At 68.3% G+C, this 57345-nt stretch carries 52 protein-coding genes and 1 pseudogene (2 of these 53 only partly in view); 31 read left to right on the forward strand and 22 right to left on the reverse strand.

The features are described 5' to 3' along the window. On the reverse strand, nt 1-566 hold the 5' portion of the coding sequence (locus tag A5732_RS18080; RefSeq protein WP_076103032.1) for an enoyl-CoA hydratase. 184 nt of this gene lie to the left of the window's left edge; only the first 566 of its 750 coding nucleotides appear in the window; it begins with the start codon at nt 564-566; the stop codon falls past the left edge of the window. A 102-nt stretch (nt 567-668) separates the two neighbouring features. Between A5732_RS18080 and A5732_RS18085 the strand changes: the two genes are divergently transcribed. Both A5732_RS18085 and A5732_RS18090 read left to right on the forward strand, forming a co-directional pair. Then, nucleotides 669-938, forward strand: coding sequence for a DUF2277 domain-containing protein (locus tag A5732_RS18085; protein ID WP_064952875.1), 270 nt, complete (start codon nt 669-671; stop codon nt 936-938). Then, on the forward strand, nt 935-1495 hold the full coding sequence (locus tag A5732_RS18090) for a DUF1802 family protein (protein WP_076102919.1): 561 nt from the start codon (nt 935-937) through the stop codon (nt 1493-1495). The genes A5732_RS18085 and A5732_RS18090 overlap by 4 nt, the downstream gene beginning before the upstream one ends. Here A5732_RS18090 and A5732_RS18095 read toward each other — a convergent pair. Further along, complete coding sequence (locus tag A5732_RS18095) at nt 1454-3184, reverse strand: CocE/NonD family hydrolase (RefSeq protein ID WP_076102920.1); 1731 nt, start codon at nt 3182-3184, stop codon at nt 1454-1456. The two genes, A5732_RS18090 and A5732_RS18095, sit on opposite strands and share 42 nt — an antisense overlap. A 52-nt stretch (nt 3185-3236) precedes the next feature. After that, nucleotides 3237-3824, reverse strand: a complete 588-nt coding sequence (locus tag A5732_RS18100; RefSeq protein ID WP_076051774.1) for a DUF3558 domain-containing protein — start codon at nt 3822-3824, stop codon at nt 3237-3239. Between the two features lie 160 nt (nt 3825-3984). Here A5732_RS18100 and A5732_RS18105 point away from each other — a divergent pair, with 160 nt between their 5' ends. From A5732_RS18105 to A5732_RS18125, 5 genes are all read left to right on the forward strand, one after another. Continuing rightward, nucleotides 3985-4962: a metallophosphoesterase family protein gene (locus A5732_RS18105; protein ID WP_076051775.1), complete on the forward strand. Its 978-nt coding sequence runs from the start codon at nt 3985-3987 to the stop codon at nt 4960-4962. Beyond that, a complete protein-coding gene (gene pptT, locus A5732_RS18110; RefSeq protein WP_076102921.1) occupies nt 4959-5639 on the forward strand; it encodes a 4'-phosphopantetheinyl transferase PptT in 681 nt (226 codons plus the stop codon). The genes A5732_RS18105 and pptT overlap by 4 nt, the downstream gene beginning before the upstream one ends. Then, nucleotides 5636-6529 carry a tRNA pseudouridine(55) synthase TruB gene (gene truB, locus A5732_RS18115; protein WP_076102922.1) on the forward strand — a complete coding sequence of 298 codons (894 nt, stop codon included), beginning with the start codon at nt 5636-5638 and terminating at the stop codon, nt 6527-6529. The genes pptT and truB overlap by 4 nt, the downstream gene beginning before the upstream one ends. A gap of 95 nt (nt 6530-6624) precedes the next feature. Beyond that, entirely contained in the window at nt 6625-7815 is a 1191-nt protein-coding gene (locus A5732_RS18120) for a lipid-transfer protein (RefSeq protein WP_064952868.1), read from the forward strand. A gap of 7 nt (nt 7816-7822) precedes the next feature. Further along, a complete protein-coding gene (locus A5732_RS18125; protein WP_076051778.1) occupies nt 7823-9094 on the forward strand; it encodes an acyl-CoA dehydrogenase family protein in 1272 nt (423 codons plus the stop codon). A 13-nt stretch (nt 9095-9107) separates the two neighbouring features. Here A5732_RS18125 and mntR read toward each other — a convergent pair whose 3' ends face one another. Continuing rightward, entirely contained in the window at nt 9108-9812 is a 705-nt protein-coding gene (mntR, locus tag A5732_RS18130) for a manganese-binding transcriptional regulator MntR (protein ID WP_064952866.1), read from the reverse strand. Between the two features lie 112 nt (nt 9813-9924). On the opposite strand from mntR, the gene A5732_RS18135 reads away from it, so the two are divergent. From A5732_RS18135 to A5732_RS18155, 5 genes are all read left to right on the forward strand, one after another. Further along, entirely contained in the window at nt 9925-10899 is a 975-nt protein-coding gene (locus A5732_RS18135; RefSeq protein ID WP_076051779.1) for a bifunctional riboflavin kinase/FAD synthetase, read from the forward strand. A 250-nt stretch (nt 10900-11149) separates the two neighbouring features. After that, complete coding sequence (rpsO, locus tag A5732_RS18140) at nt 11150-11419, forward strand: 30S ribosomal protein S15 (RefSeq protein ID WP_007775081.1); 270 nt, start codon at nt 11150-11152, stop codon at nt 11417-11419. A gap of 364 nt (nt 11420-11783) precedes the next feature. Further along, nucleotides 11784-14039: a polyribonucleotide nucleotidyltransferase gene (locus tag A5732_RS18145; protein WP_076102923.1), complete on the forward strand. Its 2256-nt coding sequence runs from the start codon at nt 11784-11786 to the stop codon at nt 14037-14039. After that, complete coding sequence (locus A5732_RS18150) at nt 14017-15399, forward strand: M16 family metallopeptidase (protein WP_076051966.1); 1383 nt, start codon at nt 14017-14019, stop codon at nt 15397-15399. The genes A5732_RS18145 and A5732_RS18150 overlap by 23 nt, the downstream gene beginning before the upstream one ends. A gap of 19 nt (nt 15400-15418) precedes the next feature. Beyond that, nucleotides 15419-16444: a nitronate monooxygenase gene (locus tag A5732_RS18155; RefSeq protein ID WP_076051967.1), complete on the forward strand. Its 1026-nt coding sequence runs from the start codon at nt 15419-15421 to the stop codon at nt 16442-16444. Here A5732_RS18155 and ald read toward each other — a convergent pair. Next, nucleotides 16441-17556 (reverse strand): alanine dehydrogenase, encoded by a 1116-nt coding sequence (gene ald, locus A5732_RS18160; protein WP_076102924.1) that lies wholly within the window; start codon nt 17554-17556, stop codon nt 16441-16443. The two genes, A5732_RS18155 and ald, sit on opposite strands and share 4 nt — an antisense overlap. A gap of 90 nt (nt 17557-17646) precedes the next feature. Here ald and A5732_RS18165 point away from each other — a divergent pair, with 90 nt between their 5' ends. From A5732_RS18165 to A5732_RS18185, 5 genes are all read left to right on the forward strand, one after another. Then, nucleotides 17647-18108: an SRPBCC family protein gene (locus tag A5732_RS18165; protein ID WP_076051782.1), complete on the forward strand. Its 462-nt coding sequence runs from the start codon at nt 17647-17649 to the stop codon at nt 18106-18108. Nucleotides 18109-18129: 21 nt separating this feature from the next. Continuing rightward, entirely contained in the window at nt 18130-19593 is a 1464-nt protein-coding gene (locus tag A5732_RS18170) for a flavin-containing monooxygenase (RefSeq protein ID WP_076102925.1), read from the forward strand. A 135-nt stretch (nt 19594-19728) separates the two neighbouring features. Beyond that, nucleotides 19729-20640, forward strand: a complete 912-nt coding sequence (locus A5732_RS18175; protein WP_436971832.1) for a metal-dependent hydrolase — start codon at nt 19729-19731, stop codon at nt 20638-20640. After that, on the forward strand, nt 20640-22397 hold the full coding sequence (locus A5732_RS18180; protein WP_076102926.1) for an SDR family oxidoreductase: 1758 nt from the start codon (nt 20640-20642) through the stop codon (nt 22395-22397). Before A5732_RS18175 ends, A5732_RS18180 begins: the two co-directional genes overlap by 1 nt. A gap of 12 nt (nt 22398-22409) precedes the next feature. Beyond that, nucleotides 22410-23486: a PDR/VanB family oxidoreductase gene (locus A5732_RS18185; protein WP_076051785.1), complete on the forward strand. Its 1077-nt coding sequence runs from the start codon at nt 22410-22412 to the stop codon at nt 23484-23486. Here A5732_RS18185 and A5732_RS18190 read toward each other — a convergent pair. Both A5732_RS18190 and A5732_RS18195 read right to left on the reverse strand, forming a co-directional pair. Next, on the reverse strand, nt 23473-23979 hold the full coding sequence (locus A5732_RS18190) for a GNAT family N-acetyltransferase (protein WP_076102927.1): 507 nt from the start codon (nt 23977-23979) through the stop codon (nt 23473-23475). The two genes, A5732_RS18185 and A5732_RS18190, sit on opposite strands and share 14 nt — an antisense overlap. After that, nucleotides 23979-24629 (reverse strand): TetR/AcrR family transcriptional regulator, encoded by a 651-nt coding sequence (locus tag A5732_RS18195; RefSeq protein ID WP_076051787.1) that lies wholly within the window; start codon nt 24627-24629, stop codon nt 23979-23981. Before A5732_RS18195 ends, A5732_RS18190 begins: the two co-directional genes overlap by 1 nt. 120 nt (nt 24630-24749) lie before the next feature. Between A5732_RS18195 and A5732_RS18200 the strand changes: the two genes are divergently transcribed. Together A5732_RS18200 and A5732_RS18205 are read left to right on the forward strand one after the other, a co-directional pair. Continuing rightward, on the forward strand, nt 24750-25757 hold the full coding sequence (locus A5732_RS18200) for a Rieske 2Fe-2S domain-containing protein (protein WP_076051788.1): 1008 nt from the start codon (nt 24750-24752) through the stop codon (nt 25755-25757). Further along, complete coding sequence (locus tag A5732_RS18205) at nt 25754-26836, forward strand: NAD(P)H-dependent amine dehydrogenase family protein (RefSeq protein WP_076051789.1); 1083 nt, start codon at nt 25754-25756, stop codon at nt 26834-26836. Before A5732_RS18200 ends, A5732_RS18205 begins: the two co-directional genes overlap by 4 nt. On the opposite strand, the gene A5732_RS18210 is transcribed toward A5732_RS18205, so the two are convergent. After that, nucleotides 26798-28168: a DUF222 domain-containing protein gene (locus tag A5732_RS18210; RefSeq protein WP_076051790.1), complete on the reverse strand. Its 1371-nt coding sequence runs from the start codon at nt 28166-28168 to the stop codon at nt 26798-26800. The genes A5732_RS18205 and A5732_RS18210 overlap by 39 nt on opposite strands. Nucleotides 28169-28291: 123 nt before the next feature. Between A5732_RS18210 and A5732_RS18215 the strand changes: the two genes are divergently transcribed. From A5732_RS18215 to A5732_RS18235, 5 genes are all read left to right on the forward strand, one after another. Continuing rightward, nucleotides 28292-28831, forward strand: a complete 540-nt coding sequence (locus A5732_RS18215) for a hypothetical protein (RefSeq protein WP_076051969.1) — start codon at nt 28292-28294, stop codon at nt 28829-28831. A gap of 87 nt (nt 28832-28918) precedes the next feature. Continuing rightward, nucleotides 28919-29656 (forward strand): 4-hydroxy-tetrahydrodipicolinate reductase, encoded by a 738-nt coding sequence (dapB, locus tag A5732_RS18220; protein ID WP_076051791.1) that lies wholly within the window; start codon nt 28919-28921, stop codon nt 29654-29656. Next, on the forward strand, nt 29653-30108 hold the full coding sequence (locus A5732_RS18225) for a hypothetical protein (RefSeq protein ID WP_076051792.1): 456 nt from the start codon (nt 29653-29655) through the stop codon (nt 30106-30108). Before dapB ends, A5732_RS18225 begins: the two co-directional genes overlap by 4 nt. After that, nucleotides 30105-30560 (forward strand): flavodoxin family protein, encoded by a 456-nt coding sequence (locus A5732_RS18230; protein WP_076102928.1) that lies wholly within the window; start codon nt 30105-30107, stop codon nt 30558-30560. The genes A5732_RS18225 and A5732_RS18230 overlap by 4 nt, the downstream gene beginning before the upstream one ends. Nucleotides 30561-30566: 6 nt before the next feature. Next, complete coding sequence (locus A5732_RS18235) at nt 30567-31532, forward strand: DUF4238 domain-containing protein (protein WP_076103034.1); 966 nt, start codon at nt 30567-30569, stop codon at nt 31530-31532. A gap of 58 nt (nt 31533-31590) precedes the next feature. Here A5732_RS18235 and A5732_RS27105 read toward each other — a convergent pair whose 3' ends face one another. The 12 genes and pseudogenes from A5732_RS27105 to A5732_RS18285 form a co-directional block, all read right to left on the reverse strand. Then, nucleotides 31591-32751 (reverse strand): hypothetical protein, encoded by a 1161-nt coding sequence (locus tag A5732_RS27105; protein WP_142256635.1) that lies wholly within the window; start codon nt 32749-32751, stop codon nt 31591-31593. Nucleotides 32752-32857: 106 nt separating this feature from the next. Further along, nucleotides 32858-33568 (reverse strand): annotated as a pseudogene (locus tag A5732_RS18240) (terminase large subunit domain-containing protein); the annotation flags it as partial. A gap of 26 nt (nt 33569-33594) precedes the next feature. Then, the gene (locus A5732_RS27640; protein WP_253189086.1) at nt 33595-34392 is read right to left on the reverse strand and encodes a hypothetical protein; all 798 of its coding nucleotides are present in this window, start codon (nt 34390-34392) and stop codon (nt 33595-33597) included. Between the two features lie 20 nt (nt 34393-34412). After that, nucleotides 34413-36662 (reverse strand): FAD-dependent oxidoreductase, encoded by a 2250-nt coding sequence (locus tag A5732_RS18245; protein ID WP_249266704.1) that lies wholly within the window; start codon nt 36660-36662, stop codon nt 34413-34415. Continuing rightward, nucleotides 36647-37063, reverse strand: a complete 417-nt coding sequence (locus tag A5732_RS18250; protein WP_076051793.1) for an SCP-2 sterol transfer family protein — start codon at nt 37061-37063, stop codon at nt 36647-36649. Before A5732_RS18250 ends, A5732_RS18245 begins: the two co-directional genes overlap by 16 nt. Next, complete coding sequence (locus A5732_RS18255; RefSeq protein WP_076051794.1) at nt 37056-38078, reverse strand: hypothetical protein; 1023 nt, start codon at nt 38076-38078, stop codon at nt 37056-37058. The genes A5732_RS18250 and A5732_RS18255 overlap by 8 nt, the downstream gene beginning before the upstream one ends. Next, a complete protein-coding gene (locus tag A5732_RS18260) occupies nt 38075-38344 on the reverse strand; it encodes a hypothetical protein (RefSeq protein ID WP_076102929.1) in 270 nt (89 codons plus the stop codon). The genes A5732_RS18255 and A5732_RS18260 overlap by 4 nt, the downstream gene beginning before the upstream one ends. Further along, entirely contained in the window at nt 38341-38799 is a 459-nt protein-coding gene (locus tag A5732_RS18265) for a hypothetical protein (RefSeq protein WP_076102930.1), read from the reverse strand. Before A5732_RS18265 ends, A5732_RS18260 begins: the two co-directional genes overlap by 4 nt. Further along, nucleotides 38796-40001, reverse strand: coding sequence for a polyprenyl synthetase family protein (locus A5732_RS18270; protein WP_076102931.1), 1206 nt, complete (start codon nt 39999-40001; stop codon nt 38796-38798). Before A5732_RS18270 ends, A5732_RS18265 begins: the two co-directional genes overlap by 4 nt. Then, nucleotides 39970-40815 (reverse strand): hypothetical protein, encoded by an 846-nt coding sequence (locus A5732_RS18275; RefSeq protein WP_249266705.1) that lies wholly within the window; start codon nt 40813-40815, stop codon nt 39970-39972. Before A5732_RS18275 ends, A5732_RS18270 begins: the two co-directional genes overlap by 32 nt. A 59-nt stretch (nt 40816-40874) precedes the next feature. Next, the gene (locus A5732_RS18280; RefSeq protein WP_253189087.1) at nt 40875-45179 is read right to left on the reverse strand and encodes an AAA family ATPase; all 4305 of its coding nucleotides are present in this window, start codon (nt 45177-45179) and stop codon (nt 40875-40877) included. A gap of 254 nt (nt 45180-45433) precedes the next feature. Then, nucleotides 45434-46267, reverse strand: coding sequence for a thioesterase family protein (locus A5732_RS18285; RefSeq protein WP_171975046.1), 834 nt, complete (start codon nt 46265-46267; stop codon nt 45434-45436). Nucleotides 46268-46306: 39 nt separating this feature from the next. Here A5732_RS18285 and A5732_RS18290 point away from each other — a divergent pair, with 39 nt between their 5' ends. Beyond that, nucleotides 46307-47839, forward strand: coding sequence for a class I adenylate-forming enzyme family protein (locus A5732_RS18290; protein WP_170879973.1), 1533 nt, complete (start codon nt 46307-46309; stop codon nt 47837-47839). Then, entirely contained in the window at nt 47836-51063 is a 3228-nt protein-coding gene (locus A5732_RS18295; protein WP_076102933.1) for a carboxyl transferase domain-containing protein, read from the forward strand. Before A5732_RS18290 ends, A5732_RS18295 begins: the two co-directional genes overlap by 4 nt. A 12-nt stretch (nt 51064-51075) precedes the next feature. Here the strand turns inward: A5732_RS18295 and A5732_RS18300 are convergent, their stop codons facing one another. After that, entirely contained in the window at nt 51076-51396 is a 321-nt protein-coding gene (locus A5732_RS18300) for a PE-PGRS family protein (protein ID WP_076051801.1), read from the reverse strand. Between the two features lie 134 nt (nt 51397-51530). On the opposite strand from A5732_RS18300, the gene A5732_RS18305 reads away from it, so the two are divergent. The 4 genes from A5732_RS18305 to A5732_RS18320 all read left to right on the forward strand — a co-directional run bounded on the left by A5732_RS18305 (nt 51531) and on the right by A5732_RS18320 (nt 55988). Further along, nucleotides 51531-52313, forward strand: coding sequence for an SDR family oxidoreductase (locus A5732_RS18305; protein WP_076102934.1), 783 nt, complete (start codon nt 51531-51533; stop codon nt 52311-52313). Next, complete coding sequence (locus tag A5732_RS18310) at nt 52310-53500, forward strand: acyl-CoA dehydrogenase family protein (protein WP_076102935.1); 1191 nt, start codon at nt 52310-52312, stop codon at nt 53498-53500. The genes A5732_RS18305 and A5732_RS18310 overlap by 4 nt, the downstream gene beginning before the upstream one ends. Next, entirely contained in the window at nt 53497-54600 is a 1104-nt protein-coding gene (locus tag A5732_RS18315; protein ID WP_076102936.1) for an acyl-CoA dehydrogenase family protein, read from the forward strand. The genes A5732_RS18310 and A5732_RS18315 overlap by 4 nt, the downstream gene beginning before the upstream one ends. Before the next feature lie 173 nt (nt 54601-54773). Continuing rightward, nucleotides 54774-55988, forward strand: coding sequence for a glycosyltransferase (locus tag A5732_RS18320; protein WP_076102937.1), 1215 nt, complete (start codon nt 54774-54776; stop codon nt 55986-55988). On the opposite strand, the gene A5732_RS18325 is transcribed toward A5732_RS18320, so the two are convergent. After that, nucleotides 55977-56726: a dienelactone hydrolase family protein gene (locus A5732_RS18325; protein ID WP_076051805.1), complete on the reverse strand. Its 750-nt coding sequence runs from the start codon at nt 56724-56726 to the stop codon at nt 55977-55979. The genes A5732_RS18320 and A5732_RS18325 overlap by 12 nt on opposite strands. Nucleotides 56727-56768: 42 nt before the next feature. Here A5732_RS18325 and A5732_RS18330 point away from each other — a divergent pair, with 42 nt between their 5' ends. Then, nucleotides 56769-57345, forward strand: the 5' portion of a protein-coding gene (locus A5732_RS18330) for a thymidylate synthase (protein ID WP_076051806.1). Its footprint extends 224 nt past the window's final position; only the first 577 of its 801 coding nucleotides appear in the window; its start codon is at nt 56769-56771; its stop codon lies off the right edge, out of view.

Raw genomic sequence — 57345 nt, forward strand, 5'->3', positions numbered from 1 at the left:
ATCGAGGCCGCCACCGCCCGGGCGGCGCCCAGCAGCTGCTCGTGGGGCACCACCTCGGTCACCAGGCCGGCGCGCAGCGCGTCGGCGGCGGACAGGTAGTCCCCGGTCATGCTCATCCGCCGGGCCAGCCCGACCCCCACCTTCTGCGGCAACCGCACGCTCAGCCCCCAGGTGGGCAGCAGGCCCACCCGGGCGTGCGTGTCGGCGAACCGGGCGTTCTCCGAGGCGATCAGGATGTCGCAGTACAGCGCCACCTCCAGCCCGCCGGTCACCGCGGCGCCGTTGATCGCGCCGATCACCGGCTTGGTCAGCGCCGGCCACCGCGGCGAGATGTCCGGGAGCGCCGACGAACCGCCCAGCTCCTTGAGGTCCAGTCCCGCGCAGAACACCGGGTCGGCGCCCGTGACGATGATGACGTCCACGTCGTCGTCGGCTTCGGCATCGGCCAGCGCGCCGAAGAAGCCGTCCCGCAACGCCGACGACAGCGCGTTGCGCGACTGGGGTCGGTTGAGGGTCAGGGTGCGCACTCGCTCGTCGGTGGCGATCAGCAGGATCTCGTCGGTCATGACATCACCGTAGCCAGTCACCCGGCACCCCCGGTTGGCCGGCTTGCCGCCGGCCGATCCGTCGAGGAGCGGCGGCGCCGAGCAGCGCTTATCGTGGGAAAGATGTGCCGAAACATCACCGAACTGCGCGGCCTGCAGCCCGCGGCCACCGCCGAGGAGATCGCCGCGGCCGCCCGCCAGTACGTGCGCAAGGTCAGCGGCATCACCCACCCCTCGGCGGCCAACGTCGATGCGTTCGAGGCGGCGGTTGCCGAGGTCACCGAGACGACGACGCGGTTGCTGGGGCAGCTGCCGCCGCGGCGCCAGCCGCCCAAGACGGTCCCGCCGCTGCGGCGGCCCGAGGTGATCGCGCGGATGGCGGGCGCGAAATGACCGTCACCACAACGACGCCCGCGCTCAAGGAGTGGAGCGCGGCGGTGCACGCCCTGCTGGACGGCCGCCAGCGCGTGCTGCTGCGCAAGGGCGGCATCGGGGAGAAGCGATTCGAACTGGCCGCCCGCGAATTCCTGTTGTTCCCGACGGTCGCGCACAGCCACGCCGAGCGGGTGCGCCCCGAGCATCGAGACCTGCTGGCCCCCGCGGCCGCCGACAGCACCGACGACGAGCTGGTGATTCGGGCCGCCGCGAAAGTCGTTGCGGCGGTGCCGGTTGAGCGCCCGGACGGACTTTCGGCCATCGAGGACCTGCACATCTGGACGCCGGAGTCGGTGCGCGCCGACCGGCTCGACTTTCGTCCCAAGCACAAGCTGGCCGTGCTGGTGGTGTCGGTGATGCCGCTGGTCGAGCCGGTGCGCCTGGACCGGACCGCTGAGTATGCCGGCTGCAAGAGCTGGGTGGAGCTGCCGGTGCAGGCTCCGGCGCACGACCCCGTTCATGACCAAGCGGCGCTAGCCGCGGTCGCCGCCCGGGTCCGCGCCGCCGTTGGCTGACGGCTCGGCCGGCCCGACCGGCAACAGCAGCCGGGAGCGGCCGTAGCGCACGGTGTGGGTGACCGGCGTCGGCTGCCGGCCGGTCAGCACCGGTTCGCCGGAACCGAGGTTATTCGCGTAGCGCGGGGACCAGCTGCCGGCGATCAGCACCCGGACGCGTGAGCCGGCCCGGAAGCGGTGGGCGATGCCGTCGAGGTCGAGGCGAACGATCTTCTCCGACTTGGGTTTTGCCGCGGCGTCCAGCCGGCGGTATGCCTCGCTGACGTTGCGCGACCGGCCCTTGTTGTCGACCTCGCTCACCCGCACGAACAGGTCGGCGTGCGGACCGTCCGCGCCGTGGGCGAGCTCGACGACCGGGCTGCCGTAGACGTACACGTCCTCGGTGAGGGTCGCGCTGGTGAACGCCAGCACGTCGTCGCGCGACGCCAGCCGGCTGTCGTCGCGGTAGCCGCCGTCGGCGGACAGCAACGGGCCGCCTGTCGTCGGCGTCGGGTTGGCCGGGTCGTGACGAAAGGTGGCCGGGGCCAACCCTTTCAGGGCCGGCGCGGTCTCGCCCAGGTAGCCGCCGGGCCGCAGGTACAGGGCGCGTTCGGTGGTGGCCGGCGGCCAGTCGGGCAGGCTGCGCCAGCCCCCGCCCGCGCCGCCGCCGGTGACGTAGACCCGGACCCGGCTGGGCCGGCGCGACGTGGCCGCATCGCCCAGATGGGTGCCCAGCCAATCCAGTGCCTCCCGGGCGCAGGTGGAGAACCCGGTGGTGAGCAGCTGGGTGTGCGTCCACGGGCCGACGGTGAGCGCGACGTCGACGCCGCGGCCGCGCAGGTGCGCGTACTGCTGCAGGGTCTGCCTGATGAAGATGTCCTGCCAGCCGCCCACCAACAGCACCGGCACCTGCACGCGGTCCAGCGCGTCGTTGCACCGCAACGCATTCCAGAACGGATCGTCGGGTTCGCTGTGCTCGACCCAGGATTCGAACCAGGGCGCACCCGCGCCGAGCAGGCTGCGCGCGGCGTCGCCCAGCGGCACCGCGGCCGCCGCCTGCGCCACCCTGCGCCGGGTCTGCAGCTGGCGCAGCGCGGCGCGAATGCGCACCGGGTCCTCCTGGTGGGCCACCATGTCGCTCCAGCCCAGAAAGTCGTTGACCGCGAACGTTCCTGTGCCCCAAGTTGATTCGTTGAAATCGTGCGGGCCGACCATGATGACGGCGGTGGCCAGTTCCGGCGGGGGATCCTGCAGCAGCGCCCACTGGGTGAATCCCAGGTAGGACTGGCCGACGGTGGCGAAGCGGCCGGTGAACCATGGCTGCTCGCGCAGCCAGGCGACGGTGTCGGCGCCGTCGTCGACCTCGTTGGCCATCGGCTCGAACACCCCGCCCGATCCGAACGTGCCGCGCACGCTCTGCAGCACCACGTGGTAGCCGCGCGACGCGTACAGCGCGCCGAAGATCAGCGTGAACGGGAAACCGCGCCCATAGGGCCCGCGGACCAGCAAGGTGCCCTGGGCCGACGCGGTGGCCGGCGCGTAGTGGTCGGCCACCAGCTCCACCCCGTCACGCATCGGCACTACGACGCGCTCCACGGTGTAGTCGGTGGTCGCCGGCGGCAGGCCGAGCAGCCGGCCGGCGGCCTTGCCGCCCAGGTGTCGCAGGGTATGCAGCGCCGGCTGCGCGGATTGGATCGCGGTCGTACTCACGGTCCTCACATTAAGACCTCGTCAACCGGCGGCGACTCGACCCGGGGCGAAATCAGAACTTGTAATACGGCGCGAGGTCGTTGGCGCGCTGCAGATTCGTCTGCATGCAGTCGACTTCGGGGTTGGAGTAGACGGTCGAGTAGTACAGCGCCTGCTGCAGCACGCCGTAGCTGGTCTTGAACACGACCATGCAGGAGTAGAACCAGTAGCTGTTGTGGTAGGTCGGCTTGAGCACCCAGTACTGCGCGGCGCGGTGACCCGCGATCGTCGTCTCGACGGCGTCGGCGGGCAGCGACTGCTCGTAGGTGCGCCAGATGATCGGCTCGACGGCCACCTGATAGTTGCCGGCGTCGAAGTGGCAGCGCAGCCCGTCTTCGTGTTCGGGCGGGGTAAAGCCCAAACCGAGCCCCTGGATGACGTCGAACGGGATGTCCTCGCACGCGTCGAAGGGGCGTGGATCGGTGGTCGCCACGATCGGGCTCTTCATGGTGGTTTCCATCGGCTGGGCGGTCGACCTCAGCTCGACGGACTCCTCGCCGCCACCCGGCGCGGCCGGGGCGGTCAACAAGCCCACCGTGCCCCCGATGGCCGCTGTGAGCAGCGCACCCAGCGCCCCCAGCAGACGAACATTGGCGAACACGACACCCCCCTGACGCCTCAGCGGTCCTTTCGGGGGAGTGTACAAGTCCCGCCCGCGGGGTCACAGGCAAACCTGAACTTGTTCTAACTCACCCGCTCGCGGGCCAAAAAGACGCCCGCCAAAGGGGCTTGCCCGGTTCGGGTCGTTAGGGTGGTTAATCGTGGCTGGGCATTCAGCGGGGCAGGATTCGACCAACGGTGGGCAACCGACGCTGTGGGCGGTGTCCGACCTGCACACCGGTCACCTCGGCAACAAGCCGGTCACCGAATCGCTGCACCCCTCCTCGCCGGATGACTGGCTGATCGTCGCCGGCGACGTCGCCGAACGCACCGACGAGATCCGTTGGGCTCTTGACCTGTTGCGACGGCGCTTCGCCAAGGTGATCTGGGTGCCGGGCAATCACGAGCTGTGGACCACCACCCGCGATCCGGTGCAGGTCTTCGGCAAGGCGCGCTACGAGTACCTGGTCAACATGTGCGACGAGATGGGCGTGGTCACGCCCGAGCATCCGTTCCCGGTATGGACCGAGCGCGGCGGCCCGGCCACGATCGTCCCGATGTTCCTGCTCTACGACTACAGCTTCTTGCCCGAGGGAGCCGCGAGCAAAGCCGAAGGCCTGACCATCGCACGTGAGCGCAACGTGGTGGCCACCGACGAGTTCCTGCTCTCCCCGGAGCCGTACGCCACGCGTGAGGCGTGGTGCCGCGAGCGCCTGCAGATCACCCGTGCCCGCCTCGAAGAGCTGGACTGGATGACCCCGACCGTCCTGGTGAATCACTTCCCGCTGGTCCGCGACCCCTGCGACGCGCTGTTCTACCCGGAGTTCTCGCTGTGGTGCGGAACCACCAAGACCGCCGACTGGCATACCCGCTACAACGCCGTGTGTTCGGTCTACGGCCACCTGCACATCCCGCGGACCACCTGGTACGACGACGTGCGCTTCGAGGAAGTGTCGGTGGGTTATCCGCGCGAGTGGCGTCGCCGCAAGCCGCCCAGCTGGCTGCGCCAGGTGCTGCCGGATCCGCAGTACGCGCCGGGCGACCTCAACGACTTCGGCGGCCACTTCGAGATCACTCCCGAGATGAAGGCGCAGGCCGCGCAGTTCCGGGAACGGTTGCGGCAGCGGCAATCACGATGACGGGGGACACGCTGGTTTCCTCGGTGCTGCCGGTCGCCGACGGCCTGGCCTACTCGGAGGTCTATGCCGATCCGCCGGATCTCGCGCCGCTGCCCGAAGAGGAGCCGCTGATCGCCAGGTCGGTGGCCAAGCGGCGCAACGAATTCATCACCGTCCGGCACTGCGCCCGGATCGCGCTGGGCGAGCTCGGCCTGCCGCCGGTGCCGATCCTCAAGGGCGAGAAGGGCGAGCCCTGCTGGCCCGACGGGGTGGTGGGCAGCCTCACCCACTGCACGGGCTATCGGGGTGCGGTGGTGGGCCGTACCGACGCGGTGCGCTCGGTGGGCATCGACGCCGAACCGCACGACGTGCTGCCCGACGGCGTGCTCAACGCGATCAGCCTGCCGGCCGAGCGCAGCGAGATCCCCGCCCGCCTGACGGGGGACCTGCATTGGGACCGAATCCTGTTCTGCGCCAAGGAGGCGACGTACAAGGCCTGGTATCCGCTGACCAAACGGTGGCTGGGCTTCGAGGACGCCCACATCGCGTTCGAGGCCGACGGCCCCGGGGCGGCGACGGGCGGTTTCGTGTCGCGGATTCTGATCGATCCGGAAGCGCTGTCCGGTCCGCCGCTGACCGAGCTGCGCGGCCGGTGGTCGGTCGAGCGCGGGCTGGTGCTGACCGCCATCGTGCTATGAGCCAAAGCCCCACCGGGCCAGGGATAGTCGTCGTCGACAAGCCGGCCGGAATGACGAGTCACGACGTGGTCGGGCGCTGCCGCCGGATCTTTTCCACCCGCCGGGTGGGGCACGCGGGAACGCTGGACCCGATGGCCACCGGGGTGCTGGTGATCGGCGTCGAGCGCGCCACCAAGATCCTCGGCCTGCTGACCGCGACCGCCAAGTCCTACACGGCCACCATCCGGCTGGGCCAGAGCACGTCCACCGACGACGCGGAGGGCGAACTGGTGCGCAGCGTCTCGGCGCGGCACCTGACCGGCGAGGCGATCGAGGCCGCCGTGGGCGGCCTGCGCGGCGACATCGACCAGGTGCCGTCGACGGTCAGCGCCATCAAGGTCGACGGCAAGCGCGCCTACCGGCTGGCGCGCGAGGGCCAGACCGTCGAGCTCGAGGCCCGCCCGGTGCGCATCGACCGGTTCGAGGTGTGCGACATCCGGCGCGGCCACGACGTCGTCGACCTGGACGTCGAGGTCGACTGCTCGTCGGGGACCTACATCCGCGCCCTGGCCCGCGACCTCGGCGGCGCCCTGGGGGTGGGCGGGCACCTGACGGCGTTGCGGCGCACCGGCGTCGGGCGCTTCGGGCTCGATCAGGCCTACCCGCTCGACGACCTGGCGGAGCGCCCGCGGCTCAGCTACAGCCTGGACGAGGCCTGCCTGCTGATCTTCCCGCGCCGCGACCTGTCCGCCGAGGAGGCCGAGGCGACCGGCAACGGCCGGTCGCTCGCGCCGGCCGGCATCGACGGCATCTACGCCGCCTGCGGCCCGGACGGCCGGGTGATGGCGCTGCTGCGCGACGAGGGCGCGCGGACCAAGCCGGTGGTGGTGGTCCGCCCCGCGACGCTGTAACGGCCCCGGCCGAACGGTTGGTTGGGCTACGTTGCACACTGGGCTACGTTGCACACTGAGTGCCTAGACCGCCCACGGTTCGGAAGGGGACAACGATGTCCAGCAAGGTTTATGTCGTCGGCGTCGGGATGACGAAATTCGAGAAGCCGGGCCGCCGCGAGGGCTGGGACTATCCGGACATGGCCCGGGAATCGGGAACCAACGCCCTGAAGGACGCCGGCATCGATTACCGCGAGGTTCAGCAGGGCTACGTCGGCTACGTCGCCGGTGATTCGACGTCGGGGCAGCGGGCGCTCTACGAGCTGGGCATGACCGGCATCCCGGTCGTCAACGTCAACAACAACTGCTCCACCGGCTCGACGGCGCTGTTTTTGGCCGCGCAGGCCATCCGCGGCGGCATCGTCGACTGCGCGATCGCGCTCGGCTTCGAGAAGATGCAGCCCGGCTCGCTGGGTGGCGGAGCCCAGGACCGCGAATCGCCGATGGCCAAGCACGTCAAGGCGATGGCCGAGATCGACGAGTTCGCGATGCCCGTCGCGCCGTGGATGTTCGGCGCCGCCGGACGCGAGCACATGAAGCAATACGGCAGCACCGCAGAGCATTTCGCCAAGATCGGCTACAAGAACCACAAGCACTCGGTCAACAACCCGTTCGCCCAGTTCCAGGAGTCCTACACGCTCGACGACATCCTGGCGGCGCGGATGATCTCCGACCCGCTGACCAAGCTGCAGTGCTCGCCCACCTCGGACGGCTCGGGTGCGGCCATCCTGGCATCGGAGAGCTTCGTCGACAGCCACGGTCTGGCCGGCCAGGCGGTGGAGATCGTCGGGCAGGCCATGACCACCGACTTCGCGTCGACGTTCGACGGGAGCGCCAAGAACCTCATCGGGTATGACATGAATGTCCAAGCCGCGCAACAGGTCTACGACCAGTCCGGGCTCGGGCCGCAGGACTTCCAGGTGATCGAGCTGCACGACTGCTTCTCGGCCAACGAACTGCTGCTGTATGAGGCCCTCGGTCTGTGCGGTCCGGGTGAGGCGCCGAAGCTGATCGACAACAACGACACCACCTACGGCGGGCGCTGGGTCGTCAACCCGTCCGGCGGCCTGATCTCCAAGGGACACCCCCTGGGCGCGACCGGCCTGGCGCAGTGCGCCGAACTGACCTGGCAGCTGCGCGGTACCGCCGACAAGCGTCAGGTCGACAACGTCAGCGCCGCACTGCAACACAACATCGGACTGGGCGGCGCGGCCGTCGTCACCGCCTACCAGCGCGCCGAGCGTTAAGGGCGCCATGATCGAGTGGTCCGACACCGACCTGATGGTCCGGGATGCCGTTCGGCAGTTCGTCGACAAAGAGATTCGCCCGCACGTCGACGAACTCGAAACCGGCCAGATGTCGCCGTATCCGATCGCGCGCAAGCTGTTCAGCCAGTTCGGCCTCGACGCCATGGCCGCCGAGTCGGTCAAGAAGATGTTGGACCGCGAGCGGGCCAAGCTCGACGGCGCGCCCGTTCCCGAGGAGCGTGACGAAAAGCCCGACGAGTCAGGCGGTTTCGGCGGCGGCGCGCAGGGGTCGATGATCGCGGTGCTGGTGTCCGAAATCGCCCGAGTCAGCATCGGGCTGCTCAGCACCGCGTCGGTGAGCCTTGGCCTGGGCGCGGCGACCATCATGAGCCGCGGGACGCTGGCGCAGAAGGAACGCTGGCTGCCCGAGCTGATGACGCTGGAAAAGATTGCGGCATGGGCGATTACCGAGCCCGACTCCGGCTCGGACGCGTTCGGCGGCATGAAGACCTACGTCAAGCGCGACGGCCAGGACTACATCCTCAACGGACAGAAGACCTTCATCACCAACGGGCCCTGCGCCGACGTCCTGGTCGTGTACGCCAAACTCGACGAGGGCGATGCGAGCCCGGACAAGCAGGACAAGCGCAACCGGCCGGTGCTGGTCTTCGTGCTCGACGCGGGCATGCCGGGCCTCACGCAGGGCAAGCCGTTCAAGAAGATGGGCATGATGTCCTCGCCGACCGGCGAGCTGTTCTTCGACAACGTGCGGCTGAGCCCGGACCGGCTGCTCGGCGAGAGCGAACAGCACACCGACGGCGACGGTCGCGACAGCGCTCGCGCCAACTTCGCCGCCGAGCGGATCGGGATCGCGATGATGGCGCTGGGCATCATCGACGAATGCCACCGGCTGTGCGTGGATTACGCCAAGAGCCGCACGTTGTGGGGCAAGAACATCGGGCAATTCCAGCTGATCCAGCTCAAGCTGGCCAGGATGGAGATCGCCCGAATGAACGTGCAGAACATGGTCTTTCACACCATCGAGCGCCAGCAGGCCGGTAAGCCGCTGACGCTGGCCGAGGCGTCGGCGATCAAGCTGTACTCGTCGGAGGCGGCCACCGACGTGGCGATGGAGGCCGTGCAGCTGTTCGGCGGCAACGGATACATGGCCGAGTACCGGGTGGAGCAGCTGGCCCGCGACGCCAAGTCACTGATGATCTACGCCGGCAGCAACGAGGTTCAGGTCACCCACATCGCCAAGGGCCTGCTGTCGAGCTGAGCGTCTAGGCAGGTCAGGCCGTCACCCAGATGGCGCGGGCCGCCGGGCTGCCCAGGTCGACCGTCGTCTCGGCGCCGTCGCCGGAGTCGATCGCGACCGAGATCATGCCGGCGAATTCGCGCCGGGTCAGGACCCGCAGCCGGGAGTCGAGGTTGATGCCGACGTCGGTGAAGTAGCGCAGCATCTCGGGGTCGGCGTCGGAGATGCGCGCCACCGTGCCGGCGTCCCCGTCGTCGCACGCCCACAGCTGGCGGGCCGGCGGGGTGGGCACCTGCCCGTCGGAGGCCGGGATCGGGTCACCGTGCGGGTCGCGCTGCGGGAACCCCAGTTTGGCGTCGATGCGCGCCACCAGCCGATCGGACACCGCGTGCTCGAGCACCTCGGCCTCGTCGTGCACCTCGTCCCAGGCGTAGCCGAGCTCGTTGACCAGGAAGGTCTCCAGCAGCCGGTGCCGGCGCACCATCTCCAGCGCCGCGCGCCTGCCCGCCTCGGTCAGCGTCACCGCGCCGTACTTCTCGTGGTCGACCAGGCCCTGCTCGGCGAGCTTGCGGATGGACTCCGAGGCCGTGCTGGCCGACACCCCGATCTTCTCGGCCAGCATCTTGGTGCTGACCTTCTGCGGTGCGTCTTTGGGGGACCACTCCTGGGCATTCCAGATGGCCTTGAGGTAGTCCTGGCCGACCGCGGTGATGCCGCCACGCTCTTCGTCAGCCTTCACAACGAGAAAGTTTAGGCACCCCACGCCCGATCCGGCGTGTTCCCCGACACCATGGCGGGGTTTGCCCCTCTGGATCTCCCGGCGGAACACTCGGCGCCGTAGGCTTGCGGGCGTGCAGCGGTGGCGCGGCCAAGACGAGATTCCCACGGACTGGGGCAGGTGTGTGCTCACCATCGGTGTATTCGATGGCGTGCATCGCGGCCACGCCGAGCTGATCGCGCATGCGGTCAAGGCGGCGCGGGCCCGCAACGTCCCGACGGTGCTGATGACGTTCGACCCGCATCCGATGGAAGTGGTCTACCCGGGCAGCCATCCCGCCCAGCTGACGACGCTGACCCGGCGTGCCGAGCTGGTCGAGGAATTGGGCATCGACGTCTTCCTGGTGATGCCGTTCACCACCGACTTCATGAAGCTCACCCCGGAGCGCTACGTGCACGAACTGCTGGTGGAGAACCTGCACGTCGTCGAAGTCGTGGTGGGGGAGAACTTCACCTTCGGCAAGAAGGCGGCCGGCACCGTCGACACCCTGCGCAAGGCGGGGGAACGGTTCGGATTCTCGGTCGAGTCGATGTCGCTGCTGTCCGAGCATCACAGCAACGAGACCGTGACGTTCTCGTCCACCTACATCCGGTCCTGCGTGGACGCCGGCGACATGGTGGCGGCCACCGAGGCGCTCGGCCGCCCGCACCGCGTCGAAGGCGTGGTGGTCCGCGGCCACGGGCGTGGCATCGAGCTGGGTTATCCGACCGCCAACGTGGCGCCGCCGATGTACTCGGCCATCCCGGCCGACGGCGTGTACGCCGCGTGGTTCACCGTGCTCGGGCACGGACCGGCCACCGGCACCGTCATCCCCGGTGAGCGCTACCAGGCGGCGGTGTCCGTCGGCACCAACCCGACCTTTTCCGGGCGCACCCGCACGGTCGAGGCGTTCGTCCTGGACACCACTGCCGACCTCTACGGTCAGCACGTCGCCCTGGATTTCGTCGCCCGCATCCGCGGTCAGCACAAGTTCGACTCCGTCAAGGAGCTCGTCGTCGCGATGGGCAACGACACCGAGAAGGCGCGGTCTTTGCTGTCCGCGGGTTGATGCGCGGCGGTCACATCCGCCGCACCAGTCCGTGCGCGCGCTTGTCGCTCAAAGGCGGGCAAAAGCAGTGTTGCTTGACTAGCGGGACCTGTGGGGCGGACGTGACCGACGCGGTAGCGCGGGCCGCGGCGTTTATGCCCACCGTTAAACCGCTGCTAAACTGCCGGACGACATCGGCGCGTGCTGCGGTTCGCGGTGGCCGCGCCTTGAAACATTCACCTTTCGCGGACCGATTGATGGAGATAGTTTCGTGGCGCTGACAGCCGAGCAGAAAAAAGAAATCCTGGGCAACTACGGCCTGCATGGCACCGACACCGGTTCCCCCGAGGCGCAGGTCGCGCTGCTGACCAAGCGGATCGCCGACCTGACCGAGCACCTGAAGGTGCACAAGCACGACCACCACTCGCGTCGCGGGCTGCTGCTGCTGGTCGGACGTCGGCGCCGGCTGCTCAAATACGTCGCGCAGATCGATGTCGAGCGGTACCGCTCGCTGGTCGAGCGGCTGGGCCTGCGTCGCTGACGCAAGCCGCACCGGGGCGGTAGCGCCCCGCAAATTCCGAGCAATATCGCGGGCAGAGGTCGCCCGTGTAGAGTGAGGACGTTCTGGGCCGGTTCGGCCGGAGCAAACGGTGCGGTCACGCAGATCCGCGTGTGCCGTTCCAGCGTGTCACTACGCACGTTCGAGGGAGCAGCCAGTCTGCATCGGGCGGTCTTCGGTAGTGGCGGCCGGGCTCTCCGGATCTGGGGCAGGTCGGCCGCTTCGATCGATGGCCGTAGCCGTATTCAGACTCAGCGCCTCCCGCGAGTGACCCGTGGCCGTCAGGCCTGCGGTCGCGCGTGGCCACGCGAAAAGGCTGAATACAAGAGAGGCCGTACGGACGTCCATGTCTGTCGCTGAAATTGAAGAGGGCGTGTTCGAGGCGACCGCCGCCATCAACAACGGGAGCTTCGGCACCCGCACCATCCGTTTCGAGACCGGCCGGTTGGCCCAGCAGGCAGCTGGCGCCGTGGTCGCGTACCTCGACGACGAAAACATGCTGCTGTCGGCGACCACCGCCAGCAAGAGCCCCAAGGAGCACTTCGACTTCTTCCCGCTGACCGTCGATGTCGAGGAGCGGATGTATGCCGCCGGTCGCATCCCCGGTTCGTTCTTCCGTCGCGAGGGCCGTCCCTCCACCGACGCGATCCTGACCTGCCGGCTCATCGACCGGCCGCTGCGCCCCTCGTTCGTCTCCGGGCTGCGCAACGAGATCCAGGTCGTGGTCACGGTCATGAGCCTGGACCCCAACGACCTGTACGACGTGCTGGCGATCAACGCCGCGTCGGCCTCCACCCAGCTGAGCGGGCTGCCGTTCTCGGGTCCGATCGGTGGCGTGCGGGTCGCGCTCATCGACGGCCAGTGGGTCGCGTTCCCGACAGTCGAGCAGCTCGAGCGCGCCGTGTTCGACATGGTCGTCGCCGGCCGCAAGGTCGAGGGTGACGTCGCCATCATGATGGTCGAGGCCGAGGCCACCGAGAAGGTCATCGAGCTGGTCGAGGGCGGCGCCCAGGCGCCGACGGAAACCGTTGTGGCCGAAGGACTCGAGGCCGCCAAGCCGTTCATCGCCGCGCTGTGTACCGCGCAGGAGGAGCTGGCCGGGGCCGCCGCCAAGCCGGTCGGCGAGTTCCCGACGTTCCCGGACTACCAGGAAGACGTCTACTACTCGGTCGCCTCCCTGGCCACCGACGAGCTGGCCAAGGCGCTGACCATCGGCGGCAAGGCCGAGCGCGACGCCCGCACCGACGAGCTCAAGGCCGAGGTGCTCGCGCGGTTGGCCGAGACCTACGAGGGCCGCGAGAAAGAGGTCAGCGCCGCCTACCGGTCGCTGACCAAGAAGCTGGTGCGCCAGCGCATCCTGACCGATCACTTCCGCATCGACGGCCGCGGCATCACCGACATCCGCGCGTTGTCGGCCGAGGTCGCCGTGGTGCCGCGGGCGCACGGCAGCGCGCTTTTCCAGCGCGGCGAGACCCAGATCCTGGGTGTCACCACGCTCGACATGGTCAAGATGGCCCAGCAGATCGACTCGCTGGGACCCGAGACCTCCAAGCGCTACATGCACCACTACAACTTCCCGCCGTACTCCACCGGCGAGACCGGCCGCGTGGGCTCGCCCAAGCGGCGCGAGATCGGGCACGGCGCGCTCGCCGAGGGCGCCCTGATCCCGGTGCTGCCGGGCGTCGAGGAGTTCCCATACGCCATCCGTCAGGTGTCCGAGGCGCTGGGCTCCAACGGCTCGACGTCGATGGGTTCGGTGTGTGCGTCCACCCTGTCGCTGCTGAACGCCGGTGTGCCGCTGAAGGCGCCGGTGGCCGGCATCGCGATGGGCTTGGTCTCCGATGACGTCGAGGTCGACGGCAAGACCGAGCGCCGCTTCGTCACGCTGACCGACATCCTGGGCGCCGAGGACGCGTTCGGCGACATGGACTTCAAATGCGCCGGCACCAAGGACTTCGTCACCGCGCTGCAGCTGGACACCAAGCTCGACGGCATTCCGTCACAGGTGCTGGCGGGCGCGCTGGGGCAGGCCAAGGATGCGCGGCTGACCATCCTGGAGGTCATGGCCGAGGCGATCGACGCGCCCGACGAGATGAGCCCGTACGCGCCTCGGGTCACCACCATCAAGGTTCCGGTGGACAAGATCGGTGAGGTGATCGGGCCCAAGGGCAAGGTCATCAACGCGATCACCGAGGAGACCGGCGCGCAGATCTCCATCGAGGACGACGGCACCGTGTTCGTCGGCGCCACCGACGGGCCCTCGGCGCAGGCCGCGATCGATCGGATCAACGCCATCGCCAACCCGCAGCTGCCGACCGTCGGCGAGCGGTTCCTCGGAACCGTGGTCAAGACAACGGACTTCGGTGCGTTCGTGTCGCTGCTGCCCGGCCGTGACGGCCTGGTCCACATCTCCAAGCTCGGCAAGGGCAAGCGCATCGCGAAGGTCGAGGACGTGGTGAACGTCGGCGACAAGCTGCGCGTCGAGATCGCCGACATCGACAAGCGGGGCAAGATCTCGCTGGTTCTGGTGGAGGAAGAGAACTCGGCTCCTGCTGATGCTCCGGCGGCCGCCCCTGCCGATGCCGCGACGGCGAGCAGCTGACTCATCGACCGGGACGCGTCCCGGTCGAGCCGGCGCGTTGCGCCGGAGCAAGGTCGCTGAGGAGGAATCGACACCCCAGGCCACGCTGCGGCGCACCACGCTGCCGGGCGGCTTGCGGGTGGTCACCGAGTACCTGCCCGCGGTGCGGTCCGCCTCGGTTGGGGTCTGGGTCGGGGTCGGCTCGCGCGACGAGGGTGCCACCGTGGCCGGCGCCGCGCACTTCCTCGAGCATCTGCTGTTCAAGTCGACCCCCAGCCGCACGGCGGTGGACATCGCGCAGGCGATGGACGCCGTCGGGGGAGAGCTGAACGCGTTCACCGCGAAGGAGCACACCTGCTACTACGCGCACGTGCTGGACAGCGATCTGGCGCTGGCCGTAGACCTGGTCGCCGACGTGGTGCTCAACGGGTGCTGCGCGGCCAGCGACGTCGAGCTGGAACGCGACGTGGTCCTCGAAGAGATCGCGATGCGCGATGACGACCCCGAGGACGCGCTTGGCGACATGTTCCTGAGCGCGCTCTTCGGTGACCACCCGGTGGGCCGCCCGGTCATCGGCACCGCGCGGTCGGTGACGTCGATGACGCGCAACCAGCTGCACTCGTTTCACGTCCGGCGCTACACGCCGGAGCGGATGGTGGTGGCGGTGGCCGGCAACGTCGACCACGACGAGGTGGTCGCGTTGGTGCGCGAGCACTTCGGGCCGCATCTGATCCGCGGCCGCGAACCGATCGCGCCGCGCAAGGGCGCCGGGCGGGTCAGCGGCCGGCCCGGTCTGCTGCTGGGCACCCGGGACGCCGAGCAGGCGCACGTGTCATTGGGTGTCCGCACGCCCGGGCGCGGCTGGGAGCATCGCTGGGCGCTGTCGGTGCTCAACACCGCGCTGGGCGGCGGCCTGAGCTCCCGGTTGTTCCAGCAGGTTCGGGAACTGCGCGGGCTGGCCTACTCCGTGTACTCGACGGTGGACGTCTTCGCCGACAGCGGCGCGCTGTCGGTGTATGCCGCCTGCCAGCCCGAACGCTTCGCCGAGGTGATGGCGGTGACCAGCGACGTGCTCGAATCGGTGGCGCGCGACGGCATCACCGAGTCGGAATGCCGCATCGCCAAGGGATCGTTGCGCGGCGGTCTGGTGCTCGGGCTGGAGGATTCCAGCTCGCGGATGAGCCGGCTGGGCCGCAGCGAGCTCAACTACGGCATGCATCGCAGCATCGAGCACACCCTGCAGCAGATCGACGAGGTGACCGTCGACGAGGTCAACGCGGTGGCGCACCGGCTGCTCGGGCAGCGGTACGGCGCCGCGGTTCTGGGCCCCTACGCCGCCAAACGGTCACTGCCCCAACAACTTCGGGCGATGGTAAATTAGCCGAATGGTACTGGGCCAGATGGTGCTGGGCTTTTGGGACATCCCCGTGCCCATCGTGGGTGCACCCATGGCCGGCGGGCCCGGGACTCCCGCGTTGGCCGCGGCGGTGTCCAATGCGGGTGGGCTCGGTTTCCTCCCCGGCGGACACCGCAGCGCCGAGCAGTTCGCCGAGGACATCGCCGCGGCACGCAAGGCGACCACCGGCCCGCTCGGGGTGAACTTGTTTGTGCCCCAACCCAGCGTCGCCGACTGGGTTGCCCTGCATTACTACGCGGCCGAGCTCGAAGAAATCGCCGAGCATTACCAGGTTGAGGTTGGTCACCCGCAGCACGGCGACGACGACGAGTGGGAAAAGAAGCTCGAGGTGGTGGCCGACGTCCGGCCCGAGCTGGTGTCCTTCACCTTCGGCGTGCCGCCGCCCGACGTGATCCGGCGGCTGGGCGCGCTGGGCCTTTTGGTGATGGTCACCGTCACCTCGGCCTACGAGGCCGGCATCGCCGTCGCGGCCGGCGCCGACAGCCTGGTGGTCCAGGGGCCCGCCGCCGGCGGGCACCGCGGCACCTTCGCGCCGGACATGGAACCCGCCAACGAGTCGCTGCATCAGCTCATCGACCGCATCCGCAACACTTACGACGTCCCGATCATCGCGGCCGGCGGGCTGGGCACCGCCGACGAGGTCGGGGCCGCGCTGCGCAGGGGAGCCGTGGCGGCCCAGATCGGCACCGCGCTGCTGCTGGCCGACGAGGCGGGCACCAACTCCGCGCACCGCGTCGCGCTGAAGAACCCGCTGTTCGCCACCACCGTTGTGACGCGGGCGTTCTCGGGCCGCTACGCGCGCGGCCTGGAGAACGACTTCACCCGCACGCTCGACCACGTCGCGCCGCTGGGCTACCCCGAGGTCAACCAGATGACCTCACCGATCCGGGAAGCCGCCGCCGCGATCGAGGATCCCAACGGCATGGCGCTGTGGGCCGGGACGTCGTTCAAGAACGCATGCGCCGGCCCCGCGGCCGACATCATCGCCAGCCTCGCGGCCACGGGTTAACCCAGGACCCGGGCCGGGTCGGTGAACGGCAGGCCGAGGTCGGTGGCCACCTGTTCGGACAGCAGCCCGCCGTCGTGCGTCGAAAGGCCTTTGGCCAGAGCATGATCCGAGCTGCACGCCGCCCGCCAGCCGCGGTCGGCGAGCGCGAGCACGTACGGCATGGTCGCGTTGGTCAGCGCCACCGTCGACGTCTTGGGCACCGCGCTGGGCATGTTCGCCACGCAGTAGAACACGGTGTCGTGCACCGCGAAGGTGGGGTCGTCATGCGTGGTGGGCCGCGAGTCCTCGAAACAACCGCCCTGGTCGATGGAGATGTCAACCAGCACGGCACCCGATTTCATCTGCGAGACAAGGGAATTCGAGATCAAATTGGGCGCCTTCGCGCCGGGCAGCAGCACCGCGCCGATCACCAGGTCGGCGCGCTTGACGGTGCCCTCCAGGTCGTAGGCCGAGGAGTAGCGGGTGCGGACCTGGCCGCCGAACTCCGCGTCGAGCAGCCGAAGCTTGTTGATGTTGACGTCGAGCACGGTGACCGAGGCCCCCATGCCGCCGGCGACCCGGGCCGCGTTGTAGCCGGCCGTCCCCGCACCCACCACCACCACGTCGGCGGGTTTGACGCCCGGCACGCCGCCCATCAACACGCCGCGCCCACCGTGGGTGCGCATCAGGTGATAGGCCCCCACCTGAGCGGACAGCCGGCCGGCGACCTCACTCATCGGGGCCAGCAGCGGCAGCGTGCCGTCGGCGTTCTGGACCGTCTCGTAGGCGATCGACGTCGTGCCGGACGCCAGCAGCGCTTCGGTGCACGCACGCGAGGCGGCCAGATGCAGGTAGGTGAACAGGATCTGGTTGCGCCGCAACAGGTCATACTCGGCCGGCACCGGTTCTTTGACCTTGAGCAACAGGTCCGCGTCGGCCCAGACCTGGTCGCCGGTATCGGCCAGCTGGGCGCCCGCCGCCTTGAACTCCGAATCGGTGATCGACGACCCTTCCCCGGCGCCGGCCTGCACGACCACGTCATGGCCGCGGCGGGTCAGCTCGGCGACGCCGGCCGGGGTGATGGCAACCCGGAACTCGTTGGTCTTGGTCTCGGTCGGTACGCCGACTCGCATGATCGCCCCTTGGTTGCCGGTTCGCCTTCAAGTGTGAAGAAAGTTCGCGGGGGCCGCAAAAGCTCGGTGTTTGCTGGCTATGATCGGCGGATGACCGACCCGTGCGTGCAGGCCACCGTGCAGATCGACGCCCGCCCCGACGTGGTGTACCGGCTCATCACCGACCTGCCCACGCTGGCCGAGCTGGCCGAGGAGGCGGTGGCGATGCAATGGCGCAAGGGCGACGCGGTGAGCCCGGGCGCGGTGTTCACCGGCCACAACCGGAGCGGCAGTCGGCGCTGGAGCACCAAGTGCACGGTCACCGACGCCGAACCGGGCCGCCGCTTCGCGTTCGACGTGAGCCACACCATGATTCCGGTCGCCCGCTGGCAATATGACATCGCCGCGGCCGACGGCGGGTGCGCCGTCACCGAGAGCACCTGGGACCGCAGGCCCGGCTGGTTCCGCAAGGCCGCGAGCAAGGCCACCGGCGTCAGCGACCGAGCGGCCGCCAACACCGAGCACATCCGGCTCACGCTGCAGCGCCTCAAGCAGCGCGCCGAGACCGAGTAGCCGAAGAACCGGGGAGTTCCGATGACGCGACGTGATCCCGCCGTAGCCGTCATTGGAGCCGGCATGTCGGGGCTGTGCGTCGCAATTGCCTTGCTGCGCAGCGGTATCCGCGATGTGACCGTGTACGAGAAGGCCGACGAGGTGGGCGGCACCTGGCGGGACAACACCTATCCCGGCCTGGTCTGCGACATCCCGTCGCGCATCTATCAGTACAGCTTCGCCCGGAACCCCGACTGGTCACACCTGTTCTCGCCCGGCGGCGAAATCCAGGCCTATTTCCGGGGCATCGCCGACCGCTACGCGCTGCGCGACCGGATCCGCTTCGGCACCGAGATCTCGCACGCGCGTTTCGCGGACGGCCGCTGGGTGCTGCGCACCGCTGCCGGGGAGGAATCGACGGTCGACTTCTTGATCTCGGCCACCGGCGTGCTGCATCACCCGCGACTGCCGTCGATTCCGGGCCTGGATGACTTCGGCGGCAACGTTTTCCACTCGGCGCGCTGGGATCACGGCGTCGACGTGCGCGGGCGCCGCGTCGCCGTCGTCGGCAACGGGTCGACGGGCGTGCAGCTGGTGTGCGGTCTGGCCGGGGTGGCCGGCCACGTCACGCTGTTCCAGCGCACCGCGCAATGGGTGCTGCGCCTGGCGAATCCGCGCTACAGCGGCTTCACCGGGATCACCCGGCGCAAGTTGCCATGGCTGGACGGGTTGGCGTATCGCATCTACAGCCTCGGATACGACTACTTCGCGGTCGGACTGACGAAGCCGGGTCTGCGCCGGAAGATGATGGCGGCGCTGTGCCGGGCCAGCCTCTGGGAGATCCGCGATCCCGAGTTGCGGCGGTCCCTGACTCCCGATTACACGCCGGCGTGCAAGCGCCTGGTGATGTCGAACGGTTTCTACCGGGCGATGCAGCGCGACGACGTCGACCTGGTGACGGAGAGCATCGATCATGTGGAACTGCGCGGCATCGTCACCGCCGACGGCGTCCTGCACGACGTCGACATCATCGTGCTCGCCACCGGATTCGACACGCACGCGTTCTTCCGGCCGATGGAGCTGATCGGCCGCGACGGCATCCGCGCCAACGACGTCTGGCGTGACGGGCCCCGGGCCTACCAAACCGTCGCGCTGTCCGGTTTCCCCAACTTCTTCATGATGCTGGGCCCGCACAGCCCGGTGGGGAACCTGGCGCTGACGACGGTGGCCGAATCGCAGGCCGACCACATCGTGGGCTGGATCGAGCGCTGGCGCCGCCGCGAATTCGACACGATCGAGCCGACGGCCGCGGCGACCGAGCGGTTCAACGCGAAGCTGCGCGCCGCGATGCCGGACACCGTGTGGACCACCGGCTGTAACAGCTGGTACCTCAACAAGGACGGCGTGCCCGAGGTGTGGCCGCTCACGCCGGCCGAACACCGCCGGATGCTGGCCAACCCCGATCCCGGCCAGTACGACCTGCGCCGGAACGTCGCCGCCGGCTGACGGTGATCACGCAAGAACCCATGCGCAAGAACCCAGTACCGGCGGTTTCGCATATCTGGGTGACGTACCTATACTTGAGACGCGCGACGCCCACCGCAACACCGTGATCGAGGGCGAAACGCAGAGGTAGGGGGCATGATGCTGACCGTCGACAACCAGGCAGCGGGTCCACATGACGCCTCGCTGGACCACGAGCGACTGGTGCTCGAGGCCCGCGATGTGAACTTCGACTGGACGCAGCTGCCGTTCCACTACGTGCCCGGTGAGCCGTTCGCCACCCACGTCCTCAACGTGCTGCACCTGCTGCTGCCCGCCGGCGAAGAGTTCTTCGTCGAGGTGTTCAAGCAGACGCTGCCGCTGATCAAGGACGACCAGCTGCGCCTGGACGTCCAGGGCTTCATCGGCCAGGAGGCCGTGCATTCGCAGGCGCACGCCAACGTGCTCGCCCACTTCGCCGCCCGCGACATCGACCTGACCCCCTACACCGGCCAGATCAAGTGGCTGTTCGACAAGCTGCTCGGACCCCGGCCCGATTGGAGCCGGCGCCGCCAGCAGGGCTGGCTTCTCGAGCAGGTTTCCATCGTCTCGGCGATCGAGCACTACACCGCCATTCTCGGCGAGTGGATTCTCGACTCGCCGGCCCACGACAAGATCGGCACCGATCCGGTGATGCTGGACATGCTGCGCTGGCACGGCGCCGAAGAGGTTGAGCACAAGGCGGTGGCTTTCGACACGATGAAGCATCTGCAGGCCGGCTACTGGCGGCAGGTGCGCGCCCAGCTCGTGGTGACGCCCGCCATGCTGCTGTTGTGGATCCGCGGGGTGCGGTTCATGTACTCGCTGGATCCCCACCTGCCGCCGCGCACCAAGCCGCGCTGGCGCGACTACTTCTCCACGGCGCGCCGCGGCCTGGTGCCCGGGCCGCTGCGCTTCATCCAGGCGATCGGCAATTACTACCGGCCAAGCTTCCACCCTTCGCAGCTCGGTGGGCTGGAACAGGCTGTCGACTACCTGGCCATCTCACCCGCCGCGCGCGCCTCGCACTGATGACCGTCACGTCGACCATCACCGCCAGCGACGGCGTCACGCTGGCCGTGCACCGGTACACCGACATCGACCCGGCGCGCCCAACCATCTTGGCAATTCACGGCTTTCCGGATAATCACCACGTCTGGGACGGCGTGGCCCACGAGCTGACCGGCAAGCCCTACAACGTCGTGGCCTACGACGTGCGCGGGGCCGGTGAATCCACCCGTCCCGCAAAGAGATCCGGATACCGCTTCGCGCAGCTGATCTCCGACATCGGTGCGGTGATCGACAGCCTGGGTGTCGGGCCGGTGCACCTGCTGGCCCACGACTGGGGATCGATTCAGGCGTGGGCGGCGGTCACCGACGGCTCGGTGATGAACAAAGTCGCATCCTTCACCTCGATCTCGGGCCCGCACCTGAACTACGCCGGCGCGTTTCTGCGGTCGGCGCGCACGCCGCGGGCCGTGGCGCGGGTGATCAGGCAACTGATCTCGTCGGGCTACATCGGCTTCTTCCTGTGCCCGGGCGTGCCGGAACTGTCGTTTCGCTCCCGGGTCGGGGTGAAAGTCGTTGAGGCGCTTGAGCGCATCGGCCGGTCGAGCACGCGCAGCCAGCGCCACGACACCCTGCGCTCGGTCGCCGACTATGTGCACGGGCTCAACCTGTACCGGCAGAACATGCCGGCCCCGATGCTGGCGCCGGGACGCCAACTCCCCGAGACCACCGTCGCCGTGCAGACTCTGGTGCCGCGCCGCGACATCTTCGTCACGCCCGTGCTGCAACGGTTCACCGGCGCAATTCCCAACGGCGGCAGGGTGATCGAGATCGAGGGTGGCCACTGGGTGGTGACGTCGCGTCCGGACGTCGTCGCCCGGCTGACCGCCGAGTGGGTCGACCGGCACGTCGCCGGCGCGGCCCCCGTCGGGGCGGCTGAGGTGCGCGGCGAGCGGCGCGAGGTGCGCGGCAAACTCGCCCTGGTCACCGGCGCCGGCGCCGGAATCGGCCGGGCCACCGCGGTGGAGCTGGCCCGCAACGGCGCCCGCAAGATCGTGCTCGTCGATCGTGACCTTGCCGCCGCCAACGACACCGCCGACGCCGTGCGCGCCGCCTGCGCCGAGGCCGCGGCCTACCAGGTCGACGTCAGCGACGAGGCCGCCATGAACGACCTTGCGGCGCAGGTGCGTAACGAGCACGGCGTGGTGGACATCCTGGTGAACAACGCCGGCATCGGGATGGCGGGCCGATTCCTGGAGACGAGCTCGGCGAACTGGGAAGACATCATGGGCGTCAACGTCGGCGGCGTCATCTCGGGCAGCCGCGCGTTCGGGGCGCAGATGGTCGAGCGCGGCGAGGGCGGAACGATCATCAACGTGGCGTCGGCGTCGGCGTACCTGCCGTCGAAGTCCATGGTCGCCTACAGCACCACCAAGGCGGCCGTGCTGGCGCTCAGCGAATCGCTGCGGGCCGACTTCGCCGACGAGGGCATCGGCGTCACGGCGGTGTGCCCGGGATTCGTCAACACCAACATCGCGAAGAACACGATCTACGCCGGGATGAGCGCGGACGAGCAGGAGCGGGCGCGGGGCAAGGCCGACGCCGCCTACCGGCGCCGCAACTTCACCCCCGAAGCGACCGCCAAGGCGATCGTCAAGGCCGTCAAGACCGGTCCGGCCGTGTTGCCGATCGCCGCGGAGTCGCGGATCGGCTATGCGATGCGGCGCATCAGCCCGGGAGCGATCCGGCTGTTCGCGCGCTTGGACATTCGGCAGAAGTAGGGGGCGGATTCGGTGCCGGAAAGCATTTGGGCCAGCAGACCGGCCGACCTGTACGGGCGGCGCGACCACGACCGCTTCGGGTCGTTGCTGTGGGGCGTGCGGGCCGTGTTCGAGGGCTTCGCCACGGTGTCCCGGTGGTCGCCCGCGCGGGTGAAGCCGGTGCAGCGCAAGCTGACCGCGGTGGTGACCAAGCGCGAGCTCGTCGCCCCGGACGTCGTCGCGCTGACCCTCGCCGACCCCGACGGCGGGTTGCTTCCGTCCTGGACGCCCGGCGGCCACATCGATGTCCTGTTGCCCTCGGGCCGGCGGCGGCAGTACTCGCTGTGCGGTGCGCCCGGGCGGCGCACCGACTACCGCATCGCCGTGCGCCGGATCGCCGACGGCGGAGGCGGATCCATCGAGATGCATGAGACGTTCGGCGTGGGCGACACGCTGGCGTTCGAGGGTCCACGCAACGCGTTCTACCTCGGCACCGCCGAGCGCGAGGTGCTGTTCGTCATCGGCGGCATCGGGGTGACACCCATCCTGCCGATGATCCAGGTGGCCGCACAGCGTGGAATCGGTTGGCGCGCAATCTATACCGGCCGCAGCCGCGAGTACATGCCGCTGCTCGACGAGGTCGTGTCGCTGGGGCCGGACCGGGTGACGGTGTGGGCCGACGACGAGCGCGGCCGCTTCGCCACCGTGGCCGAACTGCTGGACGGAGCTGGACCGGCGACCGCGGTCTACGTCTGCGGGCCGAGCTCGATGCTGGAAGCCGTCCGCACTGCCCGCACCGAGCATGCCGGTGCGCCACTGCATTACGAGCGGTTCAGCCCGGCTCCCGTCGTCGACGGGGTGCCGTTCGAGTTGGAGCTCGCGCGATCACGGCAGGTGCTTGAGGTGCCGGCGAACCGGACCGCACTCGAGGTCATGCTCGATCGGGACCCGACTACCCCCTACTCGTGCCGGCAGGGTTTCTGCGGGACGTGCAGGGTCAAAGTGCTTGCCGGACAAGTGGATCACCGTGGGCGAGCGGCGCCGGGAGACGACGGCATGCTGGTGTGTGTCTCGCGCGCCGACGGCGAGCGAGTCGTCATCGACGCCTGAGGCGGTAGCCCAGGTGGGGCACTTTGACGCCGGGCACCGGCTCCCAGTCCAGGGTGCGCCCGTCGAGGTGAAAGTCGTTCTTCTCGTAGAAGCGTCGCGCCACGCCATTGGCCTCCGCGCACCACAGCACGACGTCACCGCGCGGGTCGGAGTTCAGGGCCTTCGCGAGCAGCAGGCCGCCGACGCCGTGCCGTTGGCTGGTCTGCGAGATGTAGAGCGCATCGAGTTCGAGTCGCTCGGGGTCGTCCGGGTCCGGCCCGAAGATCGTCATGCCGCGCAACTGCCCGTCGGCCTCGGCGACCCACATCCGCCAACCGGGCCGGCTGAGGTCTCGGGGATAGAGCAGCACGGCCCAGCGTTTCGGCGACGTGAGCACGTCGAGCACTTCCGCCGGCAGCACGCCGGACCAGGACTGCCGCCAGACCGGATAGTGCATCGCGGCCACATCGGCGAAATCGTTTGGTGTGGCCTCGCGGATCGTGATGTCGGCCATTACGGCCGGGACTGCTCGAGGTAGGCGGCCAGGGCGTTGGTCAGGCCGCGGCGCGCCATGTCCAGGTCGGCGTAGGAACCCAGCTGTCGCTCCGACACCAGGCCGCGCATCGCGCCGGGGATCAGGGCCGCGAGCTCGCGGACCCGGTCCGGATCGACGGCCAGACCGGCGAACGCGTGCTGGCAGGTCTCCAGCCAGCTTTTGCCCCAGGAGAACAGCTCGGCCGCCGTGCGCGGGTAGAGCCGCTCGAGTTCGTCGGGATCGCGCGGCAGGGCGGCACGCAGGTTTTCGATCGCCCGCGAATCCGGGGACGCCAGGCCGCGGTAGAGGGTATCGATGATCGCGCCGACCCGCTCGCGCAGCGGCGCGTCCGGCGAGACTGGCGTCGACAGCGTGGAGAACGTCGCGGCGCGCCGCTCGGCGGTGCGGTGCAGCACCGCCGCCCAAAACCCATCGGTGTCACCGAACTGATACTGCACCGCGCCCCACGTGGCGCCGATGTCCTTGGCGATGCGGTTGGCCGATACCGAGCCCGGCTCGCCAGAGGCCAGCGAGCGCAACGCCGCCTCGAGCATGCTCTCGCGAGTCGCATTGCCGCGCCGATTCGGGCGCCGACGCGCGACGCCGGCCGCGCTGCTCTGAGGGGTCATTTCGCCGATCTTATCCGCTGGCGACGGCCCGGACGAAGAGTTTCATAGAGGGTACTTTGATTTTGTCGCGGTGCGGCCTATATTCGTACGCGAGGGAGGGCAGTCACATGGCAGGGCTTGATGGCTAAGCCACCGTTGTCGATGAAACCGACGGGCTGGTTCCAGGTCGCCTGGTCCGACGAGATCGGCGTCGGCGACGTGCACAAGATGAAGTACTTCGACCAGGAACTGGTCGCCTGGCGCGCCGAATCCGGCGAGCTGACGGTGATGAACGCCTACTGCGAGCACCTGGGCGCGCACCTGGGGTATGGCGGCAAGGTCGTCGGCGAGGTGCTGCAGTGCCCGTTCCACGGGTGGCAGTGGAACCAGGAAGGCCGCAACGTCTGCATCCCGTACCAGGATCGGCCCAACCGTGGTCGCCGCATCCGCACCTACCCGGTGGTCGAGCGCAACGCGTCGGTGTACATCTGGCACGACCTGGACCGCCGCGAGCCCTACTTCGACGCGCCGGACGTGTTCGCCGCGTTCGACGACGGCAGCAGCGCCGACGACTACTACCCGCAGCAGCGGCTGTACCGCGAGACCCTGGAACTGCACCCGCAATACGTGCTGGAAAACGGGGTGGACTTCGCGCACTTCAAGTTCGTGCACAACACCCCGATCGTGCCGGTGTTCACCCGCCACGACTTCGCCGAGCCGGTGTCCTATGTCGACTTCACCATCACCTTCGAAGGCGACGACGGGCAGAAGATCGAGGACGTCAACAGCGGCGTGCAGGCGATCAACGGCGGCTTGGGCATCGCGGTTACCAAGAGCTGGGGCATGATCGACAACCGCACCATCTCGGCGATCACGCCGATCGACGAGTTCACTTCCGATGTGCGCTTCATGGTCTACATCGGCCGGACGCCGAACAGGGACCCCGACCGCGCCGCCGCCAAGGCGGACGAGTTCGGGCGCGAGGTCATCCGCCAGTTCGAGCAGGACATCGAGATCTGGCAGCACCAGCGCTATTCGGATCCGCCGGCCCTGGCCCCCGACGAGTACGAAGGCTTCACCGCAATTCGCAAGTGGGCCAAGCAATTCTATCCCGACGCGTTCGCAACGCAGGAAGGCTCAAGGCAATGAGTGCAGCACCGGTTCGCGTGTTTCAGGTCGGAAGCGGCAACGTCGGCACCGAGATGATCAAGCGGATCGCCACCCAGCCCGACATCGAACTCATTGGCGTGCACTGTTATTCGCCGGAGAAGGTCGGCAAGGACACCGGAGAGTTCGCCGGGCTGGCGCCCAACGGGGTGGCCTTCACCGGGACGATCGAGGAGATCATCGCCGCCAAGCCGGACGTGCTGACGTTCCACGGGGTGTTCCCCGACGAGGACCTGTACGTCGAGGTGCTCGAGGCGGGCATCAACATCGTCACCACCGCGGACTGGATCACCGGCTGGCACCGCGACAAGAACCACCCGCACCCGTCGGGCAAGCCGGTCAGCCGGCTGTTGGCCGAGGCGTGTGAGAAGGGCGGCGCGACGTTCTACGGCACCGGGATGAACCCCGGGCTGAACCAGATCCTGGGCGTGGTGTGCTCAGCCGACGTCGCCGACATCGAGAACGTCACCACCATCGAATCGGTCGACGTGTCGTGCCACCACTCCAAGGACACCTGGATCGAGGTGGGCTACGGCCAGCCGGTCGACGACCCCGAAATCCCTTCGAAGCTCGAGAAATACACCCGCGTCTTCGCCGACAGCGTGTACATGATGGCCGACTGTTTCGACCTGCGCCTCGACGAGGTCAAGTTCAGCTACGAGCTGGGCGCGTGCACCAAGGATGTCGACCTGGGCTGGTACACGCTGCCCAAGGGTTCGCTGGGCGGGAACTACATCAAGTACCAGGGCATGGTCGACGGCGTGCCGCGGGTCGAGACGCACCTGGAATGGCAGATGACCCCGCACACCGACCCCAGCTGGAACATCAAGGGCTGCTACATCACTCAAATCCAGGGCGACCCCTGCATCTACAACAAGCACATGATCTTTCCCAAGCCGGGCGTCGACCTGTCCAACCCGGACAACTTCGCCTCCATCGGCATGACCGTCACCGGGATGCCCGCGCTGGCCTCGATCAAGTCGGTGGTCGCGGCGCCGCCGGGACTCATCACCAGCGCCGACCTACCCCTGCGCGGCTTCGCCGGGCGGTTCAAGAAGTAGGCGTTCGGGATGGTGAAAGTCGTTGGTGCGCGCGCCGCGGTCTAAGTGCGGCGGCGGTCTCCACTCGGTGTCACCCTGGCGTGATTTCGTTGTGCGCCAACCTTTTTCCGCCAGCTTGTGGTGTGGGGCGCAGGCGAAGGTGAGATTGTCCGAGTCGGTCGTGCCGCCGGCCGCCCACTCGTTGAGATGGTGCACCTCGCACCAGTAGCCGGGTGCGTCGCAGCCGGGGTGGGTGCAGCCGCGGTCGTGCGCATACAACACGATGCGTTGATCCGGTGTGGCAATGCGCCGCGACCGGCCGAGATACAGTGGGCGGCTGGTGTGCTCGTCGAACACGGCGAGATAGTGGTAGGCGTGGCGGGCCATCCGGATCACGTCGCGCATCGGCAGCAGCGTTCCGCCACTGGTCACCGCGCGCCCGGTGCCCGACGTCAGCTCCTGCAGCGTCGTCGACACGATGACCGCCACCGGTAACCCGTTGTGCCGGCCGAGTTTCGGGTCGCCCAGCTGCCCGCGCACCAGGGCGTTGAGTGCGTCGTGCTGGCGCTGCGCGGGACTGCGCCTATCGCCGCGCACTCGCTCATCGTCGGGTTCGCCCGTAACACAGGGTGTTTGGTCGTCCGGATTGCACACTCCGGGAGCCGCGAACCGGGACAGCCAGGCGTCGAGGTTGGCGCGCAACTCCGGTGAGGCGATCAGCTTCCCGATGCTCATCCCGTCGGGTCGTTGGCCGCACCAGGTGAACCCACGCTGGCGTGCACGGTCGGCGTCGGAGAACTTTCCGTCCGGGTTGAGCCGCAGGGCGCACTGGTGTGCGAGCTTCTGCAACTGATCCGGACGCAACGTCCGCGCCTGCCCGGCCAGGAATCGCTCGGCGTCGTCCACGGTGGCAGCGGGCACGGAGTCCGGGAGATCGCGGATGAACGTTTGAATGACACGTAAGTGCTGACCGTCGAGCATCCCGTCGCGCCATGCCACGGCCGTGGCCGGCAACTGTGGCGGCAGCTCCGCGCCGGTGAGGGTCAGGCGCGCAGACAACTCCTTGGCGTCGCGAAGCCGACGGCACGCCTCGGCATAGCTGATCCGCAGATAGTCGGCGACCACCTTGTGCACAGGGCCGCCGATGTCGGCGGGGTCCTCCGTCGCCAAGCTCGCAATGACGTCGTGGCTGAGCGCAATCTGTCGCCGGCGCGAGGCCTCCGTCCGTTCGAGCACGTGCAGCCGGACGGCGGGGCTCAGCGCATCGAAGTTGAGGCCGCGTAGGGCCGCATCGGCGGCTTCCTGGGCATCCAGCGCGGCGGACACCTCAGCCGGGACCTCAATCGAATGCATGTTCGAATGCTATGTGCTGGGCACGACGACGGGAGACGGACCGAGCCGCAGCTGTGGATAAACCGCGGACTGTGGACAACGCACCCGCGTTTTTCGTGGCAGCGCTGCGGGTAACCACCCGTGGTGCGCGCGGGATCTGTGATTGCGCCGGCTGCGGTCGCCGTGGTCATCGCCGCATGCTCGTGTCCCACCGGTTCGGCCGACTCCACGCCGGAGAATCCACCGTTCCCGATCGGTCAGATGGGTGTGCCCGTGCATGCACAAGCGGCCGGCGGCGCGACCGCCGATATCACTATCAACAGCGCACAGTGGTTACCGCCGGGGTGCGCCTCTCATTTTGCGAGTCCGACGCCTGGCTCCGCATGCAACGTGGTGGAAATGACTATCACCGCGACGTCCCATAAGTTCTTCCATTTCAACCAGCGTTATATGTTCGCCGGATACGGCGGCGGCAACGACGCACCCCAGCCCGCAACGATGGCTGTCGACTACCGGAGGCTCGACAAGATGCCCCCGCTGCAAACGGGCGGCCTCCACGACGGCCAGACCGCGCATGGATTCGTCGGCTTCGCTATGCCGACGGGAGGCGACCTGTTCATCACGATCAACGATCCCGACCAGCCCACTCCCTACACCGAAGCGGGCTGGATCGTCCACACCTGATCGGGGCGAGAAACCCACGTTCGCGTTGTCCTGAAACAACTCGATGCACGCCGCGGCGCAGAATTGACCCCGTCTAGGGTGAAGGCCATGCGGGTAGGAGTGCTGGGAGCCAAGGGCAAGGTCGGATCGGCGATGGTGGCGGGGGTGCAGGCCGCCGAGGATCTGAGCCTGTCGGCCGAAGTGGACGCCGGCGACCCGATGAGCCTGCTGACCGACGGCAACACCGAGGTCGTCATCGACTTCACCCACCCCGACGTGGTGATGGACAACCTGAAGTTCGTCATCGACAACGGAATTCACGCCGTCGTGGGGACCACGGGCTTCACCGCCGAGCGGTTGCAACAGGTGCAGGATTGGCTCGGCGGCGGTGGAGGCACGTCGGTGCTGATCGCGCCGAACTTCGCCATCGGCGCGGTGTTGTCGATGCACTTCGCCAAGCAGGCCGCGCCCTTCTTCGACTCGGCGGAGGTGATCGAGCTGCACCACCCGCACAAGGCCGACGCCCCGTCGGGTACCGCGACGCGCACCGCGAAGCTGATCGCCGAGGCGCGAAAAGGCTTGCCGCCCAACCCCGATGCCACCAGCACGAGCCTGCCGGGAGCGCGCGGCGCCGACGTCGACGGCATCCCGGTGCACTCGGTGCGGCTGGCGGGGCTGGTCGCGCACCAGGAGATCCTGTTCGGCACCGAGGGGGAGACGCTGACCATCCGCCACGACAGCATCGACCGGACCTCGTTCGTGCCCGGCGTGCTGCTGGCCGTGCGGCGGGTCAAGGAGCACCCCGGCCTGACGGTGGGTCTCGAGGCCCTGCTCAATCTGCAATGACCAAAGCGCTGCGCACCCAATTGCTCGTCGCCTTCATGTGCCTCGCGCTGTTGGTGTACTTCGTGCTGCTGGGGCGCGTGGCCGTCGCGATGATCGGCTCCGGCCGGGCTGCCGCCGTCGGCCTCGGGCTCGCGGTGCTGATCCTGCCCGTGATCGGGCTGTGGGCGATGATCGCCACCCTGCGCGCCGGATTCGCGCACCAAAAGCTGGCCCGGCTGATCGCGGCCGACGGAATGGAACTGGACACCAGCGCGCTGCCGCGCCGCCCGTCGGGCCGCATCCAGCGCGACGCGGCCGACGAACTGTTCGCCACGGTGCGCGCTGAGGTGGAGGATCACCCGGACGATTGGCGGCGCTGGTACCGGCTGGCCCGCGCCTATGACTACGCGGGGGATCGTCGCCGCGCCCGCGAGGCCATGAAGACGGCCGTCGACCTGCAGGGCCGCTTATGAGCAAGACGCTGCTGATCGTGCACCACACGCCGTCGCCGCACACCCACGAGATGTTCGAGGCGGTGGTCTCCGGTGCCACCGACCCCGACATCGAGGGTGTGGAGGTGCTGCGGCGCGCGGCGCTGACGGTCTCGCCGGCCGAAATGCTGGCCGCCGACGGCTATTTGCTGGGCACCCCGGCGAACCTCGGCTACATCTCGGGGGCCCTCAAGCACGCGTTCGATTGCGCCTACTACCAGCTGCTCGACTCCACTCGTGGGCGACCGTTCGGGCTGTACCTGCACGGCAACGAGGGCACCGAGGGTGCCGAGCGCGCCGTGGACGGAATCACTGCCGGCTTGGGTTGGGTCAAGGCGGCGGAATCCGTTGTGGTGTCAGGCAAGCCCGCCAAGGCCGACGTTGAGGCGTGCTGGAACCTTGGCGCGACGGTCGCCGCGACGTTGATGGGCTGAGCTGTGGTGGCCGACGTTGCGAAGCTGCACCACACGGTGCCCAGGTTCTACCTCAAGGGATTTGCCGACCAGGACGAACACATTGTGACGGTGCGATTGCCCGGGGACAGACGGTATACCTCGCGCATCAGGAACACCGCCGCGACAAACAACTTTTACTCCATCGACGGACACCCAGACGGGGCAGACGCCTTCGAGAAGGCGCTATCTCATCTAGAAGGTGATGTAGCGTCAGTTCTTCGGGTGATCGTTGATGGTGAGTGGCCGCTATCAGCGGAGCAGCGCACTACGTTGGCGACATTTATGGCGGTGCAGTACCTTCGAGGGCCGGATCACCGTCGCACTCTCGAATATCTGGCTGCCCAGATGACGCGTCTGGAAGTTCAGTTCACTGGTCGGGACAACGTCAAGTACTGGGTCCAGAAGCGATACGGAGTCGAGGTGGACGATGACGAAGCCGAGGTGATCTGGCAGCAGGCAACACAGCCAGGAGGACCGCCGATCACAATTGCCCCGATAGCGCACATCGAGCAGCTGATTGACGGTGCGGACCATCTGATGCCCTACATCATGTCCCGGCCGTGGAAGCTGGTTCGATTCAGCCGTCGTTCGCTGATCACCTGTGATCAGCCCGTCGGGTTAGTGCGCGATCCAGATTGCGCTCCGTGGGAAGGCGTGGGATTCGCGACGGCTTGGGGCATCACCTTTCCGCTCACTCGCCAACTGGGTTTAATCATGAGCGACGTTAAGCCGATGATCGAATTCAACTATCCAGTAGAGAAAGTCCGCGCGGGCATGTTGGATTCAGTCGAATCGGGCACGACCGCCACCGAAAAGTTCATCAACGAGAGCACGGCGCGGTCCGCCAGCGAGTACATCTATCTGCACCCACACGACGAGGCGTTTCTCCCTTCGTCGCTGCCGGAGCCGCGACTAAGCAATATCTCAGCGCAAGGCGGCGGTGGGCTGTGAAGGTCACGAGCCAAGCCTGGACACTTCCCGCAGCCCGTGTTTATAACAGGATCACGCCTCACTCATACCACCGCCGGCGGTGCTCGTCGTGAATACGGGCCGCGACCCATCGCTTGGAATCAACTGTGCCGAGCCGTATCTCACGACTGTCCAAAGTCACGCTGTCGCCGTATCCCGGAAATTGCGACAGCGCTTCGTCAGGGTCTACTTTTCGCCATTGGCGACCGCTCTGAGCAATCATCTCAGGGTTTGCCCTACGCGCCGCCCAGCACGTCATCATGGCGTCAGTTAGCGCTTCGACAAGTTGAGCCGTCGAGTCGCAAAGCCCGTCGAGGACATCGGAGCTCGCTGAGAGGACAAAGGTGTCAAAGATCGGTCGGTTGGGCGGCTTGCTGCCGAATACCAGGGCCTGAATCTCACTCCAGCGCGGTTGCCGATAGAACAGCCGTGTCAAACGATCACCAACTGCCACATTAAATTTCGCCGCCGGCGAACGATGTGTTAAGCCATGCCGCGCATCGCGCATCCAGGGCAACCAATCGGTTGGCCCAAATTGCTCCCAACCGAGAACTGGTGCCACCAACGCCTCCTGGGCGAGTCGCCCTGGGCTCCCCGGCGGCTCAATCGGCGCTACCAAGGCTTCTCTGATCGCTTGCCGCGATCCAGCAGGTGGTGGGGAAGGATTCGGAGGAGCTTGTGGGTTCAGCTGCTCGGCAAACTTAACGAGGTCGGTCCAGTAAGCATTCGCTACGTCTTTAAATCCGAAGCCCCCCACAATGATTACCGCCGCCGCCAGACGATCAAGGGTCTGGCCAAGATGGTAAAGGCATGCCTCTGCTGACTCGGTGATCGTGAGCGAGCGGCGCCGCGCTTGTGGGGCGTTCAGCAATGCGTTTAAGAACACCTCAAGGTCGTGTGAGCCCGAAGCATTGAACTCCGCCAGGGCCTTCTGATAGATCTCGTCTTCTTCAAAACTGGTCTGCCGGTGCACATCGGCTTTGAGTGATGCCGACCTAATCGCCTCCGAAGTACCGCCCAGTGATTGCAACAGATAGTCGGACAGCATCGTGATCGTTTTCCAGTCGGTGAACTCCCGCCACCAGCGGAACCCGCCATTCTGCTTATCGAGTTCGTCTGCAAGTTGGTTGGTGAAGTCATCCAGGCGATCCGTCGCACGAGCGACACGCTGCTCGTACGCTTCAATTTCCCCGCTGGTCACAGGCGGCGAGTCTAGCGTTCATCGTGAGCCTGGTCACCTGAATTTCGCCGCAGCCCAACGACAACCCGGTCAGCTCAACCGCCGATCCGGCGGCGTAGGTAGCCGCCTATCGGCGTGACAGCCGGCCGGTCAGTGACCCGCCGCGCGCCAGACCCGGTGACACCGCCTGCCGGCGATCAGCCAGGCGTCTTTCCAGATCCAACGGCGAGGCAAACGACCATTGCCGGCCAGCGGCATGCACCAGCACGTCATAGGCCACAACCAGGCTGGCCAGGGAGTCGGGCTGATGCTGCCCGGCTTGCCACGCCACCGCCGCCTCTTCAAACGCCGGGAAGTGGCCGGCCAGCCGACAGGTACCGACCTCAAGCGCTTGTAGCAGCGCGCTGCTCCGCGCTATCGCATCCCCGCCCCCACGCCCCGACCCCTTCGGCGGCCAGCTCGTCACCTTCACCGGCCGGTCGATCCGGTACCGCTTCAAGGCGTCGTTGACCACGCGCGTGTAGGTCGTCGCAGCGGCGAAGCCCTCCACGCTGATCTCGCTAGCGCCGACGTCGGCGGCCAGCTCGACCGCAGCCCGCGCCCACTGATCAGACGTCATCGGGGCACTCTGGTCGGCGATCATCGCCACCACGCCCTCGGCCGTCATCGACGCCGCCACCAGACCACAGGCGTCACCTTCGCCGGAGTCAGCCGGGTCGACGCCGACCACGGTCAGCAGCGGGCTTTGTGGGGCGGCCGGCAGCCGCCAATCGTCCAGCCATTGCCGTTTAATCAGGCCACCCTCGGGTGCGGCCGGCACACCCTGAAACGCCGCCCAGCTGATGGACTGATGCCCAAAACCGGTCAGGGCGAGGGTGTTTCAGCGTGCTCCCGGAAGCTTGTGGCAGCGCCCGGGGCGGAGAACAGCGATTTGGGCTCGACCTGCGGCAGTGCAGTGGGCTCGACGTTGGACATTGTCCTGAGAAAGGCCGTACCCACTTCGGGGTAGGAGGTTGCTTCCGGCATGGGCCGGCGCGAAATTATGGGACGAGCCGCTAAGACGTCCGGGTCCGGCATCTGGAATGGCATGCCGGGACTGCTGATTCGCTCGCTGGGATCGATCGGTGGGGCGGCGATTTGGCTCTGGCCGGGTATGACGGGCGGCCGGTCGATCAGCTTCGGCGGTATCGCGTCCGATTTCTTAGTCTCGTCGCTCTGGGGCACGCCGGGATATTCGGGTGGAGTCGGCCCGTTCGGCGGTCGGTTCGGACCGCTGTTGCCGCCGTCGCCAGGACCCGCGGTCGGCGGTTGCGCGGTCCATGCCTGCGGCCACGCCGGACTTGCGCCGGTCGCCTGCTCGAGGTAGCGCCGCCACGCCTGCAGGCAGCCGAACAGTTGCTGGGTGTAGTCGGCCGGCGCGGGCGGTGCCGACGACCCCGCAGCGGTGGGCGGCCCCATCGGCGGCCCCATCGGCATTGGCGGCATGAACGGCATTGGCGGCATGAACTGCGGCATGAACTGCCCTCCCGCGGGCGCTGTGGGCAGCAGGGGCGGCGCGGTCAGGAATGGTGACCCGGCCGCCATGGCCGCCCACTGCTCCAGGAGCTGTCGCCAATACTGCAGATGCCAGAGCAGCTGCTGGTTGTAATCCGTTGCAGGCATGGACATTTGTTGACCTCCAGCTAGTGCGGGATGGGGGACGGAGGGGCGCCGGACGAAAGCCCGGCCGCCGGTGTGTCCAACGGATGCGGCAGCGACCGCTCGGACAATTCCGAGTCGAGCATGCGGAGCGCGCGGGTGTCGGCCGGCTCGCGGTTTTCGATGTCGAAGACGTAGCAGTAGTCACCGGCCGGTGTCGGCATCCGAATCGGACTCGACATACCTTGATCGAGGAAGCCGTACGGGAAGTCCCAGTAGAGCGCCGGGGTCTTCTCCCGGCGATCGCGACCACCCGATTCGACCCAGATGTAGTGGTCGAGAATGGCATTGACGGCATGTCGTCCCGACTCGCACGCAGACTCCATCGACGTCACCCGGGTGAACGTTTTGTTCCACGTGCCCGCGAAGACCACGGAATTGTTGTGCACCTGGTAGCCGCCATGGCGGGCCTGGAAGACGTTGCGCTGCGTGAGATCTCGGAGCCACCCGTCCTCGTCCGGGGTAGACGTCCACGACGTTCCGTGCGGATTCCACGGGTCGCTGCCGGGGCGATTGTTCCAGTCTCCGACGATGGGAACGAGGTACGGTGACTCGTTGCGAACTATGCGGCCGCGGCCCTGACCGGGTCCGGCAGCCATGAGCAGTCCGCGATCGAGCGCATACCACGCGGGCCACGGCATGACCTCTTCCCCGGCCGATCCCGGGCAGCTCGTGAGCGCCGAAATGATCTGGCGCCACACCTCTGCGGCGATTTCGTCGGGTGTGCAGTCGCGGGCCGCCTTACCCTGCCCGGAGGCGTCGACCAGGTGAGAAGAGGGGGTGTTGAAATCCCCGATGTCGACCGAGAGCACCGAGACGCAGCCGTCGCGGTCCAGAATCGGCCGCTTCTCCCACAATCCAGACTGGTTGATCGACGACAGCGCCCAGTCCGTGCCGGTCAGCAAGATGTGTCCGCGGAGCAACTGAAATTCCGTGTCGAAGTAGTACTGGATGCCGCACAGCGTCTGGAACCGATCCCATGGCACCCGTCCCATCTCGTCCATCGAGTAGGGATTCCGTCGGTGCTGCGGCCGCGTGGTCTGGGGCTGCAGTGGACCGTCGGGTGGGGGAGGGATGGTGGTGAAACCGTCCAGCCTGAACACGGTTCCGCCGGTGCCCGCCGCGCGCAGCGCGGTGGTGATGTATTCGGCTTGCGGGGCGTCGACGGCGACGACCGTGTAATCGGGAGCCACCCGGGTACCGTCGGCAAACGTGATCTGCGCGCGGGGACGCAGGTGGGGTGGCTGAGCCGGGTCGAAGACCGGAGGATCGAGGCGCTTCGCCTTATTGCGGACGAAGCCGACGCCGAGTGTGACGAGGTGGCGGTACCAGTGGTCCAGCCACGACTCGGTGGTGGGACCATTGAGCACCCCGTCGGCCTTGTTGTCGCGGCGGTCCATATTCAGATACAGCTGCAGATAGGTGCTCATGTTGGTGCGCGCGTCGCCCCAGACCGAATCGAGAGCGACCAGGATCCTTGGCAGTTGGCGCAACAGCCTGTCGCAACTCGGCGAATAGGAGAACTTGCTGATCCCGGTCGTGCGGTCGTATCCGACCAAGAAATCGTAGGCGGACACGTTCTGCAGTTCCCGCGCGCGACGCAATGGACTGGTGGACAGGTAGTGGAGCAGCCTGCCCAGGTAGGTCCCGACGTCGCTGGGAGTGAAGCCCAATGTCGCGAGTTCGCTGAGGATTCCGAAAAATTCGGCGGGGCTGCGTGGGAGTTCGCTCGGAAAGACGAGGGACGGCCGGTCGTGCACCGTGGTGCCCTTGGTGATGACCCGCCGAACGTTGTCGTAGACAGTGCGCGAAGTCGGTGTCCAGCTGCCCGGCTGCGTGAACTCGTAGAGCGGGATGCGCTGGAACAGGTCCCAGATATGCAGGTAGAACGCTGGAAAGAAGCGAAAGCCATGTTCGCCCGGAACTGCTCGCTGCGGGTTGCGCGGCCGGCCCCGTCGGCCCGGAAAGGGACGCAGCTCGGCTTGGCTCCCGTCGCGCGTGCCCACCGTCGAATATTGAGAGGCGGCAAGGCCGCCGAGCTTGACCGGCGGGTAGGTTCCCGCCGGCTCGGATCCCAGCCCGTTGCGTTCATCCTCTCGTGGCTCGTACACCGTCACCACGAAACCGCGCTCGGCGAGTTCGTGAGCGGCGGTGAGCCCGGCGATGCCGGCACCGAGTACCGCCACCGTGGGGCGTCGTTGGCGTGACGCCGGCGTCGTTATGCGCTCGGACATGGTGCCCCCGTGCGAAGTTCGGACAGGAGGGTGGGCTGCGAGGGGGCCCGGATCGCGGCGTGGACATACGCCAGCAGCGAGTCGTGCGCACGCTGGACGTCATCGAGCTGCCCGCGTACGCGCACCTTGCCGATCTCCACGGCCTCGCCGAGCCCCACCCTGGCATCGAGCAGGTCGAGGATGGTGACTCGTGAGGTGGCGATCCGGGCACCGGCCGGCTGCGCCGCGCCGTCCGACACGCGAAGCCGAGTGCCACCGTGCAGCGAGAACATCTCGCCGTCGACGTCGAGTTCGACCACCATCGGGCCGAGCGCTGCGACCAGCAATCGGTAACTGTCGGGCACCTCGTCCTCCAGGTGCTCGAGTGAGCGCCGCAATAGCGACGAAATACGTTCAGCCATAGAGGAACTCGAATACGCCGGTGCCGGTGAAGTCGAAGGGCCGGCCGTTGATCGTGCCGCTCGCTCGAGCGGTGCCGCCCGTTTCGCAGAGCACAGTCGATCGGTCGAGGAACGCCTCGCTCGGCTGCGCCAGGCGGGCATAAGAAACCGAGTGGAACTCGGCGTGCACCCTGTCGCCCGCCCGGGTCGCGGTGATATCCATCCGGGCCGGAACGCCGGGCACCTCGCCGTCGACCAGCAGCCGCATCGGGGACGGCAGGGTGCAATCGGCCGCGCGGGCGAGCCGGCCGTCCGAGCGCGTCCGCACCGCCGCGTGCCGGAATATCGCGGCGGGCTCGTCGCGATGCCAGACGTACAGCGCCTGCGACAGGCAGCGCAGCCGGTTCCGGTCGGTCGTCTGCAAGAACACCATCGACCACGGGTTCTGCGGCTCGGTGGGCAATACGGTGCCCCACGTCCAGCCGAAGTCGTCGCCCCACCGGAACCGACCCCAGTTGTGGTCGTGATAGGCGAGGTCGTCTTCCACGCGATGTTCGCGACCGCCGATACAGAGCGATCCGTCGGCGCGTAGCCGCGGGACGAAGAGCCAGCTGATCCGGCCGTCGCCCAGCGCTTGGTTGCGGACCACGAACGGGCGGGTCGCCGAGGTGAAGCGCAGCTCACCCCGAATGTCCTTGTCGGGCAAGTCGATTGTGACGCGGTAGCCCTCGGGTAGGACCGTCATCCGATTGCGGCCGATGGTCAGTTCACCCAGATCTGCCGAGACGTTCAGGTCGCGCTCGTCGAACCGCTCGATGGCGCCGGTCCAGTTCTCGTCGTGCGCGATCACGATGACGCGTGGCGCCAGCCGGACTTCGTTGGCGCGCAACTCTTCATTGTTGAGGCTGAAGTTGATCAAGAGCCGCCAGCCTCGTCCGTGGACCACGAAGTGGTGCCACTCCTTGAAGCTCGTCGGGCGGGCGGTGGCCAGCATGGGCGCGCGGAGGAAGTCGTTGCGTGCGAGCAGCGCGCTCATCGTAGCCACCGCGTGGTCGGCATCATCGCCGGGGCAGTCGGATCCTGCTGTGTCGTAGTCGAATTGGCGATCCGCTCGATCGCCGCACCGAGGCTCGCCAGCCCGAGCAGGACATGCACGAAGTCATCTGGGCCGCGTGACGTGTCGGGTCGACGGTCGTCGTCGGCCAGGGTGTGCACCATCCGGCCCACGCCGGCGAGGCCGACCAGATAGCCGATGAAGTTGCTCTGGTCGGCGAGGGCTTCGCGAGGGTCGGTGAGCGTCATGCGAACCCCTCGGGCCGCAGGCGAGCCAGGATGGAGTCGTCGAGGTCATGCCCGATGACAACGTCGGCCAGCAGATCCGCCCAGGCATCAGGGGTGGCGTTGGGCGCGGCGGGACCGTCAAGAACGTTGAGGCTCAACATCTCCCAGACGCGCCGGAGGTTCTCGACGGCTTCGGAGGTGGCTAGTGCGTCGCGCAACCGCGCACCGCGTGGGGTGGCCGCGTAGCGGCGGCCTTCGGCGACGAGTAGGTCGTGCAGCCCGCGGGCGGCCGCGGGATTTCCCAGCACCGCGCGGCGCGCGCCGACAAGCAACTCGTACGCGGTTCGCTCCGTCCCGCTGGCTTCTTCCGGCGGCGCCGGGCGCAGTTGCGGGGTCTCCCGCTCGATGAGGTCGAGAGTGAGCTCGCGGATCCGTTCGAGCTCCGCCAGCATGCCGATCATGGATTCGGGGTTCATCGGGTCCGCCCGTGCACGTAGTCGACGAGGTCGTCCAGCATGTCGCGATGGCGGCTGCGGGGAAACCAGTCGAGACCGGCGAGCACGGCACCCGCCTGCTGGGCATGTTCGGCGGCGACATTCCGGGCGTGCTTGAGCGAACCGGCCCGGTGCATCAGCTCGTAGATCCATCGAACGTCGTTGAGGCTCTTCGCCTCCGAGGGTTTGTGTACCTGCAGCCGAGCCTGGATTTGGTCCCGGCCCAACTGAGACAGTTGCCCGCAGACGGTAAGTCGATCCAGCAACTGGGCCAGCTCCAACTCGCCGTCGGGTCCCGGTCGGCGCTTGGCCAGGATCGCCACGGCGCGTTCCCGGTCCTTCGGCTCGGCGGATCGCAAGGTATGCAACAGCATCAGGGTCCGCTTGCCCTCCCAGATGTCGCCGCCGATCTCCTTTCCGTACTCCTCGGGATCCCCCCGCAAGTTCAGTAGGTCGTCGGTGATCTGAAAGGCCGCACCGAGGTGGCGGCCGAGGGACTCCAGGGCGGCCATTCGCTCGGGTCCGGCGCCGGCCGCGATCGCGCCCGCCTGCAGCGGCGTGATGAACGTGTACCAGCTGGTCTTGAGCTCCACCATGGTGAGGTAGTCGGCGTCGTTGAGCCGCCAGGTGTTGGATCGGACCCACCCGAGTTCCAGCCCCTGGCCGTCGACGGTCATGCGGGTCATCTTGGCGACGGCTCGCAGGATGCGCAGGGCGGGTCCGAGCCCGACCCGCTCGACGTTGTCCAGCAGCGGTTGTAGCGACAGCGACAGCATTGCATCGCCGACGTTGACGGCGATCGGCACCCCGTGGTCGATGTGCAGCGTGGGTTTGCCGCGCCGCCACCAAGATTCGTCCTCGATGTCATCATGGATGAGGAACGCGTTGTGGTACAGCTCAAGCGTCGCGGCGGTCGGAAGTACCGCCTCGAGATGGCCGCCGAGGCCGAGGCAGGTGGCGATGGTCAGCGCCGGCCGCAGCGCCTTCCCGCCGCGCAGCGGATACTCGAGGATCAGATCGTAGAGGCCGTTCGACCCGCGCTCCCCGGGACCGTACAGCCGCTCGATCTCGCCGTCACAGGCCTCTTTGCACAGGGCGAGATAGTCGTCGAGCGGATTGCAGGCTATCGGGTTCGTACCGCTGTCACGTGATTCATGCTTTGAGAGCGACGAGGCCTGTGGCATCTGTGATCCTTGCCGCGTAACGGACCCGGGGGGAGAACTGGATTGTGCCCGTGCTGGTTTCGCCGTCGACCTCCAGGCTGGGGAGGGCACTGAATGCGACGTCCACCGGCTCCTCGCCGGGCGATGCGTCCGGCGCCGCGCCTTGGCCGATCCGCCGGCGACGGCCGATCAAGACCATCCGGACCCTCGTTTGGGCAGTACCGTCGAGCGGCTCGAATCGGTAGAGCGAGTTGATGTTCGCCGCGGCCAGTATCTGCTCGGCGATGTTGTAATAGCCGCTGACCAACTGGTTGAGGACTTGGAGCCCCACAGTATTGGTGATCAGGCAGGACGGCGCCCGATACCCGGCGTTCTCAACGAGCACGCGGGCCGCGATCAGTGAGTTCTGTATGTCCTGCGCGTTGGTGGACGCGAAGGTGAGGGTATTCGTGGGGCTCGGGGCCGCCGCAAAGCACTGCTTGAGGACGTCGGTGTCGAAGAAGTTGGCGAGGGTTTTGGTCGCTGCCATCACTGCGGTGAGCAGCGCATCGGGGGTCGGCGCAATCAGCTCCGCGACCGTCAGCTGAAACGTCGGCGTCGGCGGCGGAGGCGGAGACGGAGGCGGGCCGAGGGAAAGAAAGCCGGCGGACCCACCCAGCAGGCCATTGGCAACATTGAGCTGGCCGGGGTCGCCGGTGTCCCAGTGCGGGATGGCCTGCCAGGCAACGCTGCACTGCCCGAACGCCTCTTTGACTGCTTGGTTGGCGTGGGCCAACCGCTCTGCACTCAAGTACATGGCCGCTCCTTGACCGCCCCGGCTGTCGGTACGAATCATGAGACAAATACCACACTCGCGCAATCACTAGAGCAAACTTCCAAAAGTGGAGTAGTGCACTACTTGTTCAGGAGTGCTACCTCTTGACCAGGGGTCATCTCACCGCGCGCCATCGCGTCGCAGTGCGCCAGATGCAGCGGTGCGACGGGGTCGTCGGGCAACAAGTCGCGGCATCGTTCGAAGGCGGCCCGTGCTCCATCGACATCGCCCGCGTCGAAAAGTGCAAAGGCTTCGTCGAACGCGGGCTGCGCCGCGCGCTTCGCGGCGCGAAGCGGATCCGAATCCTCGTCGTACACTTCGTAAATCGTCACCGGCCGACGTCGATTGACCACCATGACCCGCTCCATACGACGGACGTTGAACCGCTCCGACGCGGCGAGGCGCTTGTACGTGTTATCGGAGATGAGCAAGGCGGATCCGTAGCGCTTGTTGGTGCTCTCGATGCGCGCGGCCAGGTTCACCGCGTCGCCGATGATGGTGAGCACCATGCGGTTCACCCCGCCGACGAGCCCAACTCCGACCATCCCGGTATTGATGCCGATTCCCGCCCGCAGTTCTTCGGATCCGGCCGCTTTTCGCTCCCGGTTGTGCGCGCGCAACGACCGCAGCATCGCCAGTCCCGCCCGGACGGCGTCGGGCTCGGATTCGAAGACGGCGACGATCTCGTCCCCGCGGACGTCTTGAATCATGCCGTTGTAGCCGATGATCGGGAGCTCGACGGCGCGCAGAAAACCCATCGCCAGGTTGCTCGCCTCGCCGACGTTCATGTCCTCGATCATGGTTGTGTAGCCACGGATGTCGCTGATGAGCACCGTCATCTCGCGCTCGACCCGGTAGCCATTGCGGACGCGGCGAAGGTCGTCGATGTCGAGGATGCGCAGTAGTTCGTTGGGCACGAATCTGGACTGCGCGTCCATCAGCGACTGCCGGTGCTCGTCGGCGGCCCGCAGTCGCGCCTCGAGCTGGAAGTTCCACAGTGGTGCGGCGGCCTGGGCGCATAGGAAGGCGACCGCCTGCTCGTGGTCGGCGCCGAAGTGTCTGCCGGGCTCGGCCTGCTCGGCGTAGATCACGCCAATTGTGCTGTTGTGCACCCTGATCGGAGCGGCGAGTACGGACGGCGCCCGTTGCTCGGCGGCGACGATGACCGGCGAGCCACCGTCCAGCACGCGGCGCACGATGTCCCTGTCATAGGCAACTTCGGTCCACGGCCCCTCGACGATCGAGATGCGGCCGTGATCCTGGATGGCCCGGACCGACAGATTCTCGGCTTCGCCGGTGAGAAGCAGGACGCGGCCCGCCCCCGTGGTGTCCGCGACCGACCCCAGGATGATGTTGGCCAAGCCTTCCTGATTCGGCGCTCCCGACAGCGCGCGCACGAGCTGATGCGCGCCGACCGGGTCGATCCCGGTCGAACCCGTCGTGAGGTCGCGTCTGAGTAGCCAGGGGTGCTCCAGCGCGAGCCGGTCCGTACACACCGCGAAACCCAAATTCAGCCAGCGCTGATACGCCGAGCGCAGCATGTGCTCGCGCAACGTCGTTCGCCTGAGGTCGGCGTAGAGCTCGGCGGCTTCCTCATGGGCATACGCACTGATAGTGGGGAGCTGGTTTTCCTCGGCGAGTTCAATCGCCTGGTGAAGGTAGCGCTCCGCCTTGGCGTGTTGCCCACGCGCCCTGGCCCACGACCCCTGGGCCAGGGCATACGGCGCCGCATAGTTCTCCGGTGCGCCCGCCGCCCACTTGCGGTGCAAGGCCAGTGTCCGGCGCACGAAGCGGGCGGTCGAGGGATCCCGCGGCGCGCACCGAATCATGCTCAGGGCACCGATCAGGTAGATGAGTTGTGAGATCACCGAGCCGGCCATGCCGGCGATGTGTTCGATTGACTCCGGTGTCGCGGCGACTGCGCCGGCGTAGTCGCCGCACCAGAAGTGCAGGGCCTGCTGCCTGGCCGCGGCCGCGCTCAGGGCCACCTCGTCCCCCTCCCGGCGGGCGGCCGGCAGCACGTCGCGCTCGTCGTAGCCGCTCTCGCCGGCGACGAGGAGGGGATCGGCGCTGCGGCCCATCAGGTTGAGGCAATACTGATGCGTGCCTTGGCAAAGCGCGCCAGGCACGGGCTGGGAACGAATGTGGGGAATCAGCGAACTGGCGAGGGCGTCGATTTCCGCGAGCGGACGACCGACCCAGACCGACTGGGCGAGCAGGGCTGCGACCAGAAATCCGGCGTATTCCTCGTCGCCTTGGTCGAGTGCCCCCTCGATGGCTTCGCGGAGCTCGCCCAAGCCGTCGCGGACGGGGTGTCGCCAGTGGTGGATGAAGTTGAGGTGCGTAAACACCGTCTGCGGTCGGGCCTCCCGGAATTCCGGGCGTTCGGCGAGCCGCATGGCTACCTCGCCGAAGCGCTGGCCGCCCGCGTGATCGCCGAGCATTACGCGGATAACCCCATAACCGCCGATGACCAGCGGCGAGTACGGGGTGTGGCCGTGGGTCAACGTGAGATCGAGCTGCTTTCGTACGAACAACGGCATGAGGTTCGGCCTGACCAGGTACGACATGTTGCGCAGTTCGAGAAGAATCCGGTGAATCTCGATGGCCCGCTGGTCATCGCAGTGCGGCAGCCGCAGCAGCCGCTCGGTGCTCCAGCGGCGAGTCGTCATCATCATCCGGACGACCGCGTTGCCCATCCGTGGCTTGCCCGCGTCGCTCGGCACCCTTTCGCCGAGCTCGGCGAGCGCACGCAACCCGATCTCGAGCGCCTCCTGGAGACGGTTCTCTGCGACCCGCCCCTTGAGCCGGAGGTGAGCGATGCGCGCGCGATCGGTCGGGTCGCGCAGGATCTCCTCGGCCTCGTCGAGTAGCCCATTCAGCGCAGGCACGTCACCCACCAGCAGCGCGGCATCAGCGGCATCGAGTTGCAGCTGCCGGGTCAGGTCGAAGTGAGCGATCCAACGCTGTCCACCGAGCAGGGCCAGCGCATCCCGGCAGTAGTTGAGCGCCAACGGGAACGAGGCCTGGGACCTCGCCTTTTGTGCCGCACGCCGCAGCACGTCGACAAAACTGACGCGCTCGGCGTTGTCGGTCAGCAGGCGTCCGCCGATGCCGAGGTGGCGCGCGGCCTCGAACAATCGGTCGTCCTCCCGCTCGACCAGCCACCGGCCGATCCGCAGGTGGGTCGCGCGGGTCTCGTCGTCGGACAGGCCGACGCGGGCCGCCTCGGTCACCCGGTCATGGCTGAAGCGGTACCGGGCGTCGCGGCTGATCGCGTTGGTGATCCGTCTGCCGCCAGTGTCGACAGCCTCGAGCAGACGAAGCTCGAGGCACGCCCAGAGCGCCTGGGCCACCACATCGGGTGGCTGTGCGGCCGCTGCCGTGGCGTCGTCCAGGTCGAACTCGCCACCGAAGCATGACAGCGAACTCAACACCGACCGATCCTCCGGGCTCAGCTGGCCGAGGTAACGGCCGAGAAACTCGGCCGCCGTGGCTGTGACCTCGAGCGATGCCAGGACGCGCAGGTCCCAACCCGGGCGCCCGCCCGGCCCCTCCGGGATGAGCGCGCCTTCGCGTTGCGCCCGGTACAGCAGCTGACGGACCTGCAGTGGGTTGCCGCCGGTGCGATGGTGGAACTCGGCGGCCACGTCGCCCAGCTCCACGCTTTGGCCGCACACGTCCGCCAGGAGTTCCTCGACGTCCTCGGGGGCCAGCGGTTGCAGTTCGATGGTGTTGAGGTTTTCCGATTCGATGCCCCCGGCGGCCGGGTCGAACTCACCCGCGCGGTGCCCGCCGACCACCAGGACGTTGCGAAGCGACACCGTCAACAATTCGGACAACAGCAGCAGCGTGTCTCGGTCCGCCCACTGCAGGTCATCGATCGCCAGCACCACCGGACGGTAGGACGCCGTGGTCGAGACCAGCCGGATGGCAGCGCGGTGCAACCGACGGCGGGCATCGGCCGCATCCAGATCGGCATCGGTCGAGGACTCACCCAGCACCGGCGCCAGTTCCGGCACGAGCGGCGAGAGGACGCCCGCAAACCCTGACATCTCGCTGACGACTTCGGCACGCCAACGATCACGCTCGGCCGGGCCGGTGGCCTCCATGGTGCGGACAACCGCGCTCAGTGCGTCGGCCAACGCCGAGTACGGCGCCGGTCCGCCCTCTCGACACCGCCCGTAGGCGAATACGCAGTTGCGACGGGAGATCTCGACGCCGAACGCCTGGATGAGCGTCGACTTGCCCACTCCTGGGACCCCGCTGAGCAGGACGCAGCCTCCGCTGACCCGTTCGGCCGTCGCCACCGCGGTCCGGAGTTCGCTGAGCTCCTGCCGCCTGTTGGCCACCCGGCCGTCGAGGTCCAGTACCGGGGTGGTCACGGCCCGGGGCACTCCGTGCTGAGCGGCGTCCGCCGGATGGCGCCGCACGGGGATCGCGAGTCGGAGCGCATGCGCATGGCCGGTTCCCTCCAAGGGAAATGTCCACCCACCGGAGTGACGGTCCCCCCGCTGCGGGACCGTGCAGATCCGTTCGGCGGGTAGTGCGAGCAGCATAGCCCAATACCAGGCGCTTTCCGAGATTTAAAGCGTCGCCGCGCAGCTAATGGAGTGACGCCCGCCGAGACGATGATGGATTAGGCGTAGGTGGGCTTGAAGGCGTCCGCGGGTTGGGCCAGGGCCAGCGCCGAGCTGGTGCCGATCGGCCCGTGCTGGTCGAACAGCGTCGCGGCACCGGTGGCGACCCCTGCCGTGCCGTAGTGGCTCTGGGCGGCCAGGCCGAGGAATTCGCCGTCGGGCAACCGGCTCGCGGTGACGGTGTAGTCGGCGTTGATGTAGCGCAATCCGCCGGTGCCCCAATGGGTGAGCGAGCTGGTGATGTCGCCGACGAAGGCCAGGCGGGTGAACGGCGTGAGCGGGTGGCCGTGCACCATCGGCCGAAACAGCCGGGCCCAGGCGAACTTCTGGGAATGCGTCTGCTCCCATTCGCCGGCGGCGATCCCGGGGCTGCCTTCCAGCGTGGCGCCATATCCCCAGATGAGGAAAGGCATGTCCGGGGGGAAGCCGTCGGAGGACGTTGGGAGCGGCGGCATCTGCGCGGGGGACGACCACACCTGCCCATCGGGATGATCACCGCGGCGCAGGAACAGCGCACTGGCCCGCGCGACGATGGTGCCGTTCTGCACCAGGCTGCCGTCCACCAGCTTGATGCGCCGGCCCTCCCGCTGCACCGAGGTCCGGATCTGCACCGGCTCCATCAGGGCCGGGCGCAACAGGTCAACGGTGAATCGGGCGGGCTGCAGGTCCGCGTCGATGCCGGATTGCTCTATGCCCCAACCCAACAGGCCTCCGACGATCTGGCCGCCCATGGCCGCGCCCCACGGGCCCTGCGTCAGCTGGCCTGGAACATAGGAGTCGCCGTCTACAGTGAAAAACGCCTCGGGCATGATGGCGGAATCCTCGATCGTCACCGCTATCACGATAGGGCAGCAGGATAGTAAGGACCGGGCATGCCTCCTGTGATCGAAATTCCACGCGGCCGCAACCCGTTCCCGCTGACCGGAGTGTCACGCGGCCCCGACGGCATTCCGCACTATGACGAGCTGCCCGCCACCCTGCTGGACATGCTCGCCGAACAGGTTGACGCCCGTCCGGACGCCGAAGCCCTGGTCGAGCTGGGCGCGAACCGGCTGACGTACCGGCAGCTCTGGGACGGGGCGGCGCGCGTGGCCGGCGGGCTGCGCGCCGATGGCCTGAGGCCGGGCGACCGCGTCGCGGTGCGTTACCCCGCCGGAATCGACTGGGCGCTGGCGTTCTGGGGCACAGTGATGGCCGGTGGCGTTGTGGTGGCGGTCAATACGCGATCGGCGCAACCCGAGGTCGAGTTCGTGCTGTCCGACTCCGGCGCGCACGTGGATCTGGCGCCCGGCGTCGCGCTGCCCGATGGGCAGCCTTACGTCACTGAGCAACTCGGCCGCGCCGACACGGCCGCCTTGTTCTACACCTCGGGCACCACCGGCCACCCCAAGGGCGTGCCGACTACGCATGAGGCATTCCTGACCAACACCGAGAACGCGATCCGCTGTCTGCAGCAGCCGCGGGATCTCGGCGAGGCGATGCGCACGCTGATTTCGGTTCCGCTGTTCCATGTGACCGGTTGCAATACGCAGCTGCTGGCCGCGGCCAGGCTCGGCGGAGCCTCGGTCATCATGCCTGCGCTCAACCTGGACGCGTTGCTCACCGCGCTGACCGCCGAGCGCGTTTCGGTGATGGTCACCGTCCCGGCCGTCTACTCGTTGTTGTTGCGGCACAGCGGTTTTGCGGCGCTCGACGTGTCGAACGTGCGGTGGGTGGGCTACGGCGGCGCCCCGATCGCCCCGTCACTGGTGCGGTCGGTGAAGGACGCGTTCGGCCACGCCACGGTGTTCAACGGCTACGGGATGACGGAGACGGCCTCGCTGATGACGGTGCTGCCCGACCGCGAGGCCGTCGAGCACGCCGACTCCGTCGGTTACGCCGTCCCATCGGTGGACCTCGGGGTGATCCCGTTCGGGGACGATCCCGGCGTGGGCGAGTTGGTGGCGCGGGGCGCCAATGTGACTGCCGGCTACTGGAATCGGCCGGAGGCCACCGCCAGCACCTTCGTGGACGGCTGGCTGCACACCGGTGACGTGGTGCGCGTCGATGACGCGGGCCGGGTGCACATCGTCGACCGGCTCAAGGACATCATCAACCGCGGGGGTGAGAACGTCTCCAGCGTCGAGGTGGAGGCCGTGTTGCTTTCGGCGCCCCATGTGGCCGACGCCTGCGTGCTCGGGGTTTCCGACGACGTCATGGGGGAGAAGGTGGGGGCGGTGTTGTTCGGCGGTGACGACGAGATCGACGTGCCCGCGGTGCTCGACCACTGCCGCGGCCGGCTGGCCGACTTCAAAGTGCCGCAATACGTCACGGTGGTCGACACCGCGCTGCCGCGCAACGCCGGCGGCAAACTGCTCAAGGCCAGGCTGCGCGAACAGGTCCAGTGGGGCGAGTCGCTGCGATGAACGCGAGTTTACTGGTCGCCAACCGCGGCGAGATCGCACTTCGAATCATCCGCACCGCAATCGAATTGGGCATGCGGACGGTAGCGGTCTATGCCGAGGACGATGCGGACAGCCCGCACGTGCACGCGGCCGACGAGGCGATCGGCCTGCCGGGCGGCGGCCCGCGGGCCTACCTGGACCAGGTCGCCATGCTGGCGGCGGCGAAAAGCTCCGGCGCGAGCCTGATCCACCCCGGTTACGGGTTCCTCAGCGAGAACGCCGAATTCGCCAACACCTGCGCGGCGGGCGGTTACACGTTCGTGGGTCCCCAGGCCCGGGTGCTGGAGCTGCTCGGCAACAAGACATCGGCGCGCGGCGCCGCGATGGCCGCCGGGGTGCCGGTGCTGCCCGCGACGGACGGGCCGAGCAGCGTCGAGGACATCAAGGCGTTCTTCGCCGCGCGGGATGGCGGCATCATGATCAAGGCCCTCGCCGGCGGCGGAGGGCGCGGAATGCGCAAGGTGCACAGCGCCGATCAGATCGACGACGCCTACCATCGCTGCGCCGCCGAGGCGCAGTTGGGCTTCGGCGACCCCGCCCTGTTCGCGGAGGCGTTGCTCACCGACGCCCGCCACATCGAGGTGCAGGTCGTCGCCGCGCCGGCCGGGCACCAGACGCACGCACACGCCGTCGGCGACCGCGATTGCAGCATCCAGCGGCGCTACCAGAAACTGGTCGAAATCGCACCTGCCCAAGGACTTTCGGATGAACTGCGCCGGTCCCTGCACCAGGCGGCGGTGCGGCTGTGCGCGCGCGTGGGCCTGCGCGGGCTGGCCACCGTCGAATTCCTGGTCACCGGTGAGGAATTCGTATTCCTCGAGGTCAACCCGCGCATCCAGGTCGAGCACACCGTCACCGAGGAAACCACCGGGCTCGACCTGGTGGCCGTCCAGCTGGCCATCGCCGGTGGCGCATCCTTCTACCAGCTGGGGCTGGCCTCCGGAATCGCCTCCGACGGACTGGAAGTCATCGGCGAGCCGGCCGCCCGCCGCGGCATCGCCATCCAGCTCAGGGTCAACGCGGAGACCTTCGGGCCCGACTTCTCCGTCGTCGGATCGGCCGGCACGCTCACGGCGTTCTCCCCGCCCAGCGGCCCCGGCGTGCGCGTCGACACGTACGGCCGGGCGGGACTGGTGATAAGCCCCCACTACGATTCGCTACTGGCCAAGCTCATCGTGAACGTGCACGGATCAGCGTGGCAGGCGGCGGTGCGCAAGGCGCGCACCGCGCTGGCCGAGTTCGGCATCGAAGGCGTCCCCACCAACATCGGATTCCTGCGCGAGCTGCTGACCGACGACCGGATCGAATCCGGTTGGGTGAGCACCGGTTTCCTCGACGAGAGGCTGCCCGAACTGGTCCGGGCCGCGCAGTCCCACCAGCAGGGACCGCGGGTGGCGGCGGTCGAGCTCTATCCCGGCGAGGACGCGCTGCGCGCGCAGCTGGCCGGCACCGTGGTCGAGGTGGCGCCCGAGGGAGCCGAATACGCCGCGGGCGGCCAGCTGGTTGTCCTGGAAGCGATGAAGATGCAGCACGTGCTCGTCGCGCCGGAGGCGCTGCGGACCGTCCGGGTTCTGGTCACGCCCGGGCAGGTGGTCGGGACCGGAGACCCGCTGCTGGTCTTCACCCGGACGGAGGCGGTGGGAGACGGCGAGTCGGTCTCGGCCGCAACCGATCTCGACCGGCCGCGCGCCGATCTCGACGAGGTCGCGCACCGGCATTCCCTGACGCTGGACGAGGGCCGCCAGGCCGCGGTCGCCAAACGGCACAGCCAAGGTCGGCGCACCGCGCGGGAGAACATCGCCGAGCTCATCGATCCCGGCAGCTTCATCGAATACGGCGCGCTGGCTATCGCGGCGCAGCGCAGCCGCCGCTCCGAAGAAGACCTGATCGCCAACACCCCGGCCGACGGACTGGTCGCCGGCCTGGCCACGATCGGCGCGGACCGGTTCGGGCGGGCCGCGGCGCAGGCGGTCGTGGTCTCCTACGACTACACCGTGCTGGCCGGTACGCAGGGCATGCGCAACCACGCCAAGACCGACCGGGTGTTCGACCTCGCCGCGCGAAAACGGTTGCCGGTGGTGCTGTTCGCCGAGGGCGGCGGGGGCCGGCCGGGGGACACCGACGTCGGCGGCGCCGCCGGGCTGGACGTCCCGACCTTCCGGATGCTGGCGGCACTGAGTGGCAAAGTGCCGCTGGTGTCGGTCGTGTCGGGCAGGTGCTTCGCCGGCAACGCCGCGCTGGCCGGCGTGTGCGACGTGATCATCGCGACACCGGACGCGAACATCGGGATGGGCGGCCCGGCGATGATCGAGGGCGGCGGGCTGGGCGTGTATCCGCCGGAGGCGATCGGGCCGATCGGGGTGCAGCGCCGCAACGGCGTGGTCAGCCTGGTCGCTAAGGACGAGTCGCACGCCGTCGCACTGGCCAAGCAATACCTCTCGTACTTTCAGGGCACCCTGAGCGACTGGACGGCCCCCGACCCGCGGCTGGCCCGGCATGTGGTGCCGCAGAACCGGTTACGCGCCTACGACGTGCACCGGGCCATCGAGGCGATCGTCGACGTCGGTTCGGTGCTAGAGCTGCGGCCGGACTACGGCGTGGGAATCGTCACCGCGCTGGTGCGCGTCGAGGGAGTGCCATACGGGCTGATCGCCAACAGCACCCACCACCTGGGTGGCGCGATCGATGCCGAGGCGGCCGACAAGACGGGCGACTTCCTCACGCTGTGCGAATCGTTTCGGCTGCCGGTGATCTCGCTGTGTGACACCCCGGGCTTCATGGTCGGGCCCGACGCGGAGATCCAAGCGGCCGTTCGCCGCTTCGGCCGGATGTTCGTCCTGGGCGCGCGGCTGACGGTGCCGCTGGGGATGATCATCCTGCGCAAGGGGTATGGGCTCGGCGCGATGGCGATGGCCGGCGGCTCATTCCGCGCGCCGCACTTCACCGTCGCCTGGCCGACCGGAGAGATCGGCGGCATGGGTTTGGAAGGCGCCGTGCGCCTTGGTTTCAGCAAGGAACTGGCCGCCGTCGACGATCCCGCCGAGCGGCAAAGCCTGTTCGATCGCCTGGTGGCCGCGGCCTACGAGCACGGCAAGGCGCTGCGGTCAGCCACCACGTTCGAGCTGGACGACGTGATAGACCCAGCAGCCTCCCGGGCCTGGATCACCAGGCTCGCGGGAGGCTGAAGGGTTCAGCGACTATGCGTGGCCGGAACCGCAGCCGACGCCGGGCAGACAGCCCTGCCCGCCGGGAATGCCGCCGGGGCCCGCGTTCTGCCCCCCGGAGCCGCAGCCGACGCCTGGGACGCAGCCCTGGCCGCCCGGACCGCCGCCGGGGCCGTTGAACTGGCCGCCGGAGCCGCAGTTTCCGTTGGCGTCGCAGCCCCCGCCGCCCGGGTCTTGCTTGAAGGTGACGTGCGTGGGTGCGGCGGTTGGTCCGGCGACGTAGACGTCAGCAGCGGCCGCGGGAGCGGCGGCGATGGCCGCAGCGACAGCCCCGGCAACAACCAGCGGTTTCATGAGTGTCAATTTCGATAGCATGCGCGTGGCATACCACCTCAACACATGTTCAAAACATCGCGAATAAAATTCGACGGCAAACGAAGTCCCCGCTGCTCAACGGCGGCTCCCACCGCGACGGAAGGCCCGACACCATGACCTCACAAGATCTGACCGGCCGAACCGCGATCATCACCGGCGCATCGCGCGGAATCGGGCTGTCGATCGCCCAGCAGCTGGCGGCCGCGGGGGCCAACGTGGTGCTCACCGCGCGCAAGCAGGAGGCCGCCGAGGAGGCCGCCGCTCAGGTGGGGAAGCAGGCCCTCGGGGTGGGCGCCCACGCGGTCGACGAGGCCGCGGCGCGCCGCTGCGTCGAGCTCACACTGGAGCGCTTCGGCAGCGTCGACATCCTGATCAACAACGCCGGAACCAACCCGGCATACGGTCCGCTGATCGAGCAGGATCATGCCCGCTTCACCAAGATCTTCGACGTCAACCTATGGGCCCCGCTGCTGTGGACCTCACTCGTGGTCAAGTCGTGGATGGGTGAGCACGGCGGGACGATCGTCAACACGGCCTCCATCGGCGGCTTGCATCAATCGCCGGCGATGGGCATGTACAACGCCACCAAGGCCGCGCTGATCCACGTCACCAAGCAACTGGCGCTGGAACTTTCGCCGCGCATCAGGGTCAATGCGATATGCCCGGGTGTGGTGCGCACCCGGCTCGCCGAGGCGCTGTGGAAGGACCACGAGGACCCGCTGGCGTCGTCGATCGCGCTCGGTCGCATCGGGGAGCCGATCGACGTGGCCGCGGCCGTCGCCTTCCTGGTCTCCGACGCCGCGAGCTGGATCACCGGCGAGACCATGGTGATCGACGGTGGTCTGCTGCTGGGTGCCGCACAGGGTTTCCAGTCCGCACCGGGCGGCGCGCAATGACCGCCGTCGACACGGCCGACCTGGACGCGCGGGTGCAGGCACTGCTCGACGAGCACGATCCGGCGACCAGCGACCCACGCGACTTCCTTGGCGCACAATACGATGCGGGACTGGCCTGGGTGCACCTACCGCACGGCTTCGGCGGGCTGGACCTGCCGCGGACCGCTCAGGAGCGCGTCGACGCCCGGCTGGCCGCCGCCGGCGCACCGGTGGGCGGCACCCGCAAGAATTACATCGGCATGGGCATGGCCGCGCCGACGATCGCGGCCTTCGGCACCGACGAGCAGAAGCGAAAGTTCTTGCGCCCGTTGTTCACCGGTGAGCAGATCTACTGCCAGCTGTTCAGCGAACCGGGCGCCGGATCCGACCTGGCCGGGGTGGCCACCCGTGCGGTGCGAGACGGCGACGACTGGATTGTCAACGGGCAGAAGGTGTGGACGTCGCAGGCGCAACACGCGCAGATGGCCATCCTGGTCGCCCGGACCGATCCGGCCGTGCCGAAGCACCACGGTCTGACCTACTTCCTCTGCGACCTGACGCAACCGGGGGTCGATATCCGGCCGTTGCGCCAGATCACCGGCGAGGCGGAATTCAACGAGGTATTTCTCACCGAAGTCCGGGTGCCCGATGCCAACCGGCTCGGCCCGGAGGGCGGTGGCTGGCGGGTCGCGACGACCACGCTCAACAACGAACGCGTCGCCATCGGGTCGCGTGCCGGCGTCCCACGGGAAGGCGGCCACATCGGCAAGGTCGCCGCGGCCTGGCGCGACGAGCCGGAACTGCGTAACCCCGCGATGCACGACCAGCTGATGCGGCTGTGGGTCGAGGCGGAGGTCTTTCGGCTCGCCGGTGAACGGTTGCGGCAACAGGCGGCCACGGGTCAGCCCGGCCCCGAGGGCGCCGGCATGAAGGTGGCTTTTGCCAAACTGGCGCAAGCGATCTCGGGCTTCGAGATCGAGCTGCACGCCGAATCCGGGCTGCTCTACGATGACTGGACCATGCGCAGGCCCGAGACGGTCGACCTGGTCGGTCGCGGGCCCGGCTACCGCTACCTGCGGGCGCGCGGCAACTCGATCGAGGGCGGCACGTCAGAGATCCTGCGCAACACCATCTCCGAGCGCATCCTCGGCCTGCCGGGTGAACATCGTGTCGACAAGGACGTCGCGTGGAAGGACCTGCCCCGATGAGCGCGCACACCGCCGACCTGTTGTACTCCGACACCGAAGAGGCGTTGCGGGCCGGCGTCCGTCAGCTGTTCGCCGAACGGTGCCCGCCCGAATCGGTCGCACGCGCCTATGATGCGCAACCGCAAGACTTTTCGGGAGTGTGGCGCACGCTGGCCGGCGAACTGGGCGTGGCCGGCCTGCTGGTTCCGGAGTCGCTGGGCGGCGCCGACGCCAGCGCCCGCGAGGCCGCCGTGGTCATGGAGGAGATCGGCCGGGCCGTCGCGCCGGTGCCTTTCCTGTCCAGCGCGGTCCTCGCCACGATCGCGCTGCTGCGTGCCGGTGACACCGAGAACGTCCCGGCGCTGGCCCAGGGCGCGCTGACCGCGGCGTTGGTGGTGCCGTTGCCGACCGCACCGGGCGACCCGATCACGTGCGTCAGCGGCGGCGCCGACGGGCTGAGCGGGTCGGTCACCAGTGTGGCCGGCGCCGACGCCGCCGATGTGCTGGTGGTCCCGGTCGCCGGGCGCGAAGGGCTCGAGCTGCACACCGTCGCCCGCGACGCGGCGGGCGTGCAGATCTCCCCGGCGCTCGCCCTGGACATGACCAGACCCCTTGCCGCCGTGTCGTTTTCGGGATCTCCGTCGTCCCGGGTCGGGGCGGGCGACCAGCCGGTCACCGAAGCCATCCGGACGGCGGCGGCCCTGCTGGCGTCCGAGCAACTCGGGGTCGCCCAGTGGTGCTTCGAGACCACGCTGCAGTACGTAAGGGAGCGCAGGCAGTTCGGCCGCACCATCGGCTCCTACCAGGCGATCAAGCACCGGCTGGCCGACCTGTGGTTCGAGGTCGGCGCGGCCACGGCCGCGGCCCGCTACGCGGCCGACACCTGCGCCGCCGGCAGCCCCGACGCGGACGCCGCGGCGGCCATCGCCCAGGCCTACTGCAGCGATGTCGCGGTGCACGCCGCCGAGGAGTGTGTGCAGCTGCACGGTGGCATCGGGATGACCTGGGAGTATCCGGCGCACCTGTACCTCAAGCGGGCCAAGAGCGACCAGTTGGCGTTCGGTACCGCCTACCGTCACCGTTCCCGCCTGGCCGAATTGGTGGACCTGCCGGCGTTCTGACGTTCGGCGCCGTCGCCATGCTTGAGCTCGCGGTGATTTTTGCCTGTGCGCTCGCGAAAGCCGGCCGAGCCACCCGAATTTGCTGCGAGGTTGGCATCTCGGCGCCCGGCCGACGGGTCGAGCGCCCGGCCGACGGATAGAGTTTGCCGACCAGGCAGGTGGGAGTGGCACGAATGCGGGTGTTGCTGTCGGCGTACGACTCGCGCGGTGGCGTCGAGCCGCTCGCCGCGCTCGCGGTGCACCTGCGGGCGCTCGGCGTCGACGCACGGGTGAGCGCGCCGCCGGACGCGGAATTCGCTGAGCTGCTGGCCCGTGTGGACGTGCCGCTGCTGCCGTTCGGCGACTCGCTGCGGGCGATGAAGACCGGGGCGATTCCGTCGGAGGCGGACCTCCGCCGGCACCTGGACGGCCTGATCGCCGTGCAGTTCGATGCCGTGGCCGACGCGGCCGAGGGCTGCGATGCGCTGGTGGTGGCCGCCGTGCTGCCGGCCGCCGCGGGCGCGCGATCTGTGGCCGAAAGCCTGGGGATCCGCTACGTCTACGTCAGTTACCAGCCCACCATCCTGCCGTCGCCGCACCACCCGCCGCCGACGTACGCCAACGGGCCGTTCCCGCCCGGCACGGTCGACAACCGGCTGCTGTGGCAACTCGACGGCCTGCACATGCAGGAGCCGTTCGGCGCGACGCTCAACGGTCACCGGGCGGCCATCGGACTGCCGCCGCTGGACAACCTGCGCGACTACGCGCTGACCGACCGCCCGTGGCTGGCGACCGATCCGATCCTGGACCCGTGGCAGCCCGCCGACCTCGACATCGTCCAGACCGGCGCCTGGCTGCTGCGCGACGAACGCCCGCTGCCCGCCGAGGTGGAAGAATTCCTCGACGCCGACGCGCCCCCGGTCTATGTCGGCTTCGGCAGCATGCCGATGCGTGCCTCGCACGACGCCGCGCGGACGGCCATCGAGGCGATCCGCGCGCAGGGCCGCCGGGCCGTGGTCTCGCGCGGCTGGGCCGACCTGGCCCCGATCGACGACGGCGACGACTGCCTGGCCGTCGGCGAGGTCAACCACCAGGCGCTGTTCGCGCGGGTCGCCGCCGTCGTGCACCACGGCGGGGCGGGCACCACGACGACGGCCGCCCGGGCCGGCGCGCCGCAGGTGGTGGTGCCTCAGGGGGCCGACCAGCCCTACTGGGCGACCCGGGTGCGCGACCTGGGCATCGGCGCCGCCCATGACGGCCCCACCCCGACCCCCGAGTCGCTGTCGACCGCGCTCAAGGCGGTCCTGACCGAGCAGACCCGCGCGCGGGCGGGATCCGTGGCCGCCACGATCCGCACCGACGGCACCTCGGTGGCCGCGACGCTGCTGATGACCGCGCTAACGCGGTAGCGCCGACGCGAACAGCTCCGTCATCGCGTCCCAATGCCGCTCGGCCGCGGCGGCGTCGTACGGCGCGTTGTCCGGAACCGCGAATCCGTGCTCGGCCGAATACCACTCGATGGTGTGCTCGACACCGGCCGCCGTCAGCGCCTTGTCGAGCTGCTCGGCGTGACCGGCGGTGAACGACGCGTCGTTCTTGGCGCCGCCCACGTACACCGTGGCGCTCATCCGGTCGGCCAGCAGGTGCGGGCTGTCCTCGGTGTCGGTCACCAGCCCGCCGCCGTGGAAGGACGCCGCCGCGGCCACCCGGTCGGGCACCCGCCCGGCCACCATCAGCGACGTCCGGCCGCCCATGCAGTAGCCGCACACCCCGAATCGCTCGCCGAGCACCTCCGGGCGCGCGGCCAGATAGTCGAAGAACGCGCCGGCGTCGGCGGCCATCCGGTCCGGCGTCACGCTGCCGATCATCGAGAACAGGCGGCCCCGCTCCTTCTTGTCGCTGAACACGGTCGCCATGTCGAACGGCGCCCAGTCCGCGGTGCGGTAGTAGACGTCGGGAAGCAGCACGGTGTAGCCGAAGCCGGCCAGCTTGGCGGCCATCTGCTGGAATGTGTCGCGCACGCCGCCGGCGTCGGGATACATGACCACACCGGGCCACGGGACTTGGGATTCCGGGCCGTCGGGGGTGAACAGGTGCACCGTGCAGGTGCCATCGGGGGTGGTGACGACGTCGATGATGTTCGGCATGGCACCCGTTTTACTCCGCGGGCCTAGACGTATTCTGGCGGCGTGCCGATCCCGACGCCCTACGAGGACTTGCTCCGCCTGGTGCTCGACCAGGGAACGGCCAAATCCGACCGCACCGGCACCGGGACCCGCAGCATGTTCGGTCAGCAGCTGCGCTATGACCTGGCGGCCGGCTTCCCGCTGCTCACCACCAAGAAGGTGCACCTCAAGTCGGTGATCTACGAACTGCTGTGGTTCCTGCGCGGCGATTCCAACGTCGCCTGGCTGCACGAGCACGGCGTCACCATCTGGGACGAATGGGCAAGCAGCACAGGAGATCTCGGGCCGATCTACGGGGTGCAGTGGCGGTCCTGGCCGACGCCGTCGGGCGAGCACGTCGATCAGATCAGCGCGGCCCTCGACCTGCTGCGCACCGACCCCGACTCGCGGCGCATCATCGTGTCGGCCTGGAATGTCGGCGAAATCCCGCAGATGGCGCTGCCGCCGTGTCACGCGTTCTTCCAGTTCTACGTGGCCGACGGGCGGCTGAGCTGCCAGCTCTACCAGCGCAGCGCCGACCTGTTCCTGGGTGTGCCGTTCAACATCGCCAGCTATGCGCTGCTGACGCACATGATGGCCG

It is taken from the genome of Mycobacterium colombiense, from assembly GCF_001953985.1.
Lineage (GTDB): Bacteria > Actinomycetota > Actinomycetes > Mycobacteriales > Mycobacteriaceae > Mycobacterium > Mycobacterium colombiense_B.

Bases quoted from the DNA above. Each gene is read 5' to 3' on its own strand.
- truB (WP_076102922.1), top strand. From the start codon at position 5,636: ATGAGCCAAAGCCCCACCGGGCCAGGGATAGTCGTCGTCGACAAGCCG.
- A5732_RS18255 (WP_076051794.1), bottom strand. From the start codon at position 38,078: ATGAGCGCGCTGCTCGCACGCAACGACTTCCTCCGCGCGCCCATGCTG.
- A5732_RS18310 (WP_076102935.1), top strand. From the start codon at position 52,310: ATGACCGCCGTCGACACGGCCGACCTGGACGCGCGGGTGCAGGCACTG.
- A5732_RS18270 (WP_076102931.1), bottom strand. From the start codon at position 40,001: ATGCCACAGGCCTCGTCGCTCTCAAAGCATGAATCACGTGACAGCGGT.
- A5732_RS18265 (WP_076102930.1), bottom strand. From the start codon at position 38,799: ATGAACCCCGAATCCATGATCGGCATGCTGGCGGAGCTCGAACGGATC.
- A5732_RS18170 (WP_076102925.1), top strand. From the start codon at position 18,130: ATGACGCGACGTGATCCCGCCGTAGCCGTCATTGGAGCCGGCATGTCG.
- A5732_RS18225 (WP_076051792.1), top strand. From the start codon at position 29,653: ATGACCAAAGCGCTGCGCACCCAATTGCTCGTCGCCTTCATGTGCCTC.
- A5732_RS18200 (WP_076051788.1), top strand. From the start codon at position 24,750: ATGGCTAAGCCACCGTTGTCGATGAAACCGACGGGCTGGTTCCAGGTC.
- A5732_RS18205 (WP_076051789.1), top strand. From the start codon at position 25,754: ATGAGTGCAGCACCGGTTCGCGTGTTTCAGGTCGGAAGCGGCAACGTC.
- A5732_RS18275 (WP_249266705.1), bottom strand. From the start codon at position 40,815: ATGATTCGTACCGACAGCCGGGGCGGTCAAGGAGCGGCCATGTACTTG.
- ald (WP_076102924.1), bottom strand. From the start codon at position 17,556: ATGCGAGTCGGCGTACCGACCGAGACCAAGACCAACGAGTTCCGGGTT.
- A5732_RS18150 (WP_076051966.1), top strand. From the start codon at position 14,017: ATGCCGCGACGGCGAGCAGCTGACTCATCGACCGGGACGCGTCCCGGT.
- A5732_RS18260 (WP_076102929.1), bottom strand. From the start codon at position 38,344: ATGACGCTCACCGACCCTCGCGAAGCCCTCGCCGACCAGAGCAACTTC.
- A5732_RS18090 (WP_076102919.1), top strand. From the start codon at position 935: ATGACCGTCACCACAACGACGCCCGCGCTCAAGGAGTGGAGCGCGGCG.
- A5732_RS27640 (WP_253189086.1), bottom strand. From the start codon at position 34,392: ATGCCTGCAACGGATTACAACCAGCAGCTGCTCTGGCATCTGCAGTAT.
- A5732_RS18195 (WP_076051787.1), bottom strand. From the start codon at position 24,629: ATGACCCCTCAGAGCAGCGCGGCCGGCGTCGCGCGTCGGCGCCCGAAT.
- A5732_RS18315 (WP_076102936.1), top strand. From the start codon at position 53,497: ATGAGCGCGCACACCGCCGACCTGTTGTACTCCGACACCGAAGAGGCG.
- A5732_RS18155 (WP_076051967.1), top strand. From the start codon at position 15,419: ATGGTGCTGGGCTTTTGGGACATCCCCGTGCCCATCGTGGGTGCACCC.
- pptT (WP_076102921.1), top strand. From the start codon at position 4,959: ATGACGGGGGACACGCTGGTTTCCTCGGTGCTGCCGGTCGCCGACGGC.
- A5732_RS18305 (WP_076102934.1), top strand. From the start codon at position 51,531: ATGACCTCACAAGATCTGACCGGCCGAACCGCGATCATCACCGGCGCA.
- A5732_RS18245 (WP_249266704.1), bottom strand. From the start codon at position 36,662: ATGTCCGAGCGCATAACGACGCCGGCGTCACGCCAACGACGCCCCACG.
- A5732_RS18325 (WP_076051805.1), bottom strand. From the start codon at position 56,726: ATGCCGAACATCATCGACGTCGTCACCACCCCCGATGGCACCTGCACG.
- A5732_RS18320 (WP_076102937.1), top strand. From the start codon at position 54,774: ATGCGGGTGTTGCTGTCGGCGTACGACTCGCGCGGTGGCGTCGAGCCG.
- dapB (WP_076051791.1), top strand. From the start codon at position 28,919: ATGCGGGTAGGAGTGCTGGGAGCCAAGGGCAAGGTCGGATCGGCGATG.
- A5732_RS18165 (WP_076051782.1), top strand. From the start codon at position 17,647: ATGACCGACCCGTGCGTGCAGGCCACCGTGCAGATCGACGCCCGCCCC.
- A5732_RS18250 (WP_076051793.1), bottom strand. From the start codon at position 37,063: ATGGCTGAACGTATTTCGTCGCTATTGCGGCGCTCACTCGAGCACCTG.
- A5732_RS18210 (WP_076051790.1), bottom strand. From the start codon at position 28,168: ATGCATTCGATTGAGGTCCCGGCTGAGGTGTCCGCCGCGCTGGATGCC.
- A5732_RS18290 (WP_170879973.1), top strand. From the start codon at position 46,307: ATGCCTCCTGTGATCGAAATTCCACGCGGCCGCAACCCGTTCCCGCTG.
- A5732_RS18295 (WP_076102933.1), top strand. From the start codon at position 47,836: ATGAACGCGAGTTTACTGGTCGCCAACCGCGGCGAGATCGCACTTCGA.
- A5732_RS18190 (WP_076102927.1), bottom strand. From the start codon at position 23,979: ATGGCCGACATCACGATCCGCGAGGCCACACCAAACGATTTCGCCGAT.
- A5732_RS18085 (WP_064952875.1), top strand. From the start codon at position 669: ATGTGCCGAAACATCACCGAACTGCGCGGCCTGCAGCCCGCGGCCACC.
- A5732_RS18230 (WP_076102928.1), top strand. From the start codon at position 30,105: ATGAGCAAGACGCTGCTGATCGTGCACCACACGCCGTCGCCGCACACC.
- A5732_RS18300 (WP_076051801.1), bottom strand. From the start codon at position 51,396: ATGAAACCGCTGGTTGTTGCCGGGGCTGTCGCTGCGGCCATCGCCGCC.
- A5732_RS18145 (WP_076102923.1), top strand. From the start codon at position 11,784: ATGTCTGTCGCTGAAATTGAAGAGGGCGTGTTCGAGGCGACCGCCGCC.
- A5732_RS18125 (WP_076051778.1), top strand. From the start codon at position 7,823: ATGATCGAGTGGTCCGACACCGACCTGATGGTCCGGGATGCCGTTCGG.
- A5732_RS18120 (WP_064952868.1), top strand. From the start codon at position 6,625: ATGTCCAGCAAGGTTTATGTCGTCGGCGTCGGGATGACGAAATTCGAG.
- A5732_RS18175 (WP_436971832.1), top strand. From the start codon at position 19,729: ATGATGCTGACCGTCGACAACCAGGCAGCGGGTCCACATGACGCCTCG.
- A5732_RS18180 (WP_076102926.1), top strand. From the start codon at position 20,640: ATGACCGTCACGTCGACCATCACCGCCAGCGACGGCGTCACGCTGGCC.